Genomic DNA, 57,196 nt, shown 5'->3' on the forward strand with positions numbered 1-57,196 from the left:
GCCACCGCATAGGATCATCAACGCAAGCGAGCGGAACCTATGTCAGACCACTTTTACACCGCTCCTGGGACGCCACCCGACGGTGTTGGAGAGGTTGGCCTGTGGAAACTGGGACTGAGCCCGGCGCAAATGTTCGAGCATGGCGTCTCGCGCGCCGGGTATATCGAGGCGCCGCGCGAACCCGACTTCGCCTATAACTTCCTGAAAGTGGAATGGCGGACGATTCAGCATTACGGTGTTCAGGTCGACAACCGTATCTACCGCGGTTCTGGACTGACGGGATATCGGCCGGGGGAGAAGAGTTCCTTCCGAGAACATCACGGGCAGTGGCCGTTTCATGTCGACCCTAACGACGTGCGCTTCATCTACTTTTTCGACTCCAAATCGACCCGCCGGTGGCACGCGTTGATGTGGGACCATGCCGATCTGTGTGATGGCCCAATGAACGAGGACGGGCTGTTATTCAGCCGTGAACTGGTGAAGGCTAAATACCGTTATTTTGACGACAAGTTGGCATTGTCTGAATTTCTCGAACGCCGCAACCTTGGTCAAGGACACACCATGGCCGAGCGACGAGCTGCCCTGCGCTTGTCTCGCGAGCAGTCCAGTCTGGCCCTGGATGTCAAGCAAGCGGCGCACGTTCCCGAACTGCCCACGGCGAAAAGGATCCTCGGTGCACTGACCGCGACGGAGATTGGGCCAGATGACCCGGGATCGGCCGACGAACTCGACGACGATCCGCGCATCGACGACGGTCACTTCTATGAGGATGTATTGGAGGACGTATGAGTGCGACCGGGGTGGCGAGCCGGAAAAAGACCAGTAACTTAGATAACCTGACGCTGTCGCGCAAGGAGGGATGGCGTGAGTATGTCGAGGCGCCCCGGCGGATCAGGCCCGAAGAGCTCTCGAGAGGCCAGATCCGCCGTCTCGGCGATGCAGCAGCCGACATCTACAATCAGCGACGAGCCGACTGGCACAACAACATTGGCCCGTTGAGAACACCACAGCTCGCGATGCTGCATGAAGATCTGTGGGACATCATGGATAGCAGCACGCAGGACGGAAATCATGCCAAGGGCGCAGTGGCAATAGACGGCTACCCCGGCTTAGGCAAGACCTGGGCGGCGGAAACCTTCGCGAAGGAGTTCCATAAGCGCGAGATTGGGCGGCATGGTGAATTCACGGTCGCCGGGAACGAGCGTTGGCCGGTCTGCCGAATAGGTATGCGCGGCAATACCAGCATGAAGGACTTCAATGCCGCGCTGTGCGACTTTTATGCGCATCCAGGCTACCGTCGCGGAAACAGAAGTAACGATCAACTAGGACGCCAAGCGCTCGATTGCGTACTAAGCTGCGAGACAAGGCTACTGATCATCGATGACCTCCACTTCCTGCACTGGCAGCGATCTGGTGGAGTGGAGATCAGCAACCATTTCAAGTATGTCTCCAACGAGTTCCCAGTAACGTTGCTGTTCATCGGCATTGGGCTCGGTGATCGGGGAGTATTGATGGAGGACCTGTGCTGCAGCCTCGAGGGAGCAGGCTACGGCGACATCGTGCTAGAACAAACGGCCCGGCGCACAACAATGTTGGAGATGCGGCCGTACGGTCTGCAAAACGACAAAGAACGATGCCAATGGAACGCGCTCCTAGCCACCGTGGAGCAGCGACTGGTCCTGGGGGCCAAACATCAGGGCATGCTGGTGGAAGATTTGTCAGAGTATCTCTATGAACGAAGCACCGGTCACATCGGATCGCTCATGGAGCTCATCCGGCGCGGATGTGCCCGCGCGGTTCGAACCGGCACTGAAACATTGAACCGAAAAATGTTGGACTCGTTCAGGATTGACAGTGCGGCCGAAAAGGCGCGGAAAGAACTCGCTGCAGCATTCCGCACTCGCCGCCTGCGAGCGCGATCTGCGCGACCGCCACGTGTGTCATAGATTCAGGCGCTGCTGAGCGATGCCGCCACGCACACTGCCCATCAGGGTTGCTCCGGTCCCTGGAGAGGCCCTGGAGTCGTGGTTGGGTGCAATTGCGCGAAGGCTCGAAACTCCTTGGGGCCATCTACTCGCAGCGCTCGAGCCGACGCCAGCCGACCCGCCAGGTCTCGTTCGAGAGAACCTCACGGCCTGCCTTCACACCCGCGAAGCCGCAGCAATCGCCCATGCCACTGGGATCTGGCAAGCTGCGGTCGAAGCCTCGACGCTCGGTCACTACGACGGGCATCTGATCACCGTCGATCGATCCACCGGACGGGTGCGGTCGACCTGGAAGTCCGTGCGATCGAGATTTTGCCCGCAGTGTCTTCGCGTCTCGAACGGCCGCTGGCAATTATCGTGGCGACTTCCGTGGATCTTCACCTGCCAGGTACACAGTTGCCTGCTCGTCGATGTGTGCCCCGAATGCGCAATGTTTCAGCGTGTGATGCCGTGGTGGCTGCGGGCGCACGAGATTCCGGACCTCTGTCGATGTTCAAGGAATATTGAATTAGATGGTGAGAAGCGCCGATGCCTCGGCGATCTCGCGTATGCTGCGATGCCATACTTAGCCCGGCAGCACCCAATCATGTTGGCGCAGTGCCGTCTATCGGGACTGCTGTCGCGGTCGGTGATCGACTGTGGGATATATCAGGCGATGCCAACGTCGACCCTTGATTTCCTCCGAGACGTGCGACTGCTTTCGGCGCGAATGCTGTCGATGGCAAAGCTTGACTACATCGCAGAGTCACTCGAGATGCGTGGAGATAGTCATATTCGAGAGCATTCGGCAGCTTACGGTTCGAATCTGGACCGCTGGTCGACACCTGGGGCCTTCGCGGCGAGCGCACCTGCGTTGGTCACCGGGCTTGGAATCATGCTGGCCCTCGATGTCATTGGACGTGAAAGTGTAGAAGATGCCGCGTCGCGGCTTCGCCCGCTCATAGAAAGGGCGAAGGCAACGGGACGAGAGCTCACACCGACGCTTCTTCGCTGCGGCGGCCCGACTGCAACGATGGACGCCGTTCACATCCGTGCATTCGAGCCTTCGTTCGGGGTGTTGGATAGGATGCGATACGGCACGGCGTCGTGCTTGCCGCGCTATCCGCGCACGTTGACCCCCGACTCGTTGCGGTCAATCCCCACCTTGTTCTGGCGCGAGTGGTCTTTTCGCTTGACCGTCGGACGCGGCACTCTTTCCGTGATCCGCCCAGTGCTCTCGATCATGCTCGTGTGCCACGGACATCAGACAACGGTGCCAAGTGCCGCCCGCAGACTGAGCCTGTCGATGACGGACAGGAGATTCGCCTACATGGTCGCAGAACTGCGCCCTCACCGGTTGTGGCCAAACATCCTCGCCACGATGATGCGGCTGGCCGACTATCTTCGCGAAAACCCGAGTCCGATCGACTACCAACGACGTCGCCTGCTTGATTACCGAGACCTGCTGCCGGCCCAGCAATGGAATGCCATCTACGACAACGCTTATCACGGACCCGGCTGGAGAAACCGGGTCGGCGACATTGCGCGATCATGGCTCTTTGAGCGGATAAGTATGCTGCCCCGAAGCGCTGCCCCATTTAAAACGGGCTAAGTCCCCTGGCGTGGTGGGGTTTCGGGGTCGGGGGCTGGCCAGACGAGAGTGCCGGGTGTGTCGTTGACGCTGTTGGGGTGGGCTATCGCGTAGTGGTCAGTGAGTTACCTACCAAAGTGACTCACGAAAAGGACACACCACGCGATGACCCAAGACCAGTCTGCCTTGCTCGCTCAGCTTGATGCACTGAAATCCGCTGATGCCGGGGCGGTGTTCGCCGAGCTGATCCGCGCCGGGCTGCAGGCGCTGATCGAGGCCGAGGCCACCGAAACGATCGGTGCCGGCCGTTACGAACGCAGCGGTGGGCGCACGGTGCACCGCAACGGACACCGCCCCAAGACGGTGTCCACGACCGCCGGCGACGTCGAGGTGGCGATCCCCAAGCTGCGGGCCGGGTCGTTCTTCCCGTCGCTGCTGGAGCGGCGTCGCCGCATCGACAAGGCGCTGCACGCGGTGATCATGGAGGCCTATGTGCACGGCGTGTCGACCCGCAGCGTCGATGACCTGGTTGCCGCGATGGGCGTGCAGGCGGGGGTGTCGAAATCGGAGGTGTCGCGGATCTGCGCCGGCCTGGATAAGGAAATCGACGCGTTCCGCACCCGCAGTTTGTCCCACACCGAGTTTCCCTACGTGTTCTGCGATGCGACGTTCTGCAAGGTCCGCGTCGGGGCGCACGTGGTCTCTCAGGCCCTGGTGGTGGCCACCGGGGTATCCATCGACGGCACCCGCGAAGTGCTGGGCACCGCCGTCGGTGACAGCGAGTCCTACGAGTTCTGGCGCGAGTTCTTGGCCGCACTGAAGGCGCGTGGGCTGACCGGAGTGCACCTGGTCATCTCCGATGCCCACGCCGGATTGAAAACCGCTGTGGCCCAACAGTTCACCGGCTCATCCTGGCAGCGGTGCCGAGTGCATTTCATGCGCAACCTGCATACCGCCGTGACAGCCAAGCACGCCCCCGCGGTCACGGCAGCGGTCAAAACCATCTTCGCTCACACCGACCCGGCCGACGTCGCCGCCCAATGGGACCGCGTCGCCGACACATTGGCTGCCAGCTTCCCGAAAGTGACCGCGATGATGAGCGAGGCCAAGACCGACGTGCTGGCGTTCACCGCGTTCCCACGGGCGCACTGGCAAAAGATCTGGTCGAACAACCCCATCGAGCGGCTCAACAAGGAGATCAAACGCCGCGCCGACGTCGTGGAGATCTTCCCCAACCCGGCGGCGTTCCTGCGGCTGGCCACCGCCGTGGTGATCGAAGCCCATGACGAATGGCAGGTCACCCGCCGCTACCTCTCCGATGTCTCCATGGACGAACTGCGTGCCGTCATCGCCGCGAAACACGCCGCTGCAGCACTTGCCAAACAACACCAAATCACCTAGCGTTCAACATGACTCGTTGATCGCAACGCGTGAACCACGCCAGATCCGAAGTCCACCACTCGCCGGGACGCTATCTTAAAACGACAACGCAATACCGCGATGCTGTGCGCGCCGAGATGATCGCTATGTTCACACCCGCCCTGATCGATGCTCTGAACAGTGCCGGTCTGCAATACCTATCGCACAACAACGTGATAGGCGAGCCCCTTACCTGGGCGCCGCCGTTCTCCCTAATTAACGACCTTGAGTTGCCGCGACCGGACCTCAACTCGATTTCTGTCACGCAGGTGCACCAGCTAGCTCAGGATCCCTTAATGACCACGGCTGCAATCGCGCGCAATTTGGCGGTTTCCGCCGACGTCGTGAGGTATCTGCTGGAGCAATTTCCGCTTGTGCGACCAACGACACGCCGGCGGATTCGCAACGACCCCGCCGAGACGCGCCTGACAAAAGCAGACCTTCTTCGCATGTACAACCGCGAGGGCATGACGCTGACGGCCATCGCGGCCGAGGTCGGCGTCGGGCGTGAGGCGGTCGGCGACCTAGCCCGAAAGTATGGCATCCCAATTCGTCACTACTACAGAATTGGTCCGGACATCTTGGACTGGCTGTACGAAGAACACGTCGTCAAGCAGCGCACCCTCACCGCTATAGCTCAAGACGTCGGCGTCTCTCTTTCCGCTTTGAGTCGAGCAGCGAGAAAGTACGGCATCCTGGTCTGCCGAGACCCCCGCAAGCGGCGCCAGTCTTCTCAGCGTGCATGAGAGTCGTTTACCGCTCTGCGTGACCAGCTCCGTGACTACCTACCGCGTCGAGAGTCGGCGAGCGGCGGTTGCCTGCACGCTGCCGATCACACGGCGCTGAGTTGCGGCCCAGTCCCCGGGAATGGTCGAGTCGTCCGATGTTGGTGCAAACTGCGCGACGAAAGCACCGTCCGTCGCAGGGCGTCAAGTGACGGGCTGTGCCCGATGTTCCAACAGTTCCGGGAATCCATCGGTGAGAATCCACGCCGGCGCATCGACGTCGTCAGCCATTGCAGGCGCTGGGCGGCGATCTCGGTGTCATCAGCCTGGAGGACGGGCATCGCCATACAAGCGGTGACGGCATCGGCGGCGGCGTTCGAGCACGCTACCCGCGCACCGCCACCCGTGACTAAAGGCCGCGCAAACCCGTTCTTTGCTGCGAGCACGAACTGCTCCCAGAGCAGATCGGAGATCGGGGCGGCCACATGAAAGGGCTGCGCGTAGCGCAACATCCAACTGCCCAGCGTGTGTAGATCTCCCATGAATATCGTCGATGGCACTGGCGACGACCCGTAGATGCCACCCAACGCATAGCCCGCGCGCAGCACGCGGAGAAGCTCGCATTGGGTCACCACCGCCGGATCTGTCCCGAGGCGTATGGCAGGAGCACCCGACAACGGCTCATGGCACCGTGGTCCCTCGCCGGATCGGGTCACACCCCGGGTGCACGACCCCAGCTTCGGTACCTCGTTGAAGCGAGGCGGTGCCGTGCGCTGCAGACCGCCGCAGACGCGGCACGCGTCGGCGAGCAAGGATCCATGCGTCGGGCACACGAATGCCCACCGCAACCGCCACCACACCCGCCATCTGCCACCGCGCTCCTCAAGGCACTTGGGACAGAACCGCGAACCAGTCATGCGCAGTGAGGCTGCAGACGGACGTTGCCAGCTGGTGTCGTTGATCCACGGTTGCAGAGTCATCGCCTGAAGCAGGCAGGGTTCGACGCCGGTGCAGTAGCTGATGGTGTCCCCCTGCCCCGGTGTCAGCGACACGTTGGCCCGCCCCGCCCAGTGCGAGGCCGTATTACCCCGCGCTCCCGAAATATCTACTGCGCGCAAAATTTGACCCCAGGTCGCGTCTGTGCGGCTAGCCAACGCTTCCAGCCAGGACTCAAGGCTCTCTTCTGGCAACGGTTTCACCCGGATCGGCAGAGTCCGCACTGCGCGCCAAGGCTCTACGCCGCCGCCGCGAGGGACGACCTCCCGTGGAAGCACCTCGGCGACCATCAACCCAGAATGCACTACTAGTAGTGCATTCTGGGTTGATTCGCCATTGCCGTGCTGCGCGTTTGGGATGTCGGGATTTCGGGCTCCGGCGTCCTAATTGTGCAGAGTCAAGTCTCGCCCCCGCCAATCCGAGCAAACTCGCGTATAGAGGTGAGTGAACGCGTCACATGCACCGAGATCCGGGGGGTCCACGCTCGGTGGGCGGCCATACTGCAAATTTAGACCTACTAGTAGGGCAGACTTTTCCGGGATCTGCAGCAGTACTGGTATGCGTGCCGACGCGCCCCAGTCAAAACGACCCCAAACGGGTCGCTGTGTGGGAGAGACGGCGCCGTCAGGTGGGCACTCGAATACAGACCCTGCGCATCGACCGCGGCTACACCCAAGAGGAGCTTGCATTGAGGTCCGGTGTTTCACGCAACGTGTTAATCGACCTCGAGTACGGCCGCCGCGGCATCCTGCACGAAAGACTATTCGATATCGCGAAGGCCCTCGGCGTGTCCGCTTCAGAGCTGCTCGAGGGCATAAAATGACTGATGTCGGAGCGCTCGACCAACTCGGTCGAGATTTGTTGTCAACAGTGTTTCCTCGAGCTGAGGACTCGCGGGCTCGGAGGGCAGGCGGACGCTCTATCGCGCTGCACGCGGGTGTACCCCGCAATGTGCTGATCCATGTCGAGTTCGGCCGGCGTGGCCTGCTTTACGCAGCTTTTTGACCTCGCGGACGCCCTCGAGGCGCCGGTCGCTGATCTGCTTGTCGTACCCGAACCGGCACCAGCGCGTAAGCGACACTCCAAGCCTCCTACGAAATAATGCTGCATTCCGGTTGACGTAGACGGGTGTCGACGTCTGCGGCCAAATGCGCGATCCAATGCAACACAACAACGTGTTCTGCCCTACTAGTGCTACACTCTGCAATGGGGACCTGGTCTGCTGGCTGACCTGAAGAGTCGGACAACGGGTGAGGATTCGGCCGCGCAAGGGGCGGTTCACCGCCGATCAGACGCCCCGCAGTGCCGCCGGCCAGGTCCACCCGCCACCGCGGCCACCTTGCCGCTCCCGGGCGGGCGCAAGCGTGACGGAGGTTGGGCATGTCACCACATGGTTGGCGGGAGTGGCTCGACACCGCCAACAACCTCATACCCGACCAGCGAGGCGCGCACCGCAGAGCCATTGCCTACAGCAGGTTGGAGGGCTGGAATCCTGATGCGCGATCCGTGAAACGGCTCGCCCAATTCAGCAGTGGGGCAACCACCTTCACCGAATACCGGGCGATCGTGCTAGATGGAGCGCGAGTTGGTCTCCGGCTACCCGAACGGTGGTTGATGAAGCAGACATTGAGGCCAAACACTATTCACAATAGGTCGACGTTGAAGGGTTTTCGGTCACGGCGCTCAGGGGGTGATTCCACGGTCGGCGAGCAGTCGCTCTTGCTGCGGGTCGATATCGATCACCGGTCAACTCGAAATCAATCTGACGCCATGGCGATCTCATGCCAGCCGCGACGGTATGGATGACAACCGGAGATGCATATGGTCGATTTCGCCCATGTCCGGAGTGAGGCCGAGTACCGAGAACAGCTCGAGCATGCTCGCGCCGAGGCGCGCCGCCGCTACCGCGACCACCTGGCGGCGGCATTCGAGCTGCACCGCTGCCCGCAACCCGAGACGCTCGCCGACCTCGCGCTCAAGGCACTCACGGATTGGCGCTACATCGACAGCGGCGAGCGATGCCGGTGCGGCTGCCACCCGCGGCTACCCGAAAGTGATTTTCACGACTACGGATTTGATTGCGTGTGCACACGCACGCCCGAGGATCGCCGCCGCTCGTGGCAGAAGTGGCGCCAGGGCCTGGCGGCGATCTGGGAATCGCCAGAGGGCCAACAGATCAAAGCCGACGCGCAAACCGCCGAAGCCGACCTGCAGGCCTGGCTGGCGGGCCAGAGCGATGTCATAGTGCGCAGCCATGGCGGGTGGTTCCCCGAAGAGTGGACCGGAGAAGTCGACGGCCACAGCTTCTACTTCTGTGAACGCCGCGGCGAGTGGCGCATCGAACTCGACCTGCGGCCAAGCGGTCGCTTCGTCCGTACTCTGACTGAGGACGACAGTGATGGTGCGGGCCAATGCTACGAGCGTGAACTGGACGAAGGTGATGTAATCGCCTCTGGCACAATCGATGTTGAGGGATACGGCAGCACCCCAGCTCAGCGGGCAGACTTCATTATCGATACCATCCGCGTCCATCTCGCCCGCCAAGCATGCACACTGCACCGCGACAACCTGCCCTCGATACAAGCGTCGCTGGGCGGCGTGCTCAGCTGGTGCCCAGCTTGCGGAACCCGCCTATCCACCTCGTGACCGCAGCAACCAACGCACGTTTTCAGTGCCAAACCGCCACCGGCGAAGCGCTGAGATCGATACGCGGCCGTCGACACGAAAACCCGTTGACGACCCGGCAGACAGGTGAGAATCTGTCAAGCTGTCCTGTAGCCGAATCACCCCAAAGCGATGAACCGCAACGCTAGCGGATCGAACGATCTGCCTGCCGGGCTCACCCGAGGCGCGGACCCAGTCCGCCGACCCATCACCGACGTCAACGGCTGGCTGGACAGCCAGAATGGCGACGTGCGATCAGCGCTGTGCGCACTCGGGGAGTTGCTGGTCGGCGTCGCCGAACAAGACAGTGCCGAGAACGCTGAACGATTCACCGCCCGCTGCCTCGGCGTACCGGACTGCGGGCACCTGCTCGACGAGGAACGCCCCTTGCATCCGGTATCACGACTGACCACCGCACTGGCGTTGGCGCAATGGATCGAGGAACACAGGCCGGACTGCGAGATCGGTCCAGGCGAATCCACCCACCCCCCAACGTGGACGCAGACCAAGATCGGCGCCCGACGCTACCGCCACCCACTCTGCCTGCGTGTGCACTTTCCCGCCGGGACGCTGCTCGACGACACCGGATGCATCATCCACATCGAGACCCGTGAGAACGTCATGCGGTCCGCTCACGTGAGTGCCTTCGTGACGCCCGATAAGCAAGCAGATGCCTGCGCGCTATTGGATCGGCTCGCCGAACGCGCCAACGCACTCAACCCGTACCGCGGCCGCGCGGTGCGCGCCACCTACCAACGCGGACTGAGCCTGGACGTCATCGACCTGCCCGCAACCGCGACGCGCCACAACGTCATCGTCGGCGACGAGGTGTGGGCCGAGGTCGATCTTGGTGTCACCGCGGTACGCGACCGCCACAGCGTGCTCAACGCGCACGGCTCGGGGTCCCGCCGCGGGGTTTTGCTGTGCGGACCACCCGGCACCGGCAAGTCAGCGATTAGCGCGGTCGTGGCCAGCGAAGTCGTCGGCGACTTCACCGTCATCTACATCGAGGCCAAGGCGGGTGCTGAGCTGCTGACCGCCGTCGTCGAGGAGGCGCAGCGCCTCGACGGTCCGGTGCTGCTCGTCCTGGAGGACGTCGACCTCTGGTGCCGGGACCGCTCGACCGGTGATGGGGGACTGTCGGAACTGTTGCAGGCAATGGACATCGAACCCAACGCCCGCATCCTGACACTGGCGTCCACGAACGATGCCGCCACATTGGATAGGGCGGCGATCCGCACGGGGCGATTCGACTCCATCGTCGAGGTCGGTTATCCAAACAGCACGCAGGCTGCCCGGATCCTCTCGGTGTTGATCAACGAGATTCCCGGCGGTCAGACCATTGACATTGCGACCGTCGTAGCCGCGCTGCCTGAAAATACCAGCGGCAGTGACCTTCGTGAAGTTGTGCGCCGTGCCGTGCTCGCCCCCGGTGACGAGGGAAGCATCAGTACCGCGACGTTGCTATCCGAAGTCGGCACCGGGCGATACCGGGCCCAGTTGTCGTCAGGGATGTACCTGTAACGAGCCACCGCGACAGCATCCCCGAGCTCAGCTAGTAGAACGGGGCCCCGTCGGCGAGCTGTGCCTCCCGAGCTACGCCACGTCACCAGAGTCGAAGGGGGACTGGAACTCCGAGCTTCGGTGGCCAAAACCGGGCATTATTCTCCTGTGGCCGCGACGCCGACCTTATCGATCCGACGTAATTGGTCATTATCGGGGCTTCTCCGACGCGGGATAATCTCCGAACCATGCGAAGTGAAGGCTCGGACTGCCGCGCTGGTTGGCTGTGACGAGCCGAGGTTTTGGCCGCATCCGGTCCATTGCTAATCACAGTTCGTATGCATTAACCATCGGCGCCCCAGGGCACGATTGTGGTGGACAGGCTTCGTCAAGGCGACGTGCGGCGCTGCGCTCCGGGGAAGGGTCGAGTAGCCGTCAAGCTCCGGTGGCGCTGATGTCTGGGGTGTCGAACATCTTGCCGAGGTCGAGTTGACCGGACTGCACCGCGCCGAAGAATCCGCCATCGGTAACCAATGCTTCGCCGTTGATGTAGCTCGATCGGGGGCTGTTAAGGAAGATCAGAGGCCACGCCTGTTCCTCGGCGGTTGAGCGCCGACGGATCGGCCCGACGAAGGCGTCAATGATGTTCTGCCCGGCGAATTCCACGAAATGGGGCAGCATCGCGGTGTCGGTGGGGCCGGGGTTGATGCAGTTGAGCCGGATGTCATCGGTGATCAGCGTGGCGGCCCGGGACGCCACCCAGGCGTTGATCGCCTTCTTGGAAAGTGGGTATGCACCGACCGCTCCCATCTCGTCATTAGCCACACACCACCGCTTGCCCTCATCGAACCCGTCGGTGGACACCAGTTCCATAAGCTGCTCCAGCTCCTTTTGCCACCCCATGGCGGCATTGGACGCGACCACCGCGATCGCACCGCCGGCAGGAATCTTGGGCAGGACCAGGTCCACCAGGTGCCGGGCTCCGACGAAGTTGACCAGCAACACGTCCAGGCCAGAGAACGGCGGCCCAGGCAGGCCCGCGCAGCCAAAATAACCATGGACCGGCCCGTCGATGGACTCGGCTGCCCGCTCGATCGATGTGCGATCACGCAAGTCCACTTCCAGCGCCCGGTCGACCGACGCCTCGGTAGGCCGCACGTCGAGCGCAGTGACGCGTGCCCCTAGCTTGGTCAAGATCGTTGCCGTCGCTGCGCCCATGCCCGACGCGGCGCCGGTAACCACCACATGGCGCCCCGCATATCCCAGTACGTCTTCCATGTTTCCTCCAACCAAGTTGACCGCGAAGATGATGACTACCGGTATACAGATATAACAGGTGTCCAAAGAGGAACATTATATTCTCCCTATAGGGATACGCTGTTGCTAGCGTCTTCTGGCATCGGCACGTCTGCGGCAGTAGGCCCGACTGGGCGATGCAGCGGGCGTCAAATTCTTCAGAGTTGGAGGTAATGCGCGGTGAGCGACCGCTGGGATTACGACAACATGTTCATCGACGGCGCTTGGACGGCCGACGACACGGTCGGGGTCATCAAAGTCATAGACCCGGCCACCGAGGAGGCCATCGGCTCGGTCCCGGAAGCGGGCCTCAAGGCCACCCGCGCGGCGATCGCAGCCGCCCGCCGGGCATTCGACGACGGCCCCTGGCCGCGGACGTCGCCGCGAGATCGGGCAAAGGTCCTACGCCGATTCGCCGCCATCCTTGATGAGCGCCATAATTTCCTCAAGAAGCTGGTGATGGCCGAGTCCGGGTCGGTCGGCTTTCTCGCCGACATCATTCAGGTGCGCGGCACGATTGACATCGCCGAGTGGATTGCCGAGGCCATGGAACTCGCGGTGCGGTGGACCGAAGTGTCTCCGCCGGCCGGGGGTCCGACCGGAATGGCCGGGCACGTTGTGGTCCGCGAACCGGTCGGTGTGGTGGCCGCGATCACCCCGTTCAACTTCCCGTTTTTCCTCAACATTGTGAAGGTCTTGCCGGCTCTGGCGGCCGGCTGCACCGTGGTGCTCAAGCCGCACCAGTGGACGCCGCTTGACGCCTTCGAGATCGCCAAAGCGGCTCAGGATGCTGACCTTCCGCCAGGCGTGCTCAACGTCATCGCGGGTGGCCCCGAGGTCGGGGCGGAGATGACCACCCACCCGCTGGTCGACATGGTCACTTTCACCGGCTCGACTACCACCGGGCGAGCCATCATGGCGGCCGCTGCCCCCACAGTCAAGCGCCTGCAACTCGAGCTCGGCGGTAAAAGTGCGTCGATCGTCTTGGACGATGTCCCTGAAGACCACGTCGCCAACATGGGCATTATCACCTCGATGATCCATGCTGGGCAGGGCTGCGCCATCCAGACGAGAATGCTGCTGCCCGAGCACTTGCTCGATGCGTACGTCGACGGCGCCAAGAGGTCGGCGTCGTCTCTGAAGGTCGGCGACCCCCGCGAGTCCGACACGCTCATCGGCCCGTTGATCCGAGAGCGGCAGCGAGCCCGGGTCGAGGCATACGTGCAATCCGGTCTGGATGAGGGAGCCGAGCTGGTCTTCGGCGGCAAGCGTCCCGCGCACTTAGCCAAGGGGTTCTTTTACGAGCCGACGCTGTTCGTCAACGCCCGCAATGACATGCGGATTGCGCGGGAGGAAATCTTCGGTCCGGTCCTCACCGTGATCACCTACAAGACTGAAGAGGAGGCGATTCGCATCGCCAACGATTCGATTTACGGACTCGGCGGCGGCGTCATCACGGGCAACACCGCGCGCGGCTTCAACGTTGCCCGTCAGATCCGGGCCGGAAATGTCTCGGTGCAGACGGTGGGGCCGCCCACCGTCAACGTCGAGGCTCTGGGCAGCTCCGGCCCTGGCTGGTCAGCCGATCAGCCCAATGGGGTGGGCATCACCGGTGTCTTCGGCGGATTCAAGCAGAGCGGCATTGGCAGGGAATGGGGCCACCACGGAATTGAGGAGTTCACCGAACTCAAATCCATCGCCTGGAGCTGAGTTGCAATCACTATCACGTGTGCGATAGGCAGGCTGGCTTTGATTCAGCATGTTAACCTCGTGAGACAGCACCTGAGCGTTTTGCACTGGTAGAACATGGTGGGCGTCATGCAAGAATTTGCTCACTCAAACCGAGGGCATGAGGGAGACAAGTGGAGGCTCAATGGGGGTCATCTGTCTCCGAACGGACCTGTGGTGTGCCGTTGAACGAGAAGCAGGTTGTTGAGGGCCGTGCATGACTGGGCAGCTGGGAGCGCCTCGTCCCTTCACCTATCAACACGATGGGTTGACGTTGGCCTATGCGGTGGTCGGCGACGGACCTCAGCCGGTCTTGTTCGTCCACGGCGCGACCGCCACGGGCGAGTTCGAGTGGGCTGGCCTGGCCGCGGCCCTGGGGCCGGGGTACCGATGCATCCTGCCCGATCTACGCGGCCATGGCCGATCGGAATTCCGATCGACGGCTACGACGGGGACCGCAGTCCGCTCCGACCTGCGGTATCTCATCGAGTATTTGGACCTGGGACGCCCGCACATCGTGGGTTTCTCCTATGGTGCGGAGATTGCGCTGACGCTGGAATTGGAGAACCCGGGAACGGCCCGATCCTTGATCCTCATTTCTCCCGGGACGGGACGCCCCAGCGACTACCGCGCTCCTCGGCTGGAGCATCTGCACCGCACGTGGCCGTTTGCGCTACGACGCTTGCATGAGGCCGTGCACGGGCCCGAGCACTGGCGCGACCTGGTCACCGCGCTACACGAGGACAGCGTGTCTTGGCCCGAATTGAGCGAGGAGACGTTGGCCGGCATCGCGTGCCCGATTCTGTTGATGGCAGGGGATCGGGACGAACTCACGCGTCAGCAGCAGGGTCGGCGATTCGCGCAAGTCAATCCGCGGGCCCGGTTTGTCGAGATAGCGGGCGCGGCGCATTCCGCCCACCAGAAGTGCCCAGATACGGTCAGGGGAGTTATCGGCGACTTCCTGGCCGAAGTCGACCTTGAGAGAGCGGAGCGTCATGGCGCGGTCAACTGAGCTGAAGGCAAAGAAAAATCACCAGCCGGCGGAGGCGCCCGTACCGAGTTGGCAGCGGGACAGTGTCGATCGCTCGCTGCGCAACGCCCGCGCGCGAGCCCAGGCACGTAGCGATCGCTTCGTGTCGGCGGCGATACAGCTCCTGGGGGAGCGAGACGAAAGCGACTTCACCATCCAAGACGTCGTTGACAAATCCAGCATGTCGCAGCGGACTTTTTACACCTTTTTCGATGGCAAAGACAGCCTGCTGTTGGCGGTGTACGAGACGATCCTGCGGACCACGGCGATGCCAATGATCCGCGAGCGGTGCGACGGCATCACGGATCCCGTGCAGCGGGTGCGGGCCTTAATGGAGGCACTGTCTGAAATCACCGCGATGCCGGCCCGACTGGCGCGTGGGCTCAGTGTCCTGCACCTGCGGCTGGCCGAGTCCCGCCCCAACGACCTCGCTTACGCCCTGGAACCCTTGCACTCCTTCATCGTTGAGTTGCTCGAAGAGGTTGCCGATGCAGGCTTGCTCCGCGATGACGTGCCGTTAGCCACCCAGGCCGCGCTACTTCAGGAGCTCCTGCTGGCGACGTCGCACTCCGCGGTGTTGTCCGGTGGGCGGACGACCAGTGTCGATGACCTGTGGGCTTTCTGCTCGGCGGCCATCCTCCGCGCGGCAACCTAACAGCCGAGGCGGCACTTCTCAGGTCACCGCGCCACTGACCTTGAGGTCGATCAGTTCGTCGTCCGACTTGCCGAGCGCCCGCAGAATGTCATCGGTGTGCTCGGCGAATTGTGGCGCCCGCTTGAGCTGTACGGGCTTCTCGTCGAACTGCACCGGGTTGGCGACCAGTTCCCGCGGAGCGCCGTCGATGTCGAGTACTTCGGCGATCATTCCATTGGCTCGCAACGCCGGGTCCTGGCCCACTTCCCACGGATCCTGCGCGATGGCCCACTGGCCTTCCATGCCGGCGAACCGGGTGACCCATTCGGCCAGCGGCCGCGCGGCGAGCACCTCTTGCACGATCTCGGCCGCTACCGGCGTATTGCCCATGAGTGCCTCGGTGCTAGCGAATCGCTCGTCATGGATGAGGTCCTCGCGGTCGATGTGCCGACAGAACTCGGGCCAATAGCGCCCGGGTTGGAGCATGGCCAGCACGAGCCAACGGTTGTCGGCGGTTCGGTAGTTGCCCACCAGCGGGTTCATCGGCGCCGTGTTGCCGGGTGCGCGGGGCGCCGGTGGGCCGCCCTCGAGAAGCGCCAAACCTACGGAGAGAGCGCTGGCCCAGGCACCCACGCCGAGCAGTGAGACGTCGACAACCGACGTTTCGCCGGTGCGTTCGCGCGCTAGGAGCGCCGCGGCGATGCCTCCGGCGATGGTCATTCCGCCCAACGAATCACCGTAGGCACCGGCAGGCATCTTGGGAATGCCATCGAACTCTGCAGGCGCGGCCCCCACCGCGCCACCGGCCCGAGCCCAGAAGGCGGTGCTGTCGTAGCCGCCCTTCTCGCTGTCAGGGCCGTTGGCGCCGAAACCGGATCCGCGGACGTAGATGATGTCCGGATTGATCTTGCGGACATCGTCGAGTTCGATGCCCAGCCGCCGTCGCGCGGCGGGCAGGAAGTTCGTCAAGAACACGTCACTGGTGCGGATCAGCTCGTGCAGCACCTGCAGCGCTTGGGGCTGCTCCAGCGCGAGGCCGATGCTGCGCTTGCCCCGATTGGGGTGTTCCATCAAGGGTGCGAACGACCCGCTGCCGACCGCCATGCCCATCACGGCGCTCAGGCCGCGCTGGGCATCACCCTTTTCTGCGTGCTCGACCTTGATGACGTCGGCACCCCAGTCGGCCAAGACCGCACCCGCGGACGGGACGAAGGTGAACTGTGCCACCTCCAGTACCCGGACGCCGTCCATCGGTCGAATCACTTTGTCTCCTTTGCGGTTTCGGCTTCATCCTGGGGAGGGGCTCAGCTGCTGGCCGGACGGACGTGGATCACATCCATCATCACTTCGCGGGGCCTGGTGATGACGTCGTGCAACACGTCGGCGACGGTGGCCGAGGTGAGGAGGTGGGTACCACTCATCCGGGTGAGGTAGCCGTCGGCTTCCCACAGCGGCCAGGCCTTTTCGAGGTCGCCCGGCCCGAAGTTCTCGTGGATTCCGGTATCTCCGACCGCGCCGAGGACGACCAAGGTCACCCGGATGCCGTCTCGGCGCAGCTCCTTGCTCATGGCTCCGGTGAAACCGTTGAGGCCACGTTTGGTGGCGGCGTAAAGGGTCATCATCGGCATGTCGTCGAGCGTGATCTCCGAGGAGATGTTCATGATGTCGCCGCCGCCGGCCGCGCGCAGTAGCGGAATGGCAGAACGCGTCGTGTAGATGGGTGCCACCAGGTTGGTGTTGACGGTCACGGCGATATCTTCGTCGCTGGCTTCTTCGATCAGCCGGATCCGGCTGGCACCCGCGGAATTGATCAGGACGTCGATACGGCCGAACTGCGTCGCGATCTGTTCGAAGGCGGCCTGCACATCGTGGCTGTTGGTGATGTCGGTGACGATCGGAACGGCACTGGGCCCGATGATCTCGACGACCTCGTCGAGCAGCAATTTACGGCGGGCCAGCAGCACGACCGTCGCGCCGTCCTGCGCGAGGCGGATGGCGGTGGCCCGGCCGACGCCCATCGATGAGCCGGCAATCACGGCGACTCGGCCCTCCATGCTCTGCGACATCACGCTCCTCATACTGGCCGGTTGCCGCGCTATCGAAAAACGCGGATCAGGGTGCATCGAGCATGCACTTGTTCCTTGCATGCAATGCACATATGGTTCTACCATGACGCGTACGTGATAGTCATCACCTGGCCCGGAACTCGCGTCCGGCAAAAATGCAGAAGGAGTCGGTTGTGGTCACAGGTGTCACCGGCAAAGAGGCGAAGGACTGGGCGTCGGAGCACCTGTGGGGCAATTGCAGTTCGCTCTACACTCCGTTCTACGGTCTCGACGGCGACGAAATCGACTACGGGGCACTGCGCGCGCTGGTGCGGCATTGCCTGGTCGACCTGGACCAGGACGGTATTTGGCTGACCGGCGGTATCGCCGAATTCTGGTCACTGACCACCGACGAACTCAAAGAAGTAGTCCGGGTCGCGATCGAGGAGGCTCGACGGGTCAAACCCGGCGCGCTGGTGCAGGTGATGTCGAGTACCGACACTGCCAAGCAGGCCGTCGAGCTCACGCTGAACGCCCAAGAGCTGGGCGCCGACATCTGCTACATCCTGACGCCGTATTTCGAGTGCTCGGGGAAGCCCGGGGTGCTGGAATATCTGCGCTATGTCGCCGATCGCACCGATATGCCGCTGGGCTTTTTCAACTCTCACTCGACAGGGCTGGTGTTAACCCCCGAGGAATGTGTCGAGCTCTACCGTGAGATCCCCGCTCTGTGCGGACTGAAGAACGGGCTGCTCGATGCGGAGCACAGCCTCGCGATTCACAAGCTGGCCCCGGAAATGGTGTTGTGGGAAGCGGCCGATGAGGCCGGGATCCGGTTAGGGATACCCCACCCCGGAGCGCTGGGTTCGGCCCTCTACCTCTACGAGAAGCCGGGTGCACTGCTGTTCAGCGAGTGGCGCGCACTGCTGATGCTAGGCGATTTCGAGCGCGCCGATACCTTCGCGGCCGAGACCGGTCTGACCGCCATGCGCGAGGCGAGCCGCCGCTATCAGTCCCATCCCGCCCGCCCCGGAATGTTCACGCATTGGGGAGCCGGGTTCAAATTCGGCGCTTCGTTGCTCGGCCTCCCCGTCGGTGACCACCCTGCCCGGCCGCCGCAAACCGCGTTCCCCGACGACCTGAAGCAGCCGATCCGTGAGGCCTATGTCGCCTCTGGGTTCATCGAGTCCTGAGAACGGAGAGCTGTAGTGGAGGTGCGCGAATTTCGCGCCAGCGTGCGGGCCTGGATCGACGAGGTCGGAGAGCCGTTGGTCCCCGCGATCGAAGACCAAAGTGTTGACGCCCAGCTGCACCATCAACGTCAAGTGCAGCGACTGCTGTTCGACGCCGGCTGGATGCGCTGGGGCTGGCCGACCCGGATCGGTGGCCTGGGGGGCTCGCCGATGCTGCGCGCCGTCCTCGGCGAGGAGCTCACCAGCCGAGCGCTGGTGCACACCACGTCCTGGTCGATGCACGAAGTGCTCGGGCCGGCGGTGGCCGAGTTCGGCCGGCCCGAACTGGTCGAGGAGATCTTCCCGCGGCTATTGCGGGGCGAGGAATTCTGGTGTCAGGGGTTCTCCGAGCCCGATGCGGGCAGCGACCTGGGATCGATGCGGACGACCGCGCGCCCGTGCGGCGACGGCTGGGTGATCAACGGCGAGAAGTTGTGGACCAGCTGGGCGCACCACGCCACCCGGTGCATCGTGTTGGCCAGAACCGGCAGCGCCGGATCGCGGGGTATCAGCGCTTTTCTGGTGGATATGGACACCCGGGGCGTGACCGCGAGCCCGCTGGAGACGATGGCCGGTGTCGACGAATTCTGCTCGACGTCGTTCGTCGACGTCGAGGTCCCCGCGCAGCGTCTGCTCGGTGAGCTGAACGCCGGCTGGCGGGTCGCACAGTTCATTTTGTCCTGTGAACGCGGCCCGATTTTCTGGCAGCGCGGCGCCTGGCTTGCCCACCATCTCGGTCTGCTCCTTGACGCCGCACGCGACGGGGCGTCCGCGTCGACCCTCGGCGAGGCCTACCAGCTGTTGTGGGCTTTTCGCGCCACCTCGAAGAACACACAGGACCGCATCGCTGCGGGTGATATGCCAGGACCCGAAGCCTCGGTGGACAAGATCATGATCGCTGCCGCTGATCAGGCCGTGTTCGACGCGGCGCGCGAGCTGCTGCGCGGCGACATGGAAACCGATGACACCGCGCGCAGCCGGGCGTGGCGCCGCGAGTGGGCGTATTCGCGCGCTGCCACCATCTACGGGGGCACCAGTGAAATACAGAAAGATATCGTGGCTACGCGGCTGCTCGGATTGCCGAGAAGCGCGTGAAGCAGGCTCACACCATCGATGCCGCCGAGCGGGAACTGATGGCGACGACCATCCGTGGACTGGCGGAGGAACTCGACGGGACCGAGCTTGCGCAGGCACTCGATGCGTTCGGGTTCGCCGACTTGCTCGCCGAGGCGCCCCGGGATGCGGTGTCGGCGCTGTTCACCGCGCTCGGTGGCGCCGGATCGATGTCGACGTCGCTGCAGGATGTGCTGCTGCGACCGTTGGCCGAACATCTGCCGGCCGCGGCGACGGGATACAACGTTGTCCTACCCGGCATCGGCGCCGATCTGGTCGGCGCGGCTGACGGCGAGCTGCTGGCGGTGCGCGGCCTGGTCATCGGAGCGCGGCCGGTGTTGAGGTATCTGGCGCCGATCGCGATCCGCGGTGAGCTGGTCTGGGTTGACCTGCAGGAGTCGTCGGGGGTCTCGACGCGGCGGATCGATGGTCTTGATCCGGCATTGCAGATGATCGAAGTCAGCGGCGTCGACGTGCTGTCCGAGGTGGTCCTGGCTGGGAAACAGGCCGTTGCAGCCTGGGATGCAGTGGCAACGGCAGGCCGGGTGGCGCTGGGCTACCAGATCATCGGGGCGGTCGGGCGGATGATCGAGCTTGCCATCGACCACGCCTGCAGCAGAGTGCAATTCGGCCGGCCTATCGGCTCCTTTCAGGCGGTAAGCACCCGGCTGGCCGACGCACACGTCGCTCGTGCGGGCGCCGCCGCGGCCCTCACGTCGGCCTGGGATGCCGATGATGCCGTTTTAGCGGGTCTGCTGGCGAAGTCGTTGGCGGGGCGTGCGGCCCGCATCGCCGCCACCCAGTGCCAGCAAGTCCTGGCCGGCATCGGCTTCACTGCCGAGCATCCCTTCCACCGCTTCTTGGCCCGTGCGCTGGTGCTGGATTCGGTGCTGGGCTCGGCCAGCGAACTGCCCTCGGTGATCGGTGCCCGTTTGATTTCGGCCGGGACGATTCCCCGGTTGGTAGAGCTGTGAGCGGCGGCGATCCGTCCTGCGCGGAAACGCATCCGGCCGTCATCGTCGACCGTCTCGGGTCGGTGGCGCGCGTGACGTTGTCCCGGCCGGAAAAGGCCAACGCCCTGGACGCCGAGATCACCGATGCACTGCTCGGGGCCGTCCTTGCGCTGCGTGATGAGCCAGACGTGCGCGCGATGGTGCTGACCGGCGAGGGCAGCGCATTCAGCGCCGGCGGGGACTTCAAGACCATCCGTGCCATGCGCGATGACCGCTCTCTGCGCGACACCGTGCTCGCCGCCCACCAAGAGCTGTTCTGGGCAATGACGCGCCTGCCGTTTCCCACCGTCGCCGCCGTCAACGGCGCCGCGGTCGGTGCTGGCGTCACGGTGGCGCTGCTGTGCGACCTGGTCGTGGTGGCCGAAGACTCCTTCCTCAGTGATCCGCGGGTTTCGCTAGGGCTGCTCGACGGTGCCGGCGGGTTGCTGCTGTGGCCGTTGCGCACGAGCCTGTCCGCCGCCAAGGAACATCTGCTCCTGGGCGACCGGGTCAGTGGCGCCGAAGCGCATCGCCTGGGGCTGGCGAACCGGGCGGTACCCGCAGCCGACGTGTTGCAGGAGGCGCTGCAGCTGGCCGATCGCCTCGCCGCGCTCCCGCAGCAGGCCGTCCGGCAGACGCGCCAGCTGCTGAATTTCCACATCGACCGGGTTGCCGCGTTACTGCCACATTGTGCCCGCGCGGAAAGCGAGTGCTTTGACACCGAGGAGCATCGCGTGCTGCTCGAGCGGCTGAGCGCACGCGCGGCAGCCAAGAACGCGAGGATCCCGTAATGGCTCGCGTCGCATTGGTCACGGGCGGCACCCGGGGGATAGGTCGTGCCATCACCGACCGGCTGACGCATGCCGGTGTCGCGGTGGCCGCGGCATATGCCCGCGACGACGTCGCCGCACACGCCGTGCGCGAGGAGGCTTCGCGGTGCGGGGCCACGGTGAGCCTGCATCAGGCCGATGTCGGGGAGCCGACATCCTGCCAGCGGCTGGTTGCCGACGTTCTCGAGCAGCACGGCCGGCTGGACTACTTGGTCAACAACGCCGGGATGGTCAACGAGCAACGGCTCAGCGAGGTCAGCTCCGAGGACTGGCAACGCCAGCTCGCGGTCAACCTGTCTGCGGCGTTTTACCTTAGCCAGGCCACGCTGGCGCACATGACCCAGCAGCGTTTCGGGCGGGTGGTCAACATCGGCTCGGTCACGGCACTGCTGGGCAGCCCGGTGCAGATCGCCTACGGCGCTGCCAAGGGCGGCATCGTCGGCCTGACCAGATCGTGTGCTCGGGCGGTCGCGCGCAAGGGCATCACCGTGAATTGCGTGATACCCGGCAGCTTCGATACCGATATGTCGGCCGAGCTGGCATACACCGACCGGGATGCGGTGACGTCGATGATCCCGGTCGGGCGCTGGGGCCGTCCCGAGGAGCTGGCGCACGCCGTCGCGTTTCTGCTCGACGACCTCGCTTCCTATGTCACCGGCGCCGTCCTGACCGTCGACGGCGGAATGAGCATGGGTGGATGAGCATGAACCGAACTCGACTCACCGCGAGTGACATCGTGGCGCCGCCGGTGGCCCCGGAGCGCCTCGCCGAATACCGCCGCTTCGGCTACATCAGCGACCAGACGATTTCTGCGTCGGTCGTCCGCGCCGCCCGTCAGTGGGGCTCACAGCCGGCCCTCGCCGAAGGCGGCCATCAGCTGACGTACCAGGAGCTGCTCGAGGTGGTCGAACGTGCTGCCGCGTGGCTGACCGGGGCGGGTATCGGGTCCGGCGACGTCGTCTGCTGGCAGACGCCGAACTGGTGGGAAGCTCACGTGCTGGGTCTGGCGGTCTGGCATGCCGGGGCGGTGAGCTGCCCGGTCGCCCCGTTCTACCGGGAACACGAGCTGCGCCAGGTCATCGAAGAGGTGCGGCCGGCCGCTGTGGTGACCGCCGAGGCATTTCGTGGATTCGCCCACGCCGACGCGTTCGACGACCTGCTTGCGGCGACCGGTCTCGGCGACGTTGCCCGAATCGTGCTGCGGGGGACCCGGCCGGGCTGGGCGCCGTTCGACGCGGTCGTCTCGCACGGGCGCCGCCAGAAATCCGCCACGGTCGGACCCGATGATCCGTGCCTGATCCTCTTCACTTCGGGCACGACGTCGGGTGCTAAGGCCGCGGTGCACTCGTCGCGCACGTTGCTGGCCGAAACCCGCCAGCTCGTTGATGCGTGGGGCCTGTCCTGGGAGGACGTCGCCTACATGGCCGCCCCGCTGCAGCACATCACCGGCGTGCTCAACGCAATGACCATCCCGTTGCTGGTCGGCGCCTCCGCGGTGCTGGCCGACCGTTGGGAACCTGACGTCGCGGTGGCCGACATCATGCGCCACCGGGTGACGTATTCGGCGGGGGCAACGGTTTTCCTGCAGGAATTGACCGACGCCGCTCGCGCCGCCCGCGTGCACCTGCCGCTGCGGATGTTCGCCTGCGGCGGGGCGGCGGTGCCGCGCGCGGTCATGGAACGCAGTGAAGAGCAGGGGATTCCGGCCGCCCGGGTGTACGGCATGACCGAACTTCCGACCGTGACGGTGATGAACCGCGCGTATCCGTTCGACCTGCGCGCGGGGACCGACGGCGCGATCGCCCCGGGGGTGCAGGTCCGGGTCGTCGGGACGGACGGCGAGCCGCTGGCCGCAGGCTGCCCGGGCGAACTGCTGGTGCGCGGGCCCGAGCAGATGCTCGGCTACCTCGATCCTGACGCCAACCGGGCGGCCCTCGACGACGCGGGATGGTTCAGCACCGGGGATGTCGGTCTCGTCGACGGTGCCGGCTTCGTCACCATCACCGGGCGGGTCAAAGACGTGATCAACCGCGGCGGCGAGAAGTTCTCGGCCCGCGAGATCGAAGACCTGCTCGTCAAACACCCGGCGGTGCGCAGCGCCGCCGTGGTACCCGGACCCGACGCAAGGTTCGGCGAAGTGCCCGTGGCGTTCGTCGTATTCGACCAGCCAGGCCAGGTGACAGCCGAAGACCTGTGCCGCCATCTGCACGCCACCGGACTGGCCCGCCAAAAGACCCCCGTCGCTTGGCATTTCGTCGACGCGTTGCCGACGACCCCTTCGGGGAAGGTCAAGAAGTTCGAGCTGGTCGCAACCGCGAGCACCGAGTAAAGGCTGGGATGAATCTCGATCAATTTCGCGCCATGCTCACCCTCGGCGACGACATCAAGGGCCGCACCGTGTTGCCGGTGCCGGATCCGAGCGCAGAGCGGATCTTCGGCGGACAAATCATGGCCCAGCTCATCGTTGCCGCCGCACCACCGGGATCTGCCAAAGCGGTGAAGTCACTGCAGATCGCGTTCCCGCGCGCCGGACGCGCTGCCGACCCGTTGTACCTGGACCTCGAGCAAACCCACGACGGTCGGTCACTGGGCCATCGGCGCGCGGTGGCGTGGCAGGGCGAGGAGGCCGGCCGGCGGGTGGTCGCGACCGCGTCGATCCTCGTCGACCGCGCCGACCCAACTGAGCAAGGGTACAACTATCAGTACAGCGCCGCCGCGGCCGGTGATCCGATGGCCGCCAAACCCATTGACTTTGCCGTGATCCCGGGCGAAGCCCGCTTGATCGGCGACGGTCTGGATGTTGAGGACGCGGTGGCCGCGGACCTGGCGTTCTGGATGCGCTGCCCGGACTTCACCGATACCGCGCTTGCCCAACCCGTCATCGCCTACATCTCGGACTGGCCGCTGATCGGCACCCTGCTCCAGGCGGTGCCCGGGGTCAGCCAGCGCGACGCCCACGTCAGCGTCCAAACCGGTGTCGTGACGCATTCGGTGTGGTTTCACCAGCCGTTCGACGTCGCGCAGTGGCTGCGGGTGCAGATCCACGGCGTGCGATTGATCGGTGGCCGCGGCTTCGGCACCGGCGACGTGTACACCCAGTCCGGATCACACGTGGCGTCCTTCGCGCAGGAAAGCGTCATAAGGACCCCACCGAAAGGAATGCAGCCATGACAGCTCAACACTTCGTCCGCTACGACTTCGACGATCGGGTCGCGGTCATCACCCTGGACCGCCCCGACGCCGCCAACGCCCAAACCCCGGGCATCCTCAAGGACCTCGACGAGGCCTGGCGTCGCGCCGACGAGGACCCCGAGGTCCGGGTCATCGTCTTCCAAACCACCGGTAAGCATTTCTCGGCCGGGCACGACATGTCGGGCACCGATCCTTCGGCCGACGGACGCAGCCTGAGCCCGCAGCGCACCGACGGCAAGCTGCTCGCCGACACCTACTACGACTGGGAGACCCGCGGTTACCTCGAATACGCGAAGCGCTGGCGCGACATCCCCAAGCCGTCCATCGCCGCGGTGCAGGGCAAGTGCATCGCGGCCGGGCTGATGCTGTGCTGGCCGTGCGATCTCATCGTCGCCGCGGACAACGCGCAGTTCTCCGACCCGGTCGGTCTGCTGGGCATCATGGGCGTCGAATACCATGCTCACACTTGGGAACTCGGTCCCCGCAAGGCCAAGGAGATGCTGTTCACCGCGGGTTCGGTGTCGGCCGAAGAGGCGCTGCGCTGCGGGATGGTCAACCATGTCGTACCGCTGGACGACTTACGTTCCGCCACAATGGATCTCGCTCATCGCGTCGCTCAGACCGATCCGTGGGCCCTGCGAATGGCCAAGCGGGCGGTCAATCAGACCCTGGACACCATGGGCTTCTCGACGGCGATCGCCTCATGTTTCGACATGCATCATCTCGGCCACACCCGGGCGCTGGCCGCGACGAACGGCCAGACGGTCGTGATGGCCGACCTGGAACGGATGAAAGCCGCGGGCCGCGCCCGGTGAAAAGGCTGGGTCGGAGTCAGGAATTGGCCACGGTGAGTAGGCCACGCGGTCGCCGCGGGAGTCAGCGGGCGGTAACGTCGGCGGCAAGCCCTCGACGCGAACCGATGCTTTACTTGCTCGCGCGAACAGATACTACGTATGTTGAGACTCATGGCAGGGAAGCCGGGCAGCAAGAGAGCGCGAAGGACAAAGCTCGAAGGGGTGACCTCGCTTAGCGCGGGTGAATCCAAGGTGATTCGCGCCTTACACCCGGGTTTTGTGACCATGATGCGGCAACTCGATGCTGACTTGCAGCACGAACATCGCATGTCGCACGCGGAATTCGTCGCGTTGATGTTCTTGTCCGAGGCTCCCGACCGTACGCTCGGGCTCAGCGAACTGGCTCGGCGCTGCCAGCAGTCGCTGAGCGCGATTAGCCGCACCATCGGGCGGATGGCGGCCGATGGGTTGGTCCGCCGTGAGCAGTCATCTCAGGACGCCCGCGCTTACAACGCCGTGCTCACTGATGAAGGGCTCACCCGATTGGAGCAAGCCGTCCCCACCCACGTGGTCAGCCTGCGTCGCCACCTATTCGATCACCTCGACGGTGTCGACCTCAGTGCCATCGGCGATGCATTCGAAAGCATCGCGGCCGCCGCTAGTGGAGACCCCCATATAGTTCCCGATCAACCATCACCAGACACCCCGGTAGGGCGATACATCACGGGCTGAACGGGCTGGGGTCGGTGGCGGTAGTCCCGGCAATCGGGCAGAGAGACCCGCCCGGATTCCCGGCTCTATTCCTTCCGCCCGCCGAGATGGGCTGCCGCCGGGTGGGGCTGTCTTCTGGCAACTACAGCTGAGGCCGCCAAACGGGTTGGGGTCGGTGCCGCCGATCGCGTTCGGGTCGGCGTTGGCGGGGGACGCCCCAACAACGGAGCCGAGAGCGATTGCTGCGCTGACCACTATTTTCGTGATCGCTCGGCGGTGCTGACTTGTCATGTCATCTTCTTTCGTTTGAGACGAACGGACGCCGCATCGTTGCGCAGACTGACTGGCTTGCTTGCGCCAGCAAGCATATGATTGCTTGCGCGTACAAGCAAGCGGTAGGTCTGTCGACGTGACACACAGCAGGGCGGTGCCGCCGCTGACCGCTCAGGAACGCAGGGTGATCGGGGCTCTCCCCGCGGCCCCCTGGCCATGATGGGCGAATTCGACGCCGACCGTGTTGCAGGAGCCGGCACGCAGGCTTCCCACGCCAAGGCCAGGGTTCGGGTAGTCGCTGGGCCTGTCACTAGAAGCTGGACGTGCCGCGCCCTCGGCACTCCGCTCTAACGCATTGCTGCCGCGCAGCATTCAATTCTGTGTCCAGCTTGTGATTGCAGGCCGCGAGGACCGACCAGCAGGGTCGTTGCGGCCGATCTTCTCAGCGTCGCACATTGTCGCCTGTGGGCGACGCCACCAATTGACCTCTGCCATCGGCACTTGTTTGTTGGCGCCGGCAAGCATATGATTGCTCGCGCAAGCAAATTACTAGGAAGGGTGCCAGACCCATGACCGCCGCCCCCATAACCCATCGGCGTGACAACCGTCGTTTCGCTGACGACATCCGGAATTTCACGGCGTCCCCACAACTGGCCGTCAATCTGCAGCGCGTGCTGGTCGACCTCGTTGAGCTGCACCTGCAGGGCAAGCAAGCACACTGGAACGTCATCGGCTCCAACTTTCGCGACCTGCACCTGCAGCTCGATGAGCTCGTTGACGCCGCCCGCGAGGCCAGCGACACCGTTGCCGAACGGATGCGTGCCCTCGATGCCGTTCCCGACGGCCGGTCCGACACGGTCGCAGCCACGACGAGCCTGCCGCAGTTCCCGAGCAACGAGATAAACACCGGCGACGTCGTCGATCTGGTGACCACACAGACGTACGCAACGGTCGATACCATCCGTGACGTGCACGACGCCGTCGACGCCGACGACCCCAGCACGAGCGATCTGCTCCACGAGATCATCGACTCGCTGGAGAAGCTCGCTTGGATGATCAAGTCCGAGAACCGCAAGATTTAACCCGGCAAGCACGACCGCCCGCCGGCTCCGCGTGGTCTGCTGAACGAGTCAGCGCCTGCGGCGCAAGTACGCCGATCGGATCGCCGACGATTCTCAGCGCTTCCCGACCAAGCCGTCAAACCGAATGTCCCACTGCCCCTCGACGACGCCCTGATTGCGGCGGGCCGGGCAGATTGCTCCTTCGGAGCTGACTATCGGCGGAGCATTCGCTTGCTGTCAAAGCTGTTCCACGCCTGCGGACGAAGCTCGATAACGACGCGGTCCTGCCGGGCCAACACCGCGGCGTCTAGGCCGGCCATTTTGCAGAACTGCGGGTAGAACCATTCGGTTGTGGACACGTCATCGCGCACGACTTCCAACGTCCGGGCACTGACCATCCGGCCATGGCCAAGCGGTTTACTGCGCTGGAAACTGCGACCGTGCTTCGGGGGTCGCCTATTAGGCAGTCGATTCCGGGACGGTCGCGGAAGGACGTCACCCAGAACGCATCGCGCTCAAACACATAGGTTAGGAATGCCGACACTGGCCAACCGTCGCTGTTGAGCCAGGAGACGGTGCATTCGTTCTGCGCTGCAAGAAGCTGCATTCGCTCGTCATCCGTCGGACGGAAGGCTGCGAAATCCACGGTTTTGCCTTCTTAGGCACGACGAAGTTGGTCCGTCGTCAACAGCCTAATCAGCCCATGGCGATCGAGCTTGCCGGTAGGGAGCATCGGTACCTCGCTCTCGGCAAGGATCGCGATCACTGTCGGCACCTTGAACCTGGAGAGGTTGGCGCCGGCGTGGGTGGCAACGGCGTCGGTGGACAACTGGGCGCCGTGCGCGGGCACGACGGCGGCTCCGACGACCTCGCCGCGGACGGGGTGGGGCAGGGCGACGACGAAGCTGTGCAGCACGCCGGGCATGGCGTCCAGAACCGATTCGACCTCTGCCGGTGAGACATTGGACCCGGCCGTTTTGATCAGGGCGCTGGCGCGGCCGGTGAAGTGCAGATGCCCGGCGTCGTCGAACCAGCCGCGGTCCCCGGTGTCATACCAGCCGTCGGCGGTGAACACCTCGTGGCGTTCCTGTTTGTAGATCGCGTTCATCAGGATCTGGCCGCGCACCTGGATCTGGCCCTCCTGACTCTGCGGCACCGGAAGACCCGCGGTATCAACGATCCGGTGCTGCACAACCCCGGGCAACGGGATTCCGAAGGAACCGCGCCGTTCCGGGGGAAGCGGGGTGTCGGGCACCTCGACCATGGTGTGCGGGCCGCCGGTCTCGGTCATGCCGAGCAGGTTTGGGGCCAGCTCGGGTTCGCTGGGTCGACGGTCGGGCGGGAGCGCCTGCAGCATGGTGCCGCCCCGGACGGTGGACAGGTCGCGCTTGGCGAAATCGGGGTGGTCGGCCATGGCCTGGCTGGCTTGTGCCCAGCAGGAGATGAAGGTGGCTCGGTCCCGTTCCAGCAGGGCAAGCGTGGCGCCTGCGTCGAACACGTCTTGAGCCAGGATCGCGGCTCCGGTGGACAGTGCCTGCAACACCACCATGGTCAGTCCGCCCACCCAGAAGAACGGCATTGGGGAGTAGATGCGGTCGGCAGCGGTGATGCCGCGGTGGCGGGCCAGGATGGCCGCGTGGCGCACCAGGCTGCCATGGGTGTGTACGACGGATTTCGGCAGCGCCGTGGTACCCGACGTCGTCACCAGCACGAGCTCGTCGGCGGGTTCGACCTCCTGCTCGGCCGAGCCTGTCAGGGTCGCGACGGGCCCCTTGTTGCCGGGCCACGGCGTTGTCCACTCCCGGTCGCAGTCGGGCCAGACGTGCACTCGGCGCAGGTACGGGACCGCGGCTAGAGCGATCGCCGCGTTGCCGTCGGCCACGCCCGGTAGTGCATCGGCTACTCGGGCAACCAGATCGTGGCCGGCGATCGACCGGCCCATCAATAGCACCTGAGTGTCGGTGTGGCGCAACAGCCGAGCGAGTTCGGCGCCCGGTGCAAAGGTCGACAACGGGACGGTGAGCGCGCCGATGCGCGCCGCGGCCAACCATGCGATGAGCCACTGGGCGCAGTTGGGGAACAGGATGCCGACGCGGGTTCCCTTGCCCACGCCCGATGCCAACAGCGCATCGGCGAGTGCCCTGGACTGCGCGTCGGCCTCAGCGAAACTGAGCCGCTCGGAGTCGGTGACCAGGAACTCGCCAGCAGGCTCGGCGCGCCGCCGTGACAGCAACTCGGGGACACTGCCCGGCAGCCCAAGGAATGCATCCGAGGCGGTCTGCGCCGCGGCCATCAGGCGACGTGCACCGGGATATGGGAGTAGCCGGCTACGTTGGACATTGTCACCCGCCGCAACCCTTCGGTATCCACGGTGAACCGCGGCCAGCGCTCGCGGATCGCGTGCAAGGCCACCCGAGTCTCGAGCCGCGCCAACCAAGAGCCCAGACAGCTGTGCGCGCCATATCCGAAAGCCAGGGTGGTGGAGCCGCCCCGCCTGATGTCGAACGCGTCGGGCTGGTCATAGGCCCGCGGGTCGCGGGTCGCAGCCCCGGTAACAAGCAGCGTCGGAGATCCGGCGGGGATGGTGCCGCCGTCGAGTACCACATCACGGGTGGCGAACCGGCCCTGATACTGCGAGGGCGGGTTGAGTCGCAGCATCTCCTCGATCGCGCCGGGGACTAGGCCGGGATCGGCGAGCACCAACTCCCACTGATCGGGATTGTGGTGAAAAGCCATGGTGCCGTTGCCAATTAGCTTGGTGACTGTTTCGCTGCCCGCCGCCGCGATCAGCACCGCGAACGTGGCGATGTCCTCGTCGGTGAGCCGGTGCGTCACCCCGGTCTCGTCCTCGTAGGTCGCGTCCACCAGCCTGCTAATGATCAGGTCGTCGGGCTGGCGGCGCTTCTCCTTGGACAGGGCCAGGAAGTAAGCGTTCATCGCCATCGAGTCGGCGACGCCGCTTTCGGTAGCGAAGGGGTTGTTCGGCTCACGGTGCAGGAACCCGTCGGTCCAATGCCGGATCTGCTGGCGCTCTCCCGGGGGGACGCCGAGCATTGAGGAGATGATTTCAACCGGGAACAGCGCCGCGAAGTCGGCCACGATGTCGAAATCGTCTCTGCCACTGAGGGCGTCGGCGTAGGAGGTGACGACGTCGGTCACTAGCGGCTCCAGGTTGGCGATCGCCGCCTTGGTGAAGACCTGGCGGACCAGCTTGCGGAGCAGTTCGTGTTCGGGGGGATCCATGAGGATCAACATCTTGAGTTCGTCGAACCTGTGGCGCATCGACAGTGCGTCCAGGGTGACGCCGTAGGCGCTGCTGAATGTCTCCCAGTCGCGGTGGGCGGCAACGACATCCTCATTCCGGGTCAGGGCATAGAAATCCCACCGCTCGCTGTAGTACACCGGCGCCTCGTCGCGCATCCAGCGATAGGTGTCGTAGGGGTCGTCGAAGAAGCTGTCGGAGTACGGGTCGAACTCCATGGGGGAGCCATCCTCGCGTGGTTTGGTGGCCGATCCCGCACCGTGGTCAGTCGACATCTCAGGCGTCTATCCGCATCATGTTCGACAGGGTGCCGCCCATCACCATGGCGATCTCGGCGTCGTCCAGCTCCGGGTGACGTTCGGGGTAGCTCAGCGGGTCGGCCAAGCCCTCGGGATGCGGGTAGTCCGAGCCGAAGAACAGGTGATCGATCGGCACCAACTTCGCGAGCTCAGCGACGTTCTCCTCCCAGAAGGGATTGAAGTAAATGCAGCGTTGGATGGCCTCGACCGGATCCTCGCTGTAGAGCTGAGGCATCTTCTTGCGGGTGTCCCTGAGGTTCTCCAGCAGTCGCGGCAACCAGGTGGTCCCGTTCTCCACCATGCCAATCCGAAGTTCGGGAAACCGCGTCAGCAGCCCGTGGCAGGCCAGCGCCGCCACCGCGTCCTCGGCCGGGTTGCGGGCCAGGCTGTAGTAGGAGCGGAACGGTGACGGCTGGAACGGCCGGAACTCACCCGAGCCCTCCCAGTCGTTGGCGTAACGGGAATACCCGCTGTCCGACGCATGCATGATGACCAGCACGCCGGTCTCGACGACCCGCTTCCAGAACGGATCGAACTCGGGGAGGGCGAATGACCGCGGGCCGTGTAGCCCGGGTACCGGCGCCGGCCGGATGAGGATGGCGCGCGCACCGCGCTCGACCACCCAGTTCAGTTCTTCGATGGCCTTGTCCACGATGGGCAAGGTGATGATCGGCGTGGTGAAAATGCGGCCCTTGTAGTCGAACTGCCAGGTCTCGTGCAGCCACTGGTTCAGAGCGTGAATGATCGTGTGAGTCGCCTCGGGGTGCTCTCGGAAACGTTCCTCCACCAGGCTCGCCAGTGTCGGGTACATCATCGATTTGTCGATGCCCTGTTCGTCCAGCAATGCCAAGCGGGGCCCCGGCTCACGGAACGCCGGGGTCGACTCGATCGCTTTCCCCAGAATCTCGCGGTGCGACTTTCCTTCAGGGTTGCCGTTGTGGAAGTAGTCCTCCTGGGCTCCAGGGGCGGCGACCTTGTCGAAAGTCGGGTTGGGAATGTAGTCGCTGATCTGCCCCAGGGTGGCGATCTTGGTGCGCCCGTCTACTTCGACGTACCGGATCGCGCCGTGGTACTCGGGCGGCAGGAACTTGGTGAGCGCATCGCGTGTCTCGTACATGTGGTTATCACCATCGAAGACCGGATAGCCCAATCGCGACGTCATTGAAATCCTCCTCGTGCCTAGCCGTACCTGCGGTGTAGAACGGCCACTACTCAACATTGCGACAATCAGATGTGCGATTGACTCTATCATCGAGTGCGTAAAAAGAGGATATACGTTTACTTTTTCGTCGTGCACCCATCTGTTTTGCGGGTAACGTGCCTTCTGTGGCGGCGCTCGCGTGTTGCCGTTGTCGAGGACTTTGCGATCGGGAGGAGGTATCGGTGGATCTGTCGCTCACGCGGGAGCAGCGCGCGGTCCGCGACGCGTTCGCGGCCTTGTTCGTAAAACAGGCCACCCCAGAGAGGGTGCGGCGGGCGGAGGCCACTGGCTTCGACGGACTGCTCTGGCGGCACTACGCCGAGATCGGCGCATTGGGTATCGGGGTCCCCTCGGACTGTGGGGGCGGGGGCGGCGGACTCCTCGAATTGGCCCTGGTTGCCGAGGAAGCCGGTCGACGCCTCGCCCCGATCCCGGTCGCCGAGACCGCCGCCGCGGCCCGGGCGTTGGGTCGGCTGCGTGAGAAGGAATTGCTGGGGCCGGTCCTCAGCGGATCTGTCATCGTGTCACTGGCCACGCAGCCCGGCCAGGTGACGCAGCAGTGTTTGGTCGACGGCGCAATCGCGGACGCCGTGCTGGCGCTCGACGGAGACTCCCTGGTCTACATAAGTCGCCCGGAAGGCTTCTCCAAAACTGGACACCGCAACCTCGGCGGACTATCGCTGTCCCGCTGGGGCGACCCGGGTGCAACCACGATCCTCGCCCAGGGCAGCGAGGCGCGCGCGATCTTCGACATCGCGATCGACGAAGTACGCGTGCTACGCGCATCCGCGCTGGTCGGGTTGGCCTCCGAGGCCGTCGGGATCGGCTCCCGGTATGCGATCGTGCGCGAGGCATTCGGCCAGCCGATCGGAATGTACCAGGCGGTCGCGCATCCGTTCGCCGACGCGGTTGCCGGCCTGGATGGTGCCCAGTTGCTGGTCCGTAAGGCCTGTTGGGCAATGGATTCCGCGAAGGAGGACGTCGGCGCGCTGGCGGCGATGGCGTTCGTGTTCGCGGCCGAGACGGCTTATCACGCGACGACGCACAGCCTGCACGTGCACGGCGGATACGGGTTTATGGAGGAGTACGACATTCAGCTGTATTACCGCAGGGCCAAAGCGTGGGCGGCCGCGTTCGCCGATCCGCTGCGCGAGCTCCTCACTGTCGCCGACCGGCGGTTCGGCCCCGTGACGACCGGAGGTTGGTGACTCGATGGACTTCAGCGAACCTGAGAACTGGACCCGAATCCGCCGCGAGGCAGAGGCATTCGTCGCCGAGCATGTCACCCGCGAGGTGATCGAGCGCGAGCGCCGCACCGGCGACGGCGTTGATCGCGCGCTGACCCGCAAGCTGGGGGAGCGCGGCTGGATTGCCGCGGGGTGGCCGATCGCCGAAGGTGGTGCCGGGCTGGATCCGTTCGAGGTGGCCGCGCTGTGGAACGCATTGCGCAAGGGTGGCGTGCCGACCGCGGGCCCTGGTACGACGATGCTGCCGGCCAACGCCATCCGCGCCACCGGTTCGGAGGAGCTCAAAGCCAGGGTCCTGCCTGGTGTCGCCGCCGGTGAGGTTCTGATTTGTCTGGGGTACACCGAGCCCGCAGGGGGCTCGGATGTGTTCGCCTGCGCGACCCGATCGCAGCTCGATGGGGATGAGTGGATCGTCAACGGGCAGAAGATATTCACGACGTTCGCCCATCTTGCCGACTACTGCTTTCTACTTACCCGCTCGCAACGCGGATCGGTGGGACCGCGTGGCCTGACGATGCTGCTGGTACCGCTGGACACACCCGGTATCGAGATCCAGGCGGTGCACACGATGGGTCACGAGCGCACCAATATCGTGTTCTACAACGATGTGCGAGTCGCCGATGCGAACCGAGTAGGTGAGGCGCACGAAGGCTTCGCGGTGATGCGGGCCGCGCTCGAGGCCGAGCAGAATGTCGCCCCCGGTTCGCGCACGGCGTGGGTCGCCGATGATGCACTGGAATTCGCCCGCACGCACCGCGGTCCCGACGGCGCTCAACTGATCAACGATGTCCTGGTCCGCGAGCGCCTGGCCCGCATGGCGATGGAAGCTCAGGTGGCCGACCTGCTGGACCTGCGGGTGGCCTTCCTCGACGCCGAGGGCGAAAAGCCAGGTCCGGTATCGGCGTTGTTCGGGCCGGAAAGCTACGTGCGCGCATCGGCCGCGGCGGTCGACATAGCGGGGGCCGCGGGCATGATCGACTGGACCGACCCGGAATGCGCTGTGGACGGCGCCCTGGACGCGCACTATCGCAGCGCCGTCGCGTCGACGATCTACGGCGGGTCCAGCGAGGTGCTGCGCAGCCTCATCGTGGAGAACCGCCTCGGGTTTCCGCGTAGCCGTCCACGGCGCTGACGGGCCTCCCCCGCGGACGATACGCCGAGAAGGCAACGCGCTCAAAGGAAGTCGCTGCCACCGTCGACATTGAGGTGGGCGCCCGTCATAAACGTGTTGTCTGGTGAGGCACAGAACGCGATGACGGCGGCGACCTCGTGAGGCAGCCCGAGCCGACCCAAATCCACCGACATGCCGTGGCCGCGCCCCAGCAGTCCGAAGGCGCCCACGGGATCATTCGTCGCGATGCCGGCGGAGGCGAGCACCGGTCGCGCCCAATCGGTGAGGATCGGACCCGGGGCGACGGCGTTGACCAAGATGGCATCGCTGGCCAGACTGCGGGCGAGGTTCTTCGTCACGCTGAGGAGCGCGCTCTTGGCCGCGGTGTAGCTCACCAACCCCGCCGACTGGTGCTGCACCGACATCGCCGTCACGTTGACCACCCGGGCCCACTCTGCGGCTCGCAGCAGCGGTAAGGCCGCACGCACACACCGGACCGTGGACAAGACGCCCTGGTCGAACGCCGCCGTCCACGCCGCGTCGCCCAGGTCCTCGAAGCGACCGGCGCCGGTCGGACCGGCCGCATTGACCAGCACGTTGAGCGCACCCCAGCGCACGCCAACCATGTCGAAGATGGCCTCGACATCAGACGTCGAACTGAGATCCGCGGTCAACGGCAGCACCTCCGGACTGCCGGCGTCCGCCAATGTCGCGGCGGTTTCCTTCAGCCGGGCGTCGTCCCTGCCGATGACGCCGATCCGCGCGCCCTGTTCGGCCAGGCATACCGCCGTCGCCAGCCCGATGCCGCGGGTGCCCCCCGCGATCACCGCGGTGGCATCGCCGAATCCAAGATCCACGATCGTCGCCTACTACGACAGCGCCAGGGCGGCGTATTCGTCGGGCCGGCCCATCCGACGGGGGAAGGCCGCGTCGCGGGTCAGCTCACCAGCCATTTTCTCCGGAATTCGCGACGTGATCCCGGTGGCGAACAGGCTCGGCGCGACGGCGGTGACCCGGATGCCGAGGCTGCCGAGATCACGCGCCATGGTCAAAGTCATGCCCGCGATCGCGGCCTTCGCGGCGCTGTAGGCGACCTGGCCGATCTGCCCTTCGAACGCCGCAATCGAGGAAGTGTTGACGATGACGCCGCGTTCCTCGTCGTCGGGCTCGTTGCGACTCATGTGCCAGGCCTGTAACCGGTTCAGGTTGAAGGTGGCGATCAGGTTCAGCTCGATCACCGAACGGAAGGCGTCCAGGGGGTGCGGTCCGCTCTTGGACAGCGTGCGCGCCGACACCCCGCCACCTGCGGTGTTGATCGCGATGTGCAGGGCCCCCAGGCCTTCGATGACCGCCCCTAGCGCAGTCTCCACGCCGTCGGTGTCGGTGACGTCGCACGGGTGAAACGACGCGCCAGCGCCAAGTTCGCTGGCCACCGCGGCTCCGTCCGACGACGGCAGGTCCAGCACGGCGACTCGAGCACCCCGCTCGGCCAGCCGTTCGGCGGTCGCCCGGCCCATGCCCGAGGCGCCCCCGACGACCACCGCGCCGCTGTCCTTGACCTTCACGCCAACCTCAATCCGCTGTCACGACGTGCTGTCCTCCTACGAGGACATCACAGTACACATAAGTAGATCCATGCTCTATTAATTCGGCTAGGCATATATTCGTAATCTGTTACGGTGCGTGTTGGTTGTTCGTCGGTTGTGACCGGAGGTGTGATGACAGAGCCCGGCCCCGCCGAGCCGGTGGCGCGGCCGCTGCCGCAACCGACCATCAGCTCCGAGCCGTTCTGGACGAGTGGAGCCGACGGGCGCCTGCGGATCGCTCAATGCCAGGCGTGCGGCCGCTACCAGCACCCGCCCCAGCCGATCTGCCCGCACTGCCGCAGCTGCGAGGTGGCGATGACCGCGGTATCGGGACGTGCGACCGTCGCCGGTTTCACCGTGAATCATCAGCAGTGGCTGCGACGCTTCCCGCCGCCCTACGTCGTCGCGGTCGTCGCCATCGCCGAAGACCTTTCGGCCCGACTGACCACCAACATCGTTGGCTGCGAACCCGAGCGCGTCGCTGTCGGGCTGCAGGTCAAGGTGGTGTTCGAGCAGCACGACGATATCTGGATTCCGCTGTTCGAACCGGATTCCGAGGCCGCCGAGGTCGGGCCGGTTCCAGGCCCCCGGGATCTGACTCGCGATGTGCGGCCCATGTTGTCCACCCGCAAGTTCGAAGACAAGGTGGCGCTCACGGGGGTCGGGAGCTCGACGATCGGGCGTCGCCTCATGGTCGATCCGGTGTCATTGACCGTTACGGCGTGCCTGCACGCCGTGGCCGACGCCGGCTTAACGCTCGAAGACATCGACGGTCTGGCCACCTATCCGGGCGGGCTTGCCGGAGGGATGTCGGAGGGCGGGGTCACGGCGGTCGAGGAGGCTCTGCGCATCCGGCCCACCTGGATCGCTGGTGGGGCCGAAGTTCCCGGACCCAGCGGCAGCGTCGTGTCGGCCATGCTCGCCGTCGCCTCTGGGCTGTGTCGGCACGTGTTGTGCTTTCGAACGGTCTGGGAATCAACCCATACTGCCCTGGCCAGGCGCGCCCAGCCCGCGGCAAGGGAAGGGCGGGCATCGGGCATATTCGAGTGGCGCGCACCGTTCGGCGCGATGTCGGCAGCCAACTGGATCGGGGTCAACGCGTCGCACTACTTCTGGCGCTACGGCGGCGACCGCGCCTCGACGCTGGCCCCCATCGCCCTGACGGCGCGGGCGAACGCGTCGCGCAATCCGGCAGCGATCTACCGCGATCCCCTCACCCTGGACGACTATCTGTCAGCACGGATGATCAGCTCGCCGTTCGGCCTCTACGACTGCGACGTGCCGTGCGACGGGGCGATCGCGGTCGTCGTGTCGTCGATTGACACCGCGGCGGATCGGCCGAAACCACCGGTGCTGGTTGAAGCGGTCGGAACCCAGGTGCTCGACCGGATCTCTTGGGACCAGGACACTCTCACGCACGAACCGCAGGTGTTTGGTCCCGCGAAACACCTGTGGACCAGAACCAGCCTGCGGCCCGACGATATCGACGTCGCCGAGCTCTACGACGGGTTCACCTTCAACGCCGTCTCGTGGCTGGAGGCGCTCGGGTTCTGTGGTGTCGGCGAGGCCGCGGATTTTCTCGACGGCGGAACCACGATCGCGCTGGACGGGAAGTTGCCGCTGAATACCCACGGGGGTCAATTGTCTGCCGGACGGACCCACGGCTTCGGCTTCTTGGCCGAGGCCATCGCGCAACTGCGTGGCGAGGCCGCCGGGCGACAGGTCGCCAACGCACAGGTTGCGGTCGTCACTACCGGCGGCGGTACGCCCGGTGGAGCGCTGCTGCTGAGACGGGAGCACTGATGCGCAGGACGGACGGATGAAGCTGCAACAGGATCCAGAGATCGAGAGCTTCCGCGCCGAGGTCAGAGGTTTCCTCGAGCAGCACCGGCCGCCGGTGCGCACGCTGGGTAGAGCCGGGGTGCGCGCACCCGACGCCGAGGACATTCCCGCCCTGCGGACATGGACCGCCCAGCTGTTTGAGGCCGGGTACGTGGGCGCTGACTGGCCCGTCGAATGGGGCGGTGCCGGCACCAAGGACGCGCTGCGCGCGACAGTCGTCGGCGAGGAGATGGCGCGGGCTCGGGTACCCACGCCGATCGGTGCCGGCCTGCTGGCCGCCGCGGCCCTCATCCACTGCGGGCGCCCCGACCAGCAGAGGCGCTACCTGCCCCGGATCCGGACCGGCGAAGACATCTGGTGCCAACTATTCAGCGAACCCAGCGCGGGCAGCGACCTGGCGAGCCTGACCACGCGCGCGCGTCGCGACGGCGATGACTTCATCGTGGACGGTCAAAAGGTCTGGACCACCAACGGCCAGCACGCCCAACTCGGCTACCTGTTGGCCCGAACAAATCCCGATGTACCCAAGCATGCCGGCATAACCGCGTTCGTCCTGGACATGACCAGCCCGGGCGTCGACGTGCGGCCGCTGCGCGAGATCACCGGCACCAGCGACTTCAACGAAGTCTTCTTCGATGGTGTGCGGATACCTGCGAACAACGTGCTCGGCGAAGTCGACCAGGGCTGGAAGGTCGCGACCACCAGCCTCGTCGAGGAGCGCTCCAGTGTGGGCACCGCGGGCATCATCCAGTTGCGTGCGGTGCGCGACGCGGTGGCGATGGCACGGTCGCTACGGCGCGGATCCGGCCCAGCGCTGGATAACGATACGGTCCGCCAGGACATCGGCCGCTTGTACGCGGCCGCGCGGGTCAGTGTTCGGCTGGGCCAGTACAACCTGTCGCGCGCGTTGAGTGGCGATTCCGATCCCGGCGATGCTCCTTTGGCCAAGGTGCTCTACAGCGAGACCAATCTCGCGCTCACCGAGTTCGGGCTCGGGCTGCAGGGCACCGATGCGCTGCTCACCGAAGATGACCCCGAGGCGATCGCCGGCGGTTGGTGGCAGGACGCATTCCTTTATTCGCGGGCTCTGACGATCGCCGGTGGCGCCAATGAAGTCCTGCGCAACATGATCGCCGAGCGTTCGCTTGGACTGCCCAAGGAACCGCGCGGTTCCTGATGTCTTCGGAGGTAAGTCGTGGATTTCGCCGTGAGTGATGAACAACGGATGCTCGTGGACAGCAGCCGCAAGTTCCTGGCGCGCGAATCGCCGATCAACCGCGTGCGCGAACTCGCCGATTCCGATGAGCGCGGCTACGACGAGCGCGTTTGGCAGTCGGGCGCGGAACTGGGGTGGGCCGGCTTACTCATCGCCGAGCAATATGACGGTTTGGGGCGCGATCTGGTGGACGTCGCGCTGATCGCCGAGGAACACGGCAGGACGGTGCAGCCGGGCCCGCTCATCGGTAATACCCTTGCGGCAGTGGCGATCTCACAATCCGGACGCGACGACCTGTGTTCGGAGATATTGCCGCTGCTGGCAGGCGGGCAGGCCGTCGCCGCGTGGGCTTTCGCGGAGTCGCGCCAGCCGTGGGACGCTGACGGCGTGTGCACGGTGGCCACCGAGCACGCCGACGGATTCCGACTGCAGGGCATAAAAACCGTCGTGCAAAACGCCGATAGCGCTAGCTGGATCCTGGTCGCCGCGCACCTGGGGGGCCGCCTGGCGCAGTTCCTCGTCGACCGGCGGGCCGCCGGACTGGCGGTGCGCCGCCTTCGGACCCTCGACATAACCAGGCGCTTCGACGAGGTTGCCCTAGACGATGTGGTGGTGGCGCCATCGGCGCTGCTGCACGCCGGCGAAGCTGCGGAAGCGGCGCTGGCACACCAGAACCGTTGCGGCGCTGTGCTTATCAGCGCCGACAACATCGGCGTCGGCGAGGCCGTGCTGGACATGACCGTTAAATACGCAAAGCTGCGGGTGCAGTTCGGGCGCCCCATCGGTAGCTTCCAGGCCGTCAAACACAAGTGCGCCACGATGCGGATGTGGCTACAAGCCTCGAAGGCCGCGACCTACTACGCCGCGATGGCCGTGGCTGCCGATGCCGACGATGCCGAGGAAGCCGCCAGCGTCGCCAAGGCGTACACCTCGTCGGCGATCGCAGCTCTGACCAGCGAAGCCCTCCAGGTGCACGGCGGTATCGGCTTCACCTGGGAACACGACCTGCATCTCTACCACCGCCGGGCGAAAGCGAACCAGGTCCTGTTCGGCGATCAATATCTGCACCACGAGCGACTCGCGGCGGCGCTGGAAACGGCTACCGCCTAGACAACCGTTCGCCGGCCGAACTGGCGGGCCAACCAGTCCGCGCTGTCGCGTGCCGCGGTTCGCGCCACGGCGGTGTCGGCGAACATGTCGAAGCCATGCACTGCGCCTGAGTAGACATGCAGTTCGGTGGGCACCGCCGCCCGGGATAGTCGGGCGGCGAAATCGATCGACTCATCGCGCAGGCAGTCTGCCGTGCCGACGGCGATGAAAGTCGATGGCAGACCTCTCAATTCGGTCGCCCGCGCAGGCGCCGCATCTTCTGGCACGTCTTCGGTGCGATACCGGTCGCCGAGATAGCTGCGCCAGCCGAACGCGTTGGATTCCCGGGTCCACACCGGCAATCCTTCGAGCTGGCTCGACGCGGTGCGGCCGCGGTCATCGAGCATCGGATATTCCAGGTATTGAAATGCCAAGTGGGCGTTTTCATTATCGCGCCACCGTAGCGCCAGGCCCGCCGCCAGTGCCCCGCCGGCACTGCGTCCGGCGATACCGACCTGCTGCGGGTCGACCTGTAGCTCATGGGCGTGTTCAAAGAGGAAGCGCAGCCCGGACTCGCAGTCGTCCAGCGGCGTGGGGTAAGGCGATTCGGGTGCCAGCCGGTATTCGACGCTGACGCAAACGCAACCCAACCAGCGGCACCACTCGATCAGGCGAGCATCGTCCATGTGCCGGTTGCCGATCACCATCCCGCCGCCGTGCATCCAGAACAGGACGGGCGGCTCGGCCGCGGCTTCGACGGGTCGTAGCAGCGACAGAGCGACGCCATCGTGTTCGGTGGTCAGCTCGAGGCGCTCGATGTCGGGCGCGGACTGCGGCTCGAACATCGATCCGGCGCGCATGGCCGGAAGCGTGTCGATGGAGAAGTCGAAATCGGGGAATCCATCCAGACTTTCGTTTATCTCCGGGTCGATCCAGGTGGCTTTGATCGTCGCCATTAACCGACACCCATCAGGTGCTTGCCCGCGCCTACGAGGCCACCGTCGACGCGGATGTCGCAGCCGGAGATGAACCCCGCGGCGTCGGACTCCAAAAAGGCCACCGCGGCGGCGATGTCCTCGGGACGCCCGGGCAGCGGTCGGTCTGGGCGCTTGACCGGGGTCACGTCGATCATGACCGGGATGATCTGCTGACGATTTAGTTCCAGCCTGCCCATCGGTGTGTCGATCAGGCCGGGTGAGATCGCGACGGTACGGCCGCCCCTTTTGCCCCACGGCGTGGCCAGCCGTTCTGCTAGCCGGACCACGCCGCGTTTGGCCAGGACGTAGGCCGTGGCACTGTCGAGCTCTTGGCCCATGGCCTGTTCGATCGTGGCGAAGAACCCTTCGGCCAGCGGATCGTCCAGCAACGGCTCGACGCCCGCGGGGACGTCGCTGTATCCGGCGATCGATCCGATCAGGATCGCGGAGCTCCCCGGGTTGACCAACGGGAGCAAGGCGTCGGTGATGCGGACCGATCCGGCCAGGTCCACGTCGAGCACCGTCGCCGCACCGGCCATTTCCGGTGAGACACCCGCGGTGTGCACGAGGCAGCGCAGACGCCCGAGCTCGCGTACCCGATCGGCGACCGCGGCGACATCGGCGGGGGAGGTCACGTCGCAGTGCAGCGTCTCGACGTCGGCCCCGTGCCCAGCCAGCGCCTTGCGCGCCTGGTCGAGTAGATCTTCGCGCATGTCCACGAGCAGCAGGCGGCCACGATCGGCCAGTGCGCGGGCGCAGGCCAGCCCCATGCCGCCCGCACCCCCGGTGATCACCAGGACGTTGTTCACGGTCATCCGGCTCCTCTCCATCGGTGGATCACCATCGGCCCCGCTGGCCGACGAATCCGCAGACAGCCGTAGTGTGCCATAAAAGCAACTTAAAACATGCGATGGAGGAAACCCTAGTTATCCTGGAAAGAATGTGATGGTCTACTCGACTTGTGAAGGTGACTGTCGAGCCCGATCTCTGTAACGCCAATGAATTATGCGTGCTAGCGGCGCCCGCAGAGTTCGAACCATCGATGACGACGTCGTCGAGATCCTGTTTCCGGAACCGGCCCCCGAGGGGGAGTCCACCGTCACTGACGCGGTGATTGCCTGCCCTAAGCAGGCATTGCGACTACTTGCGGACTGACTTCAGCGCTTGTTGCAACGCTACATCGCACACGGACATTGCAGAATATGAACTTATCGTTCTACCCTGAGGGAAGTCGGCCTTACAACTGACTGCGAGCTTGTTTATCCGTCTGTGCCATGAGGAGTCCTTAATGCTGCCCGACGACGCCAAGATCATTTCCGTCGACGACCACGTCATCGAGCACCCCCGAGTGTGGCTGGACCGCGTCCCCGCCAAGTACGCCGACGTGGCTCCGCGCATCGTCAAGCTGCCCGACGGCAACGACACCTGGCTCTACGAGGGCAGCCAGTCAGGCAACTTTGCCCTCAACGCCGTTGCGGGCAAGCACCCACGCGACTTCGGCATGGACCCGCGCAGCTACGACGACATGTTGCCCGGATGTCATGAAATCGCCGACCGCATCAAGGACATGGACATCGAGGGCGTGTGGGCGCAGCTGTGTTTCCCCAACTTCGGCGGATTCGCCGGCAGCACATTTCACAAGGCCAAGGACAAGGACTTCGCCAAACTGTGCATCAGCGCCTACAACGACTTCATTCTCGACGAATGGTGCGGCTACGCCCCGGAACGTCAGATCCCACTGATGATGGTTCCGTTCTGGGATGTCGAGGCCTCGGTCGCCGAAGTCGAGCGCACCGCGGCTAAGGGCGCGAAATCCATCTCGTTCATCGAGGCGCCGCACAAGATCGGACTGCCGTCGTTTCACACCGACCACTGGGATCCGCTGCTGCGCATCTGCGAGGAAGCGGAACTCCCGCTGTCCATGCACTTCGGCTCCGGTGGGATGCCGCAGGGGCTGGCCCCCGACGGCGACCTGTTCATCGGCATCGCATTGTTCGGATTGAATTCGATGATGGCCACCGTCGACCTGCTGATGTCGGAGGTGTTCTACAAGTTCCCCAAACTCAAGGTCGCGCTGTCTGAGGGCGGTATCGGATGGATGCCCTACCTATTGGAGCGCATCGACTACTCGTTCGGCCGGCACAAGTATTGGTGCAACATCCGCGCCGACAAGTTGCCCTCGGAGTTGTTTCGCGAGCACATCTACGGGTGCTTCATCTCCGACCGGTCCGGGATCGAGCAGCGTCACCGCATCGGTGTGGACAACATCATGTTCGAAAGCGACTACCCGCATTCGGATTCCAACTGGCCACACACCCGCAAGCTGCTCGCCGAACACCTGGTCGACGTACCCGACGAGGAAGCGCGCAAGATCGTCGAACTCAACGCCCGCACGGTGTATAACTTCTGGTCCTGAACATCCGCGCGGCGGAAGGCGATCGATGACCGAACTCACACAGGGAAAGCGACTGCGCAGCGCGATGAGCGTTACGGAGGTCATCGTCGTACGATCTCCCGCGGCGCCGGTCGAGCTGTCGTGCGGTGGTCAACCGATGACGGGGAACCTGGCGCCAGGGACCGGGGGTGCGTCAACCACTGAGAACGACACCGTGCTCGGCAAGCGCTATGTCGACTTCGACACCCGGCTAGAAGTTTTGTGCACCAGGGCGGGACCGGGTGTGCTCAGCGCAGACGGACGGCAGCTCACCATCAAGGCACCCAATGCCCTACCGGCGTCGGATTGAGGGGACGCAAACCTCTACCGGAACGCGCTACGTCGCGAACCTCTCGCCGACCTGCTAGACCCAACTCTCAACGGAAGCGACAACAAATGCCCGACGCCTTCATTCTTTCCGCCGCCAGAACGCCAATTGGCAGAGCCCGCAAGGGTTCTCTGGTGTCCGTCGATGCCTATCAGCTCGCCGAGATCGCCGTCGGTGCGGCAGTGGAACGGTCACAGATCTCCGTCGCCGACCTCGACGACCTGTTTCTCGCGGAGTCCCTGCAGGGAGGAGGGGTGATCGGGCGCAACATCGCAGTGCGCCTCTGCATGACCAACGTGCCCGGGGTGGCTATTAATCGGCACTGCGCCTCGGGCGCCACTGCCGTGCAGTTGGCGGCGGCCACCATCATGGCCGGCATGGCAGACGTGATTGTCGCCGGTGGAACGGAAAGCGCGAGCACCATGCCGCGGCTGACCAAGGTGGCACCAGGTGCCCAGGAACCAACCCCATGGTCGCCACAGAGCCATCCCGACGCCCCCGGCATTCCCGCTTTCGATATGTCGGTCACCATCGGTGAAAACACCGCCCGGCTACACCATGTCACCCGCGAGCAAGCCGACGCCTGGTCCGCACGCTCACAGCAGCGGGCGCTCAACGCGATTGCCAAAGGCTACTTCGATGACGAGATCGTCACCGTCCCCATCAACCACGGCGAAGCTGTGTTCGACACCGACGAGCACCCGCGAGACACCACGCCCGACGCGCTCGCCGGGCTGAAGGTCCTGCACCCGGAACTTCCCGACGCGGTCGTTACTGCCGGAAATTCCGCGGGCATCAACGATGCCGCCGCCGCGCTGGTTATCGGCGGCTCTGACTTCGCGTCCAGTCGCGGCCTCACACCGCTGGCACGGATCCGGGGTTGGGCATCTGTGGGCGTGGAGGTCGAGCACACCGGAATAGCGCCGGTGACCGCAATCCCGTTGGCACTCAAGCGCAGCGGTCTCACAGTGGACGATGTGGACCTCTTCGAGATCAACGAGGCGTTCGCCACGATGGCCGTGGCGTGCACGCGTGACCTAGGATTGGACGAGTCAATCGTGAACGTGAACGGCAGCGGTATCAGTCTTGGCCACCCCATCGCAGCGACTGGCGCTCGGATGGTGGTGTCGATCGTTCATGAACTCGCACGCCGCGATTCGCGCATCGGGGTGGTGGCGATGTGCGCCGGGGGAGGGATGGGCTCAGCGATGGTCGTCGAACGGATCTAGCTCGAGCCCGAACGCTCAGCGCTGGACGGTGAGCTTGGTGTAACGGCCGCCCAAAAGCCATTCAGACACATAGAGATTTCCGTCGGGGTCCGTGGCGACAGCGTGCGGGGAATTGAAGCGATCGTGGCTGGGCAGGTGCGGTACCTCCGTGCGCCCATCGCCGGCGAGCGTATTGGGCCAGCCCGGCCGGGTCGGCCACCCCGGGGCGGCAGTGGGGTCGTCGCCGATGTATCCCAGCAGATTGTCCTCGAGATCGAGTACGGCCACTCGCCCGTATAGCTCGGCGACGACCAGCAGGTTGCCCCACTGCGCAAAATCGCTGGGGCTGTTGAGGAACTGTTCACCGAAGGACCGCAGATAGCGGCCGCCGAGATCGTAGACCAGCACGCGGGTGTTGACTCGGTCGGCAACGTAGAGCTCAGGGACCGTTTTGCGGCGATCGATGAAAATTGCGTGTGGACATGCGAGTCGTTGGCCGACTTCCTCACCGGTCAGCGTCGACCGATGGTTTCCCTGCTTGTCGAAGCGGTGCACGACACCTGACCCGTATCCGTCTGCCACCCAGATGTCGCCCGTGCCACCGAACCGCTCCTCGTCCACAGCGCAACCACACGGACAATACGGTCCCATCGGACCGGCAGGGATGGCCGGATCCTGTTGGGGCACAGGCAACTCAGACCGGATCTGACCATCCACGGTCATCTTCACCACTCGGGGTGCCCGGGTCTGGCAGCGGACTCCCTTGCCGAACATTGGAGTCCAGTTGGGGTCGCCGTCGTCGGCGCCGCAGCTGAACACGAATCCTGGATCGCTGACCCAGAGGAGTTCGTCATCGCCCTCGCGCACGAGAGTGATGCCATGGCCTTCGGTGAGGTCAGTGTCGACCACGCGGAGCAGACGGCCTTCGGTGTCGAACGCGACGAGCCGCCCGGCGTGGAAACTGATGATCTCGCCACCGTCGGTGGCGACGACAGCGTTGTGCACCCAACAGGACGCGACACCTGGGACGGCGGATAGATCTGCCCAATCGCCAACTATTACGTAGGGCGGGATGTTGGCGGGCCTAAAGGTATCTGACGACACGACGCGAGCCTTTTCCGTCGCTCTACTCGCCGGAGCTCGGTGATATTGACGAAACCCTCTCGGGTGCAGCGTCGTTCGCTCTGGACCACACCTGACCCGCATGGTCTTCAAACTTGATCCGCACGTCGGGTGCAGCGTTGGGTTCCAACGAATAAAGGGCGGAGGCGTGTTGGTTTGGCCGTAGCCAGCGCGGGAAGTCCACTGCGTTGTGGGCAGCAACAAGGTCCATCCGGTTGGCCAGGAACGCCGGCTGCCGAGTTGGTAAGGCCCCGCCCGTTTCGAGCAGTGGGTGATGCTCGTCGGGCCACGGACCAGTGCTCAGCCTGGCAATGACGTCTGCGATCGACTGTGTGGAGCGTGTGGCGCCACCGGGTAGATCGTGGCCCTCGGAGTCGACCCCGTGCACGGAGACCTGTAGGTCGAAGGCTAAAGAGGTGCCGTGATTCACCACTGTCACGGCCCAGATCTGCGGGCCAAGCAACGCCACTGGCGTCCGGTAGATCGTTAATTGCCGTGCCGATGCGATGCGTTCGAATTCCATGGTCAGCGCGCCGAGATCGGCGTCGGTCAGATCGGCGGCAATCGCGCTTTGCAAGCGGCCCTCGAAGTCAGCATCCCCATGACCAATGTAGCGCGGAGAGATCCCTTCCCTTGTCAGTCGCTGCGTCACGTTGTCAAGCCAACTCTGGTCGTCCGAACTGGGCCCGTGCGAAGGTGATTCGGCGATGAGCCAAACGATTACCAACTTGCCGGCTCGCTTTGCGCGCTCTACGTCACCCATCACCTCAACGACATCGCGGCCCATCGGGTCGAAGAGGGCGATGAACGCGTCGCAGCGGTCGGTGATCCCGCTCGACGGAATTAACACAATCTGGTGCCGCTGCCCGCTCGCGCAGTTCCACCAATTCAGAGCATGACCAATGGCGGTGCGAGATCGCCCCGTGTCGTCGGGCGAGGCGATTGCCACCTCCATAACGTGGGCGGGGAACACTTTCTCATCTCCTCCGGGGTACATCAGCACCCAAGCGGTGCTGCGATGGATGACGCTGAGTGCCGTTTTACTCTACCGAGCCTTGCCTCATTAGGAAATGACGTCCTACTATTACGAACACGCCCTTGTAGCATAGTGCTGATCGCCCGGTTGCAAGGTGGCTCGCAGGCGTTCGCCAGTGGAACAGGAGGGACATTGTCGACGGAGGGAAGCGTGCTGGAGTTCGACCCGTTCAAGCCTGGTCCCGCTGACGAGTTGCCAGCGGTTTACGCGGCGCTGCGAGAGCGGTTTCCGGTCTACCGGACCGGTACGAATATCTGGGTGATCTCGCGATTTGATGATGTGAAGGCCGTTCAATCCAATCCCGCTGTTTTCTCGTCCCGTCCCAACCCCTACGAGGGAGATTCAGCACCGGCGGATGCCGAGATGAAGCCCGAGGTCATCGAGCGACTCATGGCCCTGACCGCGGGGATTCCCGTCGACATGAACGAGATGGCCTCCGCCAAGACCATCGCCGCCGCAGACCCGCCTCAACACACCCGGATCCGCAGAATCGTGAGCAGGGGTTTCACACCCCCTCGAATCAAGGAGATGGCTGACGCGATCGCCAAGATCGTCGACCGCTGCCTAAGCGGTATTGACGAGCTTCCCAGCTTCGACCTGGTCGAGCGGCTGGCTATTCCACTGCCGGTGGAGATGATCTGCCACATCCTCGGTATCGACCGAAGCGAGTACGGGCGCGCCAAGTGCTGGTCCGACGCTTTCGCCGCCGCCGCCGGCGGCAATTTCAGCAGTGCCGCCGAACGCAACGAGTTGATGTTGACGACGATCAAGGAGTTCAGCACCTACTTCGTGCCGTTGATCGAAGCGAGGCGAGTTGAGCCGAGGAATGATTTGGTCAGTGCGATGGTCGCGGCGATCGACAACGAGTCGCTGAGCAATGTCGAAACATTGATGGTGGCGATCACCATCATGGTCGCCGGCAACGAGACGACCACGAACCTCATCGGCAATGCCGTGGTCGAATTGCTGGCCAACCCCGACCAGCTCAAATTGTTGCTCGACGATCCGTCGTTGTTGCCCAATGCCGTCGATGAGGCGAACAGGCTGACGACGCCGATCCAGTTCGCATTTCGGGAGGCGACCGAAGACACCGTCGTCGCTGGTACGACGATTCCGAAGGGAGCCATCATCGCTCTGCACATGGCCGCCGCGAATCGCGATCCGCGTCGCTTCGACGAGCCCGATCGTTTTTTGATCACTCGTCCTCCCGGCAAAAGCCTGGCCTTCGGTCACGGCATCCACTTTTGTCTGGGTGCTCACCTGGCAGGGCAGGAAGTGCGCGCGGCGATCGGCGGACTGCTGCCCTACCTCGACCGCCTCAAATTGACCGATGCGCCGCTGGAACGCAATCCGACGGCGCTGCTCAACGGGTGGCGCCGGGTCGAACTAGCGTGGGTGTCGTAGTGGCACTGGGGAATTCCCGTTGAACGCCGACAGATCGCGATGTTGACGGCATCGATGCTGCTGGACCGGGCAGTCCTGCAGCACCCTTAAGACTTCTACGCGACGTTACGGGAGCAGGCGCCTGACGCGCGAATCGCCCAAACGTCACCTCGCTTTCGGGCACGGCACCCATTTCTGCGTCGGGGCGGCTCTCGCGCGTATCGAAGCGCGTGCGGTGCTCGGCGCAATCCTCGAGCAGACCCGATGCTTCACGCTCGACAAGGATCGCGCACCGCAGTGGGTGGACAGCCTGTTGGTCCGGCGGCACGCAGAACTCCACGTCTGCGCTACTCCCCGGTGAGCTATAAGTCCCGACAGCGAGGCGGAGGGGAATGTCGCTCCGTCAATGGAGTTGGAAAGCTATAGCTGCTCGATCGTTAGATAACGGCGATCTCGGTGGGCACGCGGGAGGCGAAGTCGATCACTCGCGCGCCGTTGAGCTGGACATCAGGTACGGCTGGATGCCGCTGCCCACAGCGTCATCGAGGTGGACGACGACGCTGGCGGTTGGTTGTTCGATCCGGTGATGGCCGGGTGAGACGCCACTGTCTTCCTCGCCGCCGACGCCGATGTGCGAGAGCTGACAGCGCGGTCCTGCTCTGAGCGGACCGGCCAGCGAATGCTAAACGACATCATCGAACACCGGCTCGGCCAGTTCGGTCATTGCCGATCGGCCTCGAAGCCACGCCGAACCACGCGTTGCCCAGTGCTCCCGTTCCAACGCCTGGGCTAGAGCGAGTGCGCTACCCGACGCCAGAATTCTGGAGTCCCATTGCTTGGCGTGATCAGCCAAGCGTGCGGCCTCGTTCACGGCGTCTCCAATGACCGTGTATTCGTAGCGGTTCTCCGCGCCGATATTGCCTGCGAATACCGCGCCGGCGGCCACTCCGATACCGAAGTCCACCAGTGGCAGCGCCCTCAGTTCTGTGCCGAGCGCGCGTGCCGTCGCGAGCGCCGCCGAAGCCGGTTCATCAATGTCGATGGGTGCTCCGAACACGGCCAGGACCGCGTCGCCTTCGAACTTATTGATCAGGCCGTGCTGCTGATGCACGGCCGCGACCACTATGCGGAAGAAGTTGTTCAGGATGCTCGCGACTTCCTCGGGCCGCCGGCCGGCGGCGATCGCCGTTGACCCCACCAGATCGACGAAGAGTACGGCGACATCTCGGACGTCACCCGACAGGGAGCCATCGTGTTGAAGTGCCTGGCGTGCCACGTCTGCGCCCACGTGGCGCCCGAAGAGGTCCCGGAGGCGTTCCCTTTCCTCAAGGCCTGCCACCATCCGGTTGAATCCGACCTGGAGTCGTCCGATTTCGGAGGGCTCATACACCTCGACGAGCGCCCCGCCATGGCCGTGCTCCACCTCGGTCATGGCGATGACGACTTCACGAACTGGGTCCGAGATTGACCGGGCAACCAAGATCATCGCGCGAAACCCCAAGGCGAGGGAGGCCACAGCGAGCACCAGAACCGGTGTTTCGATTGGCGCTGACTTCGGCACAAGCCACCCGTTGGAGCGCGACAAGACGATCAATGCGATTCCAGCGATGGGTAATGCACTAAAGAGGACCCACGTAATCATCACTCGTGCAAGTACCCCCGGCATTTCGCTAGAGGGTGCGGCGGTCTTCATTGACGCCGCCAGGATGGGCCGCAGGATGCGCTGAGTTATCAGATAGCCCATGGAGGCGGTGGCCGCACCCCCGAACAGAATGGCGGTACCGATCACGCAAGCGACGGCGCCGCCGGCGTGAAAGTTGACCAAAACCAACACTGCGCCGCCGACAGCCCAGATGCCGAACTGGACGACGGTCTGGCGGGCGGCTATGCGCATAGCCGCGCGCTGTTGAGCGGGCGTTGGTTCGGCGCCATCGGCGAACCAACGGAAGGACGGAACCATATTCAAGACACCGGCCACACCACCGACGATTGCCGAGATTGCGACCAGACCGCACACGGCGATCAGGTTCTTCCTGCTGGAGAGGATGCCGGGGTCCCCGCCGCGGTTACGGGTTAGCGAGACGATCATCAAAGAGACTGCGCCGGCGGCCAGGAGGTGCGCGGAGGTCAGCGCAGCCGCATAACTGAGCCCAAGACGAATTGCAGCTTTGCGCCGGGAAGTCCGAATCGACAGCCATGGAGGATAGGATGATTCCACTGGTAGACCGTCACTTCCGTTTAACGCATCTAACGACTACCATAAACAGCATTAATTGTTCTACTTCGTAGGTATCCAAACTTCGCGCACGTTAAAACCCATGACGAGGCCAGGACAAGACTGAATGACTGCGCACACGACGCTGATTCCGCACTTCATCGATGGGCGGCGCACCGCCGGCCGGTCCGGCCGCAGCGCTGACGTCTTCGACCCCAGCACCGGGGGTGTTCAGGCGACGGTGCCCATGGCCGGCCAGGCCGACATCGATGCCGCGGTGGCATCGGCCGTCGAGGCCCAAAAGGGTTGGGCCGCAACAAATCCTCAGCGGCGCGCACGAGTGATGATGCGCTTCATCGAGCTGGTCAACAAGCACAACGACGAGCTGGCCGAGCTGCTGTCCCGCGAGCACGGCAAGACACTGGCCGACGCCAAGGGTGATATCCAGCGCGGCATCGAGGTCATCGAGTTCTGCATCGGGATCCCGCACCTGCTCAAGGGTGAATACAGCGAGAGCGCCGGCCCGGGGATCGACGTCTACTCGCTGCGCCAGCCCCTGGGCGTGGTCGCCGGCATCACCCCGTTCAACTTCCCGGCGATGATCCCGCTGTGGAAAGCCGGCCCGGCGCTGGCCTGCGGCAACGCGTTCGTGCTCAAGCCCAGCGAGCGGGACCCCTCGGTGCCGGTGCGGCTGGCCGAGCTCTTCGTGGAGGCGGGCCTGCCGCCCGGGGTGTTCCAGGTGGTGCACGGCGACAAGGAGGCCGTCGACGCCATCCTGAGCCACCCCGACATCCAGGCGGTCGGGTTCGTCGGCAGCTCCGAGATCGCCCAGTACATCTACGCCGGGGCCGCGGCCACCGGCAAGCGCGCGCAGTGCTTCGGCGGTGCCAAGAACCACATGATCGTGATGCCCGATGCCGATCTGGATCAGGCCGTCGACGCCCTGATCGGCGCGGGGTACGGCAGCGCCGGCGAGCGCTGCATGGCGATCAGCGTGGCGGTCCCGGTCGGTGACCAGACGGCCGACCGGCTGCGCGCCCGGCTGATCGAGCGGATCAACAACCTGCGGGTGGGCCACAGCCTGGACCCCAAGGCCGACTACGGCCCGTTGGTGACCGAGGCCGCCCTGGCGCGGGTGCGCGACTACATCGCCCAGGGTGTGGACGCGGGAGCCGAGTTGGTGATCGACGGCCGCGAGCGGGCCAGTGACGACCTGGCTTTCGGCGACGCCAACCTCGAAGGCGGCTTCTTCATCGGCCCCACCCTGTTCGACCACGTCACCCCGGACATGTCGATTTACACCGACGAGATCTTCGGGCCGGTGTTGTGCATCGTAAGGGCGCATGACTACGAAGAAGCGCTGGCGCTTCCTTCTCAGCACGAATACGGCAACGGCGTGGCGGTTTTCACCCGCGACGGCGACGCGGCCCGCGACTTCGTCTCCCGCGTGCAGGTCGGCATGGTCGGTGTCAACGTGCCGATCCCGGTGCCGGTGGCCTACCACACCTTCGGCGGCTGGAAGCGTTCCGGGTTCGGCGACCTCAACCAGCACGGCCCCGCGTCGATCATCTTCTACACCAAGACCAAGACCGTGACCCAGCGGTGGCCGTCGGGCATCAAAGACGGCGCCGAGTTCAGCATCCCGACCATGAAATAGCCTTGACAGCAACCACTTGCATACCGTCCCAACAGATTTCACACTCCAACGCAGGAGCAGCAGTGAGCGAACCAGTCATCATAGAGGCCGCGATCAACGGTGCGACGTCGAAGACCGTGAATCCGAACGTGCCGGTGACAGAAGACGAGATCGTTGCCGACGCACTGTCCTGCTTCGAGGCCGGGGCCGCGATCGTTACCAACACGTATCGAGCTTCAACGTGTCCGGCGATGAGGCGGCCGAAGTGTATCTCGGTATCTGGCGACGCGTGCTGGCTGAGCGCCCCGATGCGTTGTGGTACCCGACAATCAACCTCGGGCCAGCAGCCCAGTGGTACGACCACATTTCGCCCCTGGCGGAGTCCGGGCTGCTCCGGATGGGAGTCAGTGACCCGGGGTCGGTCAACATGGGAGTCCTCGTGGACGGCCTGCCCGTCGGTTCCTTCGTGTACGCCAACACCTTCGACGACGTCGCCCATAAACTGGACCTGTGCCGCACCCACCGGCTGGGACCGAGCTTAGCCATCTACGAACCGGGCTTTCTGCGCACCATCTTGGCCTACGACCGCAGCGACCAGCTCCCCGCCGGCTCGTTCATCAAGCTGTAATTCAGCTCCGAGGCTGGCCTCAGCGGAACGGCATTCGGGTTGCCGCCCAGCGCCACAGCTCTCGCGGCGTACGTCGAACTTCTCGACGGTACTGGACTGCCCTGGGCAGCATCCGCAGTTGGTGCTGACCTCGTTCGCAGTGAGCTGTGCGGCGCGGCGCTCGACGCCGGTGGTCACCTTCACGTGGGGCTGGAGTTCTTTGCCGGCGAGCGCACCCCCACCAACCTCGAACTGGTGACGGAGGCCGTCGAGGCGACCGCCGCAGCCGGCCGGAGGTGGCCACCAGCGCCGAAGCCGCGGCACTACTCGGCCTACCACGGACCCTGGAATCGGTGCCGGGTTAACCACTGCGGATTCGAAATCGGTTGCCGGACAATGATAAGAGAGAGCTGGCGTAATGAGTTACGATCTGGTGATCCGGGACGGCTCGATCGTTGACGGTTTGGGGGGAGCGCCCTATCGGGGCGACGTCGCGGTGCGTGGTGTCATCGTGGCGGTTGGTCCGGTCGATGGTGTGGGCAGGCGTGAGATCGATGCGGCAGGCCTGTTGGTCACGCCGGGGTTCATTGAGCTGCACACCCACTACGACGGTCAGGCGATCTGGTCGGATCGGCTCAACCGTCGTCTTCGCATGGCGTGACCACCGCGATAATAGGTAACTGCGGGGTGGGCTTCGCGCCGTGACGGCCGGCCGATCATGATGTGCTCGTCGATGTGATGGCCGGGGTCGAGGATATTCCTGGCGTGGTCATGGTTGAGGGGCTGGAGTGGGACTGGGAGACTTTCCCCCAATTCCTGGATCGGCTCGAAGCGGGTCGGCGCGACCTTGATGTGGCTGCGTTGCTCCCGCATTCGCCGTTGCGGGTCTACGTGATGGGACAGCGCGGCGCGGACCGCGAAGCTGCGACGGTTGACAACCTGGCCGAGACGCGCGGTCTGGCTGCCGAGGCGGTGCGGGGCGGAGCGTTGGGCTTCGCGTCGTCGCGGTTGGCTACCCACCGCACCGACGGCGGTCAGCAAATCCCGAGCTTTGACGCCGCAGAGGGGAGATTCTCGAGATTGCGCGGGGGATAGCCGACGGCGGTGGGGGTTGATTCAGTTCGTACCGGATATTCCGGCCGGCGGCTATGAATCGGTGTTGCAGAATGTGTTTGGCGCCGCCAACGTCGCGGGTCTACCGGTGACTTTCACGCTTCTCGTCGGCAATGCCGGTGATCCGCTGTGGGAGGAGGCAATCGCGATGGTCGAGAAAGCTAACGACGCGGCGGGCAGATTGCCGCGCAGGTCTTTCCCAGGCCCATCGGGTTGATGCTGGGCGTGGAGTTGACGATAAACCCGTTCATGTTGTGTCCCGCCTACCGCCAGATCGCTGATCTTCCGCTGGCCGAACGCGTTGCGCAGATGCGCAAACCCTTTGTGCGCCCGAAGATTCTGGCTGATCGACCCACCGATGCCGCATCCAATCCGTTGTTCCACTTGGGATAAGCGTGGGAATGGATCTTTCCGATCGATGACCGCGCTGTTTACGAGCCCGACCGCGCCGAGAGCATATTGGCCAGGCGCGAGCCAGGGATGTCTCACCGTTGGAGGAGGCTCACAACATTGTTGAGCCCGCCTCGGCAGTCGGGATCACGGCAGGCGTAGACAAGCACATAAACCTATATTCATATAAGTAATAAAAACCTCTAGACGACTTCGCGGCGCCGTGAGTAGCCTACATGCATATCAGGTTCATTTCGGTCCTACATCGGCTAGGTTTCAGTCGATCCGATCGGCCCGGCCAGCTCTCGGTCGCAGAGCGTCCGGCGCCCAGCACCGCCGACCACCGCTCGGTGGCTGAGAAGGAGGACTTGGACATGCAGTATCGGCCGCAGCGCCTGCCGGCCTTGGTGGTTGCCACCGGCGCTCTGTTGAGCCTTCCCGTCGCGCATGCGGATAATGACAACAACACGCTCGTACCGAACAACAAGCGACTCAACGACGGTGTCGTCGCTAACGTCTTCACCGTGCAGCATCAAGCGGGCTGCACAAACGACGTGAGAATCAGCCCCCAACTTCAAGCCGCTGCGCAGCGGCACACCCAGGATGTGTTGAACAACCGGGCCCTCGATGGTGATATCGGTTCGGACGGGTCTAGCCCCCAAGACCGCGCCAATGCGGCTGGTTTCCACGGCCCTGTGGCCGAGACGTTGGCGATCAATCAGTCAATCGCGATCAGCGGCAATGACTTAATCAACCGGTGGTACTACAACCCCGACTATTTCAAGATCATGTCCAACTGCGCCAACAGCCAAATGGGGGTGTGGTCGTTAAACAGTCCGGATCGGACCGTTGTGGTTGCGGTCTACGGCCAGCCACAAGCCGCTGCCAGGGGACAGGGCGGAGGAGCAACACCGCTGAACACCGACGGGCAGAACATTCCCCTCGATCCCAGTCCCGACTATGACGCCAGCGATGAACTCCAGTTCGGTCTCAACTGGTTCCCGTGGATCCTGAGGGGGGTGTATCCGCCGCCCGGCAATCCTCCCCAGTAGAGCGGGAGGCGTCCATCGTTGGCGAACGTGCGTCAGGCTTGGAACGTTCCGTCAGAGACGAACCTGCGGCGGCGTCGGCGCTCCTGCACGATTAGGTGACAATTTGACCTGACCTACCGGGCTTGTCAAGATAACTGTGTAAGGTGTTGCAGCCGTTCATCTTTGGGTCATAGTGGGAGTCGGTCGGGGAATTGGATGGCTAAGGTGTTGAGTGCTTCGGTCCAGTTGTAGGTTCCTTGTCCTTGGTTTCCTCGTTTCTGGTTGATGTTGCGGATGGCCAAATAGGGCAGTGTCATCGCTGCGGCGTCGGAGGGGAATGATCCTCGGGCCTTGGTGACTCGGTGATGTCGCGGGTGGACATGCAGCGCGCGTATAGCGACAAGATCATGTCTTGGACCTGGCCCAGGCGGCGTTTGCGTTTGGGCACGATCGCCGGGCTAAACGTGGCGTTGCGGTCTCGGGGCACTTCGAGCTCGACCGGCCCAGCCGTGGTGAGCACCGTTTTGCGGCCATGGCCGTTGCGGGAGTTGCCGCCCCGGGCACATGGTGCACGTCGCCATCAAGAAGGTCGGCCGCATCCCCGACGGTGGTGGGTGGCGGGTGCACGGCAAGAACAGCGCACAGGGCAGAGCCTCGCGAGCGGCCCGTGCCGGCTATGTCTATCTGCATTCCGCGGTCGATGGCTACTCCCGATTGACTTACACCGAAGCACTCACCGATGAAAAAGGGCTTGTCAAGATAACTGTGTAAGGTGTTGCAGCCGTTCATTTTTGGGTCATAGTGGGAGTCGGTCGGGGAATTGGATGGCGAAGGTGTTGAGTGCTTCGGTCCAGTTGTAGGTTCCTTGTCCTTGGTTTCCTCGTTTCTGGTTGATGTTGCGGATGGCCAAATAGAGCAGTTTCATCGCTGCGGCGTCGGAGGGGAATGATCCTCGCGCCTTGGTGACTTTGCGCAGCTGGTAGTTCAGTGACTCAATAGTTATCTTGAGTCGTTCTTCGATTCATGTGCCTGAACTGGGGTTTCGCGTCGTGGACGGTGTCGTCGACGTG

The 57,196-nt window shown here is 64.4% G+C and carries 47 protein-coding genes and 8 pseudogenes; 37 read left to right on the top strand and 18 right to left on the bottom strand.

Annotated features, from left to right (window positions below):
• Positions 1-39: 39 nt before the first annotated feature.
• The 5 genes from AWC17_RS19270 to AWC17_RS19290 all read left to right on the top strand — a co-directional run bounded on the left by AWC17_RS19270 (position 40) and on the right by AWC17_RS19290 (position 5,720).
• Positions 40-789, top strand: coding sequence for a Mu transposase C-terminal domain-containing protein (locus AWC17_RS19270; protein WP_244193506.1), 750 nt, complete (start codon positions 40-42; stop codon positions 787-789).
• A complete protein-coding gene (locus AWC17_RS19275; RefSeq protein ID WP_009953180.1) occupies positions 786-1,946 on the top strand; it encodes an ATP-binding protein in 1,161 nt (386 codons plus the stop codon). The genes AWC17_RS19270 and AWC17_RS19275 overlap by 4 nt, the downstream gene beginning before the upstream one ends.
• Before the next feature lie 19 nt (positions 1,947-1,965).
• Positions 1,966-3,576: a TniQ family protein gene (locus tag AWC17_RS19280; protein ID WP_085164954.1), complete on the top strand. Its 1,611-nt coding sequence runs from the start codon at positions 1,966-1,968 to the stop codon at positions 3,574-3,576.
• A gap of 144 nt (positions 3,577-3,720) precedes the next feature.
• Positions 3,721-4,956, top strand: a complete 1,236-nt coding sequence (locus tag AWC17_RS19285; RefSeq protein WP_085164956.1) for an IS256 family transposase — start codon at positions 3,721-3,723, stop codon at positions 4,954-4,956.
• Between the two features lie 104 nt (positions 4,957-5,060).
• A complete protein-coding gene (locus AWC17_RS19290) occupies positions 5,061-5,720 on the top strand; it encodes a hypothetical protein (protein ID WP_085164958.1) in 660 nt (219 codons plus the stop codon).
• Between the two features lie 86 nt (positions 5,721-5,806).
• Here AWC17_RS19290 and AWC17_RS33605 read toward each other — a convergent pair whose 3' ends face one another.
• Positions 5,807-6,334 carry a hypothetical protein gene (locus tag AWC17_RS33605; RefSeq protein WP_047323404.1) on the bottom strand — a complete coding sequence of 176 codons (528 nt, stop codon included), beginning with the start codon at positions 6,332-6,334 and terminating at the stop codon, positions 5,807-5,809.
• Positions 6,335-6,517: 183 nt separating this feature from the next.
• Positions 6,518-6,985 (bottom strand): annotated as a pseudogene (locus AWC17_RS34210) (TniQ family protein); the annotation flags it as partial.
• Positions 6,986-7,257: 272 nt separating this feature from the next.
• Here AWC17_RS34210 and AWC17_RS19300 point away from each other — a divergent pair.
• From AWC17_RS19300 to AWC17_RS19315, 3 genes are all read left to right on the top strand, one after another.
• Positions 7,258-7,518 (top strand): helix-turn-helix domain-containing protein, encoded by a 261-nt coding sequence (locus AWC17_RS19300; RefSeq protein WP_029384319.1) that lies wholly within the window; start codon positions 7,258-7,260, stop codon positions 7,516-7,518.
• Between the two features lie 998 nt (positions 7,519-8,516).
• Positions 8,517-9,341 carry a hypothetical protein gene (locus AWC17_RS19310; RefSeq protein ID WP_009953187.1) on the top strand — a complete coding sequence of 275 codons (825 nt, stop codon included), beginning with the start codon at positions 8,517-8,519 and terminating at the stop codon, positions 9,339-9,341.
• Between the two features lie 150 nt (positions 9,342-9,491).
• A complete protein-coding gene (locus tag AWC17_RS19315) occupies positions 9,492-10,883 on the top strand; it encodes an AAA family ATPase (protein ID WP_085164960.1) in 1,392 nt (463 codons plus the stop codon).
• Between the two features lie 414 nt (positions 10,884-11,297).
• On the opposite strand, the gene AWC17_RS19320 is transcribed toward AWC17_RS19315, so the two are convergent.
• Positions 11,298-12,140 (bottom strand): SDR family oxidoreductase, encoded by an 843-nt coding sequence (locus AWC17_RS19320; RefSeq protein WP_009953190.1) that lies wholly within the window; start codon positions 12,138-12,140, stop codon positions 11,298-11,300.
• A gap of 198 nt (positions 12,141-12,338) precedes the next feature.
• Here AWC17_RS19320 and AWC17_RS19325 point away from each other — a divergent pair, with 198 nt between their 5' ends.
• The 3 genes from AWC17_RS19325 (at position 12,339) to AWC17_RS19335 (ending at position 15,571) form a co-directional block, all read left to right on the top strand.
• The gene (locus AWC17_RS19325) at positions 12,339-13,868 is read left to right on the top strand and encodes an aldehyde dehydrogenase family protein (protein WP_009953192.1); all 1,530 of its coding nucleotides are present in this window, start codon (positions 12,339-12,341) and stop codon (positions 13,866-13,868) included.
• Positions 13,869-14,103: 235 nt separating this feature from the next.
• Positions 14,104-14,898, top strand: coding sequence for an alpha/beta fold hydrolase (locus AWC17_RS19330; RefSeq protein WP_014379486.1), 795 nt, complete (start codon positions 14,104-14,106; stop codon positions 14,896-14,898).
• A complete protein-coding gene (locus tag AWC17_RS19335; protein ID WP_009953194.1) occupies positions 14,882-15,571 on the top strand; it encodes a TetR/AcrR family transcriptional regulator in 690 nt (229 codons plus the stop codon). The genes AWC17_RS19330 and AWC17_RS19335 overlap by 17 nt, the downstream gene beginning before the upstream one ends.
• Before the next feature lie 18 nt (positions 15,572-15,589).
• Here the strand turns inward: AWC17_RS19335 and AWC17_RS19340 are convergent, their stop codons facing one another.
• A complete protein-coding gene (locus tag AWC17_RS19340; protein ID WP_082147612.1) occupies positions 15,590-16,801 on the bottom strand; it encodes a CaiB/BaiF CoA transferase family protein in 1,212 nt (403 codons plus the stop codon).
• Between the two features lie 53 nt (positions 16,802-16,854).
• Entirely contained in the window at positions 16,855-17,616 is a 762-nt protein-coding gene (locus AWC17_RS19345; RefSeq protein ID WP_047323407.1) for an SDR family oxidoreductase, read from the bottom strand.
• A 173-nt stretch (positions 17,617-17,789) separates the two neighbouring features.
• Here AWC17_RS19345 and AWC17_RS19350 point away from each other — a divergent pair, with 173 nt between their 5' ends.
• The 10 genes from AWC17_RS19350 (at position 17,790) to AWC17_RS19400 (ending at position 27,814) form a co-directional block, all read left to right on the top strand.
• Complete coding sequence (locus tag AWC17_RS19350) at positions 17,790-18,788, top strand: dihydrodipicolinate synthase family protein (RefSeq protein ID WP_224112268.1); 999 nt, start codon at positions 17,790-17,792, stop codon at positions 18,786-18,788.
• Positions 18,789-18,803: 15 nt separating this feature from the next.
• Entirely contained in the window at positions 18,804-19,922 is a 1,119-nt protein-coding gene (locus tag AWC17_RS19355) for an acyl-CoA dehydrogenase family protein (protein ID WP_047323409.1), read from the top strand.
• Entirely contained in the window at positions 19,919-20,914 is a 996-nt protein-coding gene (locus tag AWC17_RS19360) for an acyl-CoA dehydrogenase family protein (protein ID WP_224112267.1), read from the top strand. The genes AWC17_RS19355 and AWC17_RS19360 overlap by 4 nt, the downstream gene beginning before the upstream one ends.
• Positions 20,911-21,723, top strand: a complete 813-nt coding sequence (locus AWC17_RS19365; RefSeq protein ID WP_047323410.1) for an enoyl-CoA hydratase/isomerase family protein — start codon at positions 20,911-20,913, stop codon at positions 21,721-21,723. Before AWC17_RS19360 ends, AWC17_RS19365 begins: the two co-directional genes overlap by 4 nt.
• Entirely contained in the window at positions 21,723-22,463 is a 741-nt protein-coding gene (locus AWC17_RS19370) for an SDR family oxidoreductase (protein ID WP_047323411.1), read from the top strand. Before AWC17_RS19365 ends, AWC17_RS19370 begins: the two co-directional genes overlap by 1 nt.
• Positions 22,460-24,091: an AMP-binding protein gene (locus tag AWC17_RS19375; protein WP_224112266.1), complete on the top strand. Its 1,632-nt coding sequence runs from the start codon at positions 22,460-22,462 to the stop codon at positions 24,089-24,091. The genes AWC17_RS19370 and AWC17_RS19375 overlap by 4 nt, the downstream gene beginning before the upstream one ends.
• An 8-nt stretch (positions 24,092-24,099) precedes the next feature.
• Positions 24,100-24,933, top strand: coding sequence for an acyl-CoA thioesterase (locus AWC17_RS19380; protein WP_081235440.1), 834 nt, complete (start codon positions 24,100-24,102; stop codon positions 24,931-24,933).
• A complete protein-coding gene (locus tag AWC17_RS19385) occupies positions 24,930-25,769 on the top strand; it encodes an enoyl-CoA hydratase (RefSeq protein ID WP_047323413.1) in 840 nt (279 codons plus the stop codon). Before AWC17_RS19380 ends, AWC17_RS19385 begins: the two co-directional genes overlap by 4 nt.
• A 201-nt stretch (positions 25,770-25,970) precedes the next feature.
• Positions 25,971-26,480: a MarR family winged helix-turn-helix transcriptional regulator gene (locus AWC17_RS19390; RefSeq protein WP_047323441.1), complete on the top strand. Its 510-nt coding sequence runs from the start codon at positions 25,971-25,973 to the stop codon at positions 26,478-26,480.
• An 821-nt stretch (positions 26,481-27,301) separates the two neighbouring features.
• On the top strand, positions 27,302-27,814 hold the full coding sequence (locus AWC17_RS19400) for a Dps family protein (protein ID WP_047323414.1): 513 nt from the start codon (positions 27,302-27,304) through the stop codon (positions 27,812-27,814).
• Positions 27,815-28,005: 191 nt separating this feature from the next.
• Here the strand turns inward: AWC17_RS19400 and AWC17_RS19405 are convergent, their stop codons facing one another.
• The 4 genes from AWC17_RS19405 to AWC17_RS19420 form a co-directional block, all read right to left on the bottom strand.
• Complete coding sequence (locus tag AWC17_RS19405; protein WP_047323415.1) at positions 28,006-28,191, bottom strand: hypothetical protein; 186 nt, start codon at positions 28,189-28,191, stop codon at positions 28,006-28,008.
• A gap of 260 nt (positions 28,192-28,451) precedes the next feature.
• Complete coding sequence (locus tag AWC17_RS19410; protein WP_047323416.1) at positions 28,452-30,086, bottom strand: class I adenylate-forming enzyme family protein; 1,635 nt, start codon at positions 30,084-30,086, stop codon at positions 28,452-28,454.
• Complete coding sequence (locus tag AWC17_RS19415; RefSeq protein WP_047323417.1) at positions 30,086-31,330, bottom strand: cytochrome P450; 1,245 nt, start codon at positions 31,328-31,330, stop codon at positions 30,086-30,088. Before AWC17_RS19415 ends, AWC17_RS19410 begins: the two co-directional genes overlap by 1 nt.
• A gap of 1 nt (position 31,331) precedes the next feature.
• Positions 31,332-32,516, bottom strand: a complete 1,185-nt coding sequence (locus AWC17_RS19420; protein WP_047323418.1) for an amidohydrolase family protein — start codon at positions 32,514-32,516, stop codon at positions 31,332-31,334.
• A gap of 221 nt (positions 32,517-32,737) precedes the next feature.
• Here AWC17_RS19420 and AWC17_RS19425 point away from each other — a divergent pair, with 221 nt between their 5' ends.
• Together AWC17_RS19425 and AWC17_RS19430 are read left to right on the top strand one after the other, a co-directional pair.
• Positions 32,738-33,763: an acyl-CoA dehydrogenase family protein gene (locus AWC17_RS19425; RefSeq protein WP_085164962.1), complete on the top strand. Its 1,026-nt coding sequence runs from the start codon at positions 32,738-32,740 to the stop codon at positions 33,761-33,763.
• Between the two features lie 4 nt (positions 33,764-33,767).
• The gene (locus AWC17_RS19430) at positions 33,768-34,934 is read left to right on the top strand and encodes an acyl-CoA dehydrogenase family protein (RefSeq protein WP_047323420.1); all 1,167 of its coding nucleotides are present in this window, start codon (positions 33,768-33,770) and stop codon (positions 34,932-34,934) included.
• A 41-nt stretch (positions 34,935-34,975) separates the two neighbouring features.
• Here AWC17_RS19430 and AWC17_RS19435 read toward each other — a convergent pair whose 3' ends face one another.
• Both AWC17_RS19435 and AWC17_RS19440 read right to left on the bottom strand, forming a co-directional pair.
• Entirely contained in the window at positions 34,976-35,770 is a 795-nt protein-coding gene (locus AWC17_RS19435; protein WP_047323421.1) for an SDR family NAD(P)-dependent oxidoreductase, read from the bottom strand.
• Positions 35,771-35,785: 15 nt separating this feature from the next.
• Positions 35,786-36,478, bottom strand: a pseudogene (locus AWC17_RS19440) (SDR family NAD(P)-dependent oxidoreductase); the annotation flags it as partial.
• A gap of 153 nt (positions 36,479-36,631) precedes the next feature.
• Here AWC17_RS19440 and AWC17_RS19445 point away from each other — a divergent pair.
• From AWC17_RS19445 to AWC17_RS19455, 3 genes are read left to right on the top strand one after another with little or no spacing between them, the layout of a single operon-like run.
• Positions 36,632-38,302, top strand: coding sequence for a thiolase C-terminal domain-containing protein (locus AWC17_RS19445; protein WP_047323422.1), 1,671 nt, complete (start codon positions 36,632-36,634; stop codon positions 38,300-38,302).
• 16 nt (positions 38,303-38,318) lie between these two features.
• Positions 38,319-39,518 (top strand): acyl-CoA dehydrogenase family protein, encoded by a 1,200-nt coding sequence (locus AWC17_RS19450; RefSeq protein ID WP_047323423.1) that lies wholly within the window; start codon positions 38,319-38,321, stop codon positions 39,516-39,518.
• A 30-nt stretch (positions 39,519-39,548) separates the two neighbouring features.
• Positions 39,549-40,667, top strand: a complete 1,119-nt coding sequence (locus AWC17_RS19455; RefSeq protein ID WP_231614224.1) for an acyl-CoA dehydrogenase family protein — start codon at positions 39,549-39,551, stop codon at positions 40,665-40,667.
• Here the strand turns inward: AWC17_RS19455 and AWC17_RS19460 are convergent.
• Complete coding sequence (locus tag AWC17_RS19460) at positions 40,664-41,602, bottom strand: alpha/beta hydrolase (protein ID WP_047323425.1); 939 nt, start codon at positions 41,600-41,602, stop codon at positions 40,664-40,666. The genes AWC17_RS19455 and AWC17_RS19460 overlap by 4 nt on opposite strands.
• Complete coding sequence (locus tag AWC17_RS19465; protein WP_047323426.1) at positions 41,602-42,438, bottom strand: SDR family oxidoreductase; 837 nt, start codon at positions 42,436-42,438, stop codon at positions 41,602-41,604. Before AWC17_RS19465 ends, AWC17_RS19460 begins: the two co-directional genes overlap by 1 nt.
• A gap of 473 nt (positions 42,439-42,911) precedes the next feature.
• Here AWC17_RS19465 and AWC17_RS19475 point away from each other — a divergent pair, with 473 nt between their 5' ends.
• From AWC17_RS19475 to AWC17_RS19485, 3 genes are all read left to right on the top strand, one after another.
• Complete coding sequence (locus tag AWC17_RS19475; RefSeq protein WP_047323427.1) at positions 42,912-44,039, top strand: amidohydrolase family protein; 1,128 nt, start codon at positions 42,912-42,914, stop codon at positions 44,037-44,039.
• A 25-nt stretch (positions 44,040-44,064) separates the two neighbouring features.
• On the top strand, positions 44,065-44,367 hold the full coding sequence (locus AWC17_RS19480; RefSeq protein WP_047323428.1) for a hypothetical protein: 303 nt from the start codon (positions 44,065-44,067) through the stop codon (positions 44,365-44,367).
• Positions 44,368-44,453: 86 nt separating this feature from the next.
• Positions 44,454-45,614: a thiolase family protein gene (locus AWC17_RS19485; RefSeq protein ID WP_047323429.1), complete on the top strand. Its 1,161-nt coding sequence runs from the start codon at positions 44,454-44,456 to the stop codon at positions 45,612-45,614.
• A gap of 15 nt (positions 45,615-45,629) precedes the next feature.
• On the opposite strand, the gene AWC17_RS19490 is transcribed toward AWC17_RS19485, so the two are convergent.
• Positions 45,630-46,598, bottom strand: a complete 969-nt coding sequence (locus AWC17_RS19490; protein WP_047323430.1) for an NHL repeat-containing protein — start codon at positions 46,596-46,598, stop codon at positions 45,630-45,632.
• A gap of 121 nt (positions 46,599-46,719) precedes the next feature.
• Complete coding sequence (locus AWC17_RS19495) at positions 46,720-47,670, bottom strand: hypothetical protein (RefSeq protein ID WP_036458409.1); 951 nt, start codon at positions 47,668-47,670, stop codon at positions 46,720-46,722.
• A gap of 63 nt (positions 47,671-47,733) precedes the next feature.
• Here AWC17_RS19495 and AWC17_RS19500 point away from each other — a divergent pair, with 63 nt between their 5' ends.
• On the top strand, positions 47,734-49,155 hold the full coding sequence (locus tag AWC17_RS19500) for a cytochrome P450 (RefSeq protein ID WP_244193508.1): 1,422 nt from the start codon (positions 47,734-47,736) through the stop codon (positions 49,153-49,155).
• 121 nt (positions 49,156-49,276) lie between these two features.
• On the top strand, positions 49,277-49,495 hold the full coding sequence (locus AWC17_RS32140; RefSeq protein WP_276038141.1) for a cytochrome P450: 219 nt from the start codon (positions 49,277-49,279) through the stop codon (positions 49,493-49,495).
• Between the two features lie 321 nt (positions 49,496-49,816).
• On the opposite strand, the gene AWC17_RS19505 is transcribed toward AWC17_RS32140, so the two are convergent.
• The gene (locus AWC17_RS19505; protein ID WP_208618379.1) at positions 49,817-51,223 is read right to left on the bottom strand and encodes an adenylate/guanylate cyclase domain-containing protein; all 1,407 of its coding nucleotides are present in this window, start codon (positions 51,221-51,223) and stop codon (positions 49,817-49,819) included.
• 253 nt (positions 51,224-51,476) lie between these two features.
• Here AWC17_RS19505 and AWC17_RS19510 point away from each other — a divergent pair, with 253 nt between their 5' ends.
• From AWC17_RS19510 to AWC17_RS19535, 5 genes and pseudogenes are all read left to right on the top strand, one after another.
• Positions 51,477-53,006, top strand: coding sequence for a CoA-acylating methylmalonate-semialdehyde dehydrogenase (locus AWC17_RS19510; protein ID WP_085164967.1), 1,530 nt, complete (start codon positions 51,477-51,479; stop codon positions 53,004-53,006).
• Between the two features lie 62 nt (positions 53,007-53,068).
• Positions 53,069-53,197, top strand: a pseudogene (locus AWC17_RS34220) (3-keto-5-aminohexanoate cleavage protein); the annotation flags it as partial.
• A 29-nt stretch (positions 53,198-53,226) separates the two neighbouring features.
• Positions 53,227-54,051 (top strand): annotated as a pseudogene (locus tag AWC17_RS33615) (3-keto-5-aminohexanoate cleavage protein).
• Positions 54,011-55,214: pseudogene (locus AWC17_RS19530) on the top strand (N-acyl-D-amino-acid deacylase family protein); the annotation flags it as partial. The pseudogenes AWC17_RS33615 and AWC17_RS19530, both read left to right, overlap by 41 nt.
• A gap of 255 nt (positions 55,215-55,469) precedes the next feature.
• Entirely contained in the window at positions 55,470-56,147 is a 678-nt protein-coding gene (locus tag AWC17_RS19535) for a CAP domain-containing protein (protein WP_167385603.1), read from the top strand.
• A gap of 337 nt (positions 56,148-56,484) precedes the next feature.
• On the opposite strand, the pseudogene AWC17_RS34225 reads toward AWC17_RS19535, so the two are convergent.
• A pseudogene (locus tag AWC17_RS34225) lies at positions 56,485-56,694 on the bottom strand (transposase); the annotation flags it as partial.
• Between AWC17_RS34225 and AWC17_RS19545 the strand changes: the two are divergent.
• A pseudogene (locus AWC17_RS19545) lies at positions 56,682-56,870 on the top strand (IS481 family transposase); the annotation flags it as partial. The pseudogenes AWC17_RS34225 and AWC17_RS19545 sit on opposite strands and share 13 nt — an antisense overlap.
• A 52-nt stretch (positions 56,871-56,922) precedes the next feature.
• On the opposite strand, the pseudogene AWC17_RS19550 reads toward AWC17_RS19545, so the two are convergent.
• Positions 56,923-57,123 (bottom strand): annotated as a pseudogene (locus AWC17_RS19550) (transposase); the annotation flags it as partial.
• Positions 57,124-57,196: the final 73 nt, after the last annotated feature.

The sequence above is a fragment of the Mycobacterium nebraskense genome (assembly GCF_002102255.1).
Classification (GTDB): domain Bacteria; phylum Actinomycetota; class Actinomycetes; order Mycobacteriales; family Mycobacteriaceae; genus Mycobacterium; species Mycobacterium nebraskense.

Bases quoted from the DNA above. Each gene is read 5' to 3' on its own strand.
- AWC17_RS19535 (WP_167385603.1), top strand. From the start codon at position 55,470: ATGCAGTATCGGCCGCAGCGCCTGCCGGCCTTGGTGGTTGCCACCGGC.
- AWC17_RS19480 (WP_047323428.1), top strand. From the start codon at position 44,065: ATGACCGAACTCACACAGGGAAAGCGACTGCGCAGCGCGATGAGCGTT.
- AWC17_RS19400 (WP_047323414.1), top strand. From the start codon at position 27,302: ATGACCGCCGCCCCCATAACCCATCGGCGTGACAACCGTCGTTTCGCT.
- AWC17_RS19280 (WP_085164954.1), top strand. From the start codon at position 1,966: ATGCCGCCACGCACACTGCCCATCAGGGTTGCTCCGGTCCCTGGAGAG.
- AWC17_RS19465 (WP_047323426.1), bottom strand. From the start codon at position 42,438: ATGACCGTGAACAACGTCCTGGTGATCACCGGGGGTGCGGGCGGCATG.
- AWC17_RS19320 (WP_009953190.1), bottom strand. From the start codon at position 12,140: ATGGAAGACGTACTGGGATATGCGGGGCGCCATGTGGTGGTTACCGGC.
- AWC17_RS19500 (WP_244193508.1), top strand. From the start codon at position 47,734: ATGGATGACGCTGAGTGCCGTTTTACTCTACCGAGCCTTGCCTCATTA.
- AWC17_RS19330 (WP_014379486.1), top strand. From the start codon at position 14,104: ATGACTGGGCAGCTGGGAGCGCCTCGTCCCTTCACCTATCAACACGAT.
- AWC17_RS19375 (WP_224112266.1), top strand. From the start codon at position 22,460: ATGAGCATGAACCGAACTCGACTCACCGCGAGTGACATCGTGGCGCCG.
- AWC17_RS19370 (WP_047323411.1), top strand. From the start codon at position 21,723: ATGGCTCGCGTCGCATTGGTCACGGGCGGCACCCGGGGGATAGGTCGT.
- AWC17_RS19285 (WP_085164956.1), top strand. From the start codon at position 3,721: ATGACCCAAGACCAGTCTGCCTTGCTCGCTCAGCTTGATGCACTGAAA.
- AWC17_RS19380 (WP_081235440.1), top strand. From the start codon at position 24,100: ATGAATCTCGATCAATTTCGCGCCATGCTCACCCTCGGCGACGACATC.
- AWC17_RS19505 (WP_208618379.1), bottom strand. From the start codon at position 51,223: ATGATCGTCTCGCTAACCCGTAACCGCGGCGGGGACCCCGGCATCCTC.
- AWC17_RS19345 (WP_047323407.1), bottom strand. From the start codon at position 17,616: ATGTCGCAGAGCATGGAGGGCCGAGTCGCCGTGATTGCCGGCTCATCG.
- AWC17_RS19340 (WP_082147612.1), bottom strand. From the start codon at position 16,801: ATGGACGGCGTCCGGGTACTGGAGGTGGCACAGTTCACCTTCGTCCCG.
- AWC17_RS19475 (WP_047323427.1), top strand. From the start codon at position 42,912: ATGCTGCCCGACGACGCCAAGATCATTTCCGTCGACGACCACGTCATC.
- AWC17_RS19485 (WP_047323429.1), top strand. From the start codon at position 44,454: ATGCCCGACGCCTTCATTCTTTCCGCCGCCAGAACGCCAATTGGCAGA.
- AWC17_RS19460 (WP_047323425.1), bottom strand. From the start codon at position 41,602: ATGGCGACGATCAAAGCCACCTGGATCGACCCGGAGATAAACGAAAGT.
- AWC17_RS19445 (WP_047323422.1), top strand. From the start codon at position 36,632: ATGACAGAGCCCGGCCCCGCCGAGCCGGTGGCGCGGCCGCTGCCGCAA.
- AWC17_RS19510 (WP_085164967.1), top strand. From the start codon at position 51,477: ATGACTGCGCACACGACGCTGATTCCGCACTTCATCGATGGGCGGCGC.
- AWC17_RS19430 (WP_047323420.1), top strand. From the start codon at position 33,768: ATGGACTTCAGCGAACCTGAGAACTGGACCCGAATCCGCCGCGAGGCA.
- AWC17_RS19335 (WP_009953194.1), top strand. From the start codon at position 14,882: ATGGCGCGGTCAACTGAGCTGAAGGCAAAGAAAAATCACCAGCCGGCG.
- AWC17_RS19450 (WP_047323423.1), top strand. From the start codon at position 38,319: ATGAAGCTGCAACAGGATCCAGAGATCGAGAGCTTCCGCGCCGAGGTC.
- AWC17_RS19275 (WP_009953180.1), top strand. From the start codon at position 786: ATGAGTGCGACCGGGGTGGCGAGCCGGAAAAAGACCAGTAACTTAGAT.
- AWC17_RS19315 (WP_085164960.1), top strand. From the start codon at position 9,492: ATGAACCGCAACGCTAGCGGATCGAACGATCTGCCTGCCGGGCTCACC.
- AWC17_RS19420 (WP_047323418.1), bottom strand. From the start codon at position 32,516: ATGACGTCGCGATTGGGCTATCCGGTCTTCGATGGTGATAACCACATG.
- AWC17_RS19495 (WP_036458409.1), bottom strand. From the start codon at position 47,670: ATGGAGGTGGCAATCGCCTCGCCCGACGACACGGGGCGATCTCGCACC.
- AWC17_RS19270 (WP_244193506.1), top strand. From the start codon at position 40: ATGTCAGACCACTTTTACACCGCTCCTGGGACGCCACCCGACGGTGTT.
- AWC17_RS19385 (WP_047323413.1), top strand. From the start codon at position 24,930: ATGACAGCTCAACACTTCGTCCGCTACGACTTCGACGATCGGGTCGCG.
- AWC17_RS19310 (WP_009953187.1), top strand. From the start codon at position 8,517: ATGGTCGATTTCGCCCATGTCCGGAGTGAGGCCGAGTACCGAGAACAG.
- AWC17_RS19405 (WP_047323415.1), bottom strand. From the start codon at position 28,191: ATGGTCAGTGCCCGGACGTTGGAAGTCGTGCGCGATGACGTGTCCACA.
- AWC17_RS19410 (WP_047323416.1), bottom strand. From the start codon at position 30,086: ATGGCCGCGGCGCAGACCGCCTCGGATGCATTCCTTGGGCTGCCGGGC.
- AWC17_RS19415 (WP_047323417.1), bottom strand. From the start codon at position 31,330: ATGTCGACTGACCACGGTGCGGGATCGGCCACCAAACCACGCGAGGAT.